Source organism: Brevibacterium pigmentatum (genome assembly GCF_011617465.1).
Lineage (GTDB): Bacteria > Actinomycetota > Actinomycetes > Actinomycetales > Brevibacteriaceae > Brevibacterium > Brevibacterium pigmentatum.
In genome coordinates, this window is record NZ_CP050153.1 from 3105527 (window position 1) to 3162008 (window position 56482).

Consider the following 56482-nt stretch of genomic DNA (forward strand, 5'->3'; position numbering starts at 1 on the left):
CAGTTCGGCATCTACAGCCTCGGCGATCATCTGCCCGACCCGCACGACGGATCTCGCGTCGATGCCGGCCAGCGCATCCACGAATTCATCGGCTACGCCCAGGCCGCCGAGGATGCCGGACTCGACTTCTTCAGCCTCGGCGAGAGCCATCAGGAGTTCTTCGCCTCGCAGGCCCACGCGGTCATCCTCGGAGCCATCGCCCAGGCAACGGACACCATCCGCATCGGCAGCTCCTCGACGATCCTGTCGACCTCGGACCCGGTTCGCGTGTTCGAGAACTTCGCGACGATCGATCTCATCTCCGGCGGTCGTGCCGAGCTCGTCGCCGGTCGCGCCTCCCGGATCGGCCTGTTCGAACTCCTCGGCTATGACCTGCGCGACTACGAAGAACTGTATGAGGAGAAGCTTGATCTGCTGCTCCAGATCAACCGCGAGAAGCAGGTGACCTGGTCCGGTCAGTTCCGGACGCCGCTCAACGACGCCGAAGTCCTCCCCCGCCCCACCGGGCAGGCGCTGCGCATCTGGCGTGCCGTCGGCGGAGCGCCGGCGAGCGCGGTGAAGGCGGGACTGGCCGGGGTTCCCATGGTCATGGCGCACCTCGGCGGGACCACCTCGGTGTTCAAGGGCACCGTCGATGCCTATAGGCGCGCAGCCGCTCATGCCGGGTTCGATCCGGCCACCCTGCCGATCGCCACGGCCGGTTTCTTCCACGCGGCCGAGACCTCACAGCAGGCATTGGCGGGAATGTATCCGCATATCAACGAGGGGATGAAGCGCACGAACGGGCAGGGCATGCCCAAGCAGCATTTCGCGCAGAGCGTCCACCCGGCGTCGATTGCGAACATCGGCAGCCCGCAGCAGATCATCGAGAAGATCCTCCACCAGCATGAGGTCTTCGGTCATCAGCGCTACCTCGCGCAGATCGACTTCGGCGGGATGCCGTACGCGGAGGTGATGAAGCAGATCGAGATCATCGGCACCGAGATCCTGCCCTCCGTGAAGAAGTACACCGCAGAGGAGGCCATCCGATGAAGATGATTCTGCTGTCCGGCTCGAACGTCGGGACGAAGACCCGGGCCGTGATCGATCACCTCGCCGAGGCGGTCGCCTCCTACGACCCGACCATCGAGTTGAGCGTCATCGATCTCGCCGAGGCGGACATGGTCTTCGCCGACGGTCGGAACTTCACCGAGTACACCGGCGACGCCGGTCGGGTGGCCCGGGAGCTCATGGACGCCGATGCCATCATCATCGGCACCCCGATCTTCCAGGCCTCGATCCCGGCGGCACTGAAGAACGTCTTCGACTTGCTGCCGATCAGCGCATTCCTCGACAAGGTCGTCGGCGTCATCGCCACGGCCGGTTCGTCGAAGCACTATCTCATCCCGGCTCAGCACCTGCTGCCGATCCTGACCTATATGAAGGCGCAGGTCGTCCAGCCCTATGTGTTCATCGAGGAGAGCGACCTGCACCGCGGCGAGATCGTCAGCCACGACGTGGTGCAGCGCCTCGACCGCCTCGTCGAGGACACGGTCGTCCTCACCCGCACTTTCGCATCGATCCGGGAGGAGCGGGACGCCGCCTACGGGTTCTGAGCGGCCACGGTCGGCCAGATTCGGGATTGTCGCAGGCGACCGAATGGTCGGTTCTCAGTACGCTGCCATGTTCACCTATCAACGCGTGGTTGCACTTTCAACCAACCTCAGAGTTCAGCATGTACGCGACGACCGGATTTCCGACCATCGCCCGCGACATCATCACCGCCATCACCCGAATCACCCTCGGCGCTTCATCGCCGACGACTGGCAGAAGTTCAACGAGGGACCGTCGCCGGCACCACGGACTCGTTCTCGCAGATGGGAGTGCCCCTCCCCGACACCGCAGCGCCCTTCGCAACCTTCGTCGAACTCATCGGCGGCGTGCTGCTCATCCTCGGCGCACTGGCCGCAGGCACACTGCTGATCGCCGCCGCGGGCCCGCACCGGGATGATCCCATCCCGGTGCGGGCCCGGATGCCATTCACGGCCGCCGGGCATCCGCTCCGCCACGGCAGACAAAAATCCATCGAAAATTTTGGTTACATTTCTGGACTACATGACCTATTGTGTAACTGAAATTACATTTGCCTGGAAGAACGGACGAACCGTGGAAGACACGAAGCCCGGCAAAGAGGCCGGCACATCACTGAAGAGGCCACTGCACACTTGGGAAGTCACCGCCATCTCGATCGGGTTCATGGGCCCGGTCATGGCGATGGCGCTGAACGGCATCGGGGTCGCCGGCCTCGTCGGCAAGGCCGTCCCGTTCACCTTCCTCGTTTCCTTCTTCGGCACCCTGTTCGTCGCTTACGGCTTCATCAGGCTGTTGCGCAAGATCACTCACGCTGGCTCCGTCTACGCCCTGGCCGGGATCACCCTGGGGCCGCGCGCAGGATTCTTCGGCGGCTTCGCCCTCCTGGGCACCTACATCTTCTTCGCCGCCTGCATTCTCGGTGCCTGCGCAGTCTTCTTCGAGGCGATGCTCTCGGAGATGGGCGTCACCCTGGCACCCGGTATGTGGATGATCGTCGCCCTTATCGTCGGGGTCATCGCCCTGGCGCTCAATCTACGCGAATCCGCGACGGTGGCCCGGACCCTGCTGGGCATCGGCTTCGTCGGCATCGCGGCCATGATCATCCTCTCGATCGTCATCATCGCTCGTGTCGGCACCGGCCATGCCCCGGTCAGCACCGGCATCGACCTCAGCGTGCTCACCCCCGGCGACAATGCACTGTCGGGAATCATGACCGCCTCGGTGTTCGGCTTCCTCTCCTGGGCAGGCTTCGAGTCGGGATCGTCCATGAGCGAAGAGACCGCCGAACCCAAGCGCATCATCCCGCGCTCGCTGCTCATGGCCGTCATCATCGGCGGAATCGTCTACGTCTTCGTCATGTTCGCCCAGACCATCGGATTCGGCACGGACGCGGCAGGCGTCGAAGCCTTCGCCACCGCTGCATCCACCCTGACCAGCCTGTCGGCGACCTACATCGGCACCTGGTTCGCTGTGCTCATCTCCGTCGTCGCCTTCTTCGTCGCCTTCGGCGCCTTCCTCAGTTCCTCGGCCGCCGCCTCCCGTCTCCTCTTCGCCCTTGCCCGCGACGGTTTCGGACCCTCGGCGCTGGCCAGCCAGCACTCCGTGAGCAAGGTTCCGACCACCTCGGTGACCACCGTCATCGTCCTCACCACCCTGATGACGCTCGGCCTCGGGGTCTTCGGCGCCACGAGCGTCGACGCCTACTACTGGTACGCGACGCTGGGTACCCTGTGTATGGTCGTCGCCTACGGCATGACCTCGGTCGGCGTCATCCGGCACACCTTCCGAGCGAACTCGGGGATCCCGAAATGGGAGATCATCGTCCCCGCCCTCGGCCTCGTCTACCTCATGTTCGTCTACGTCATCCAGGTGACCGGCCAGGAGGCCCCGTACACGTACTTCCCGTGGGCCGTCGGCCTCTGGTGCCTCATCGGCCTGATCATCGTCATCAGCCGCCCGGCCCTTGCACAGCGCATCGGCTCCCGCCTCACAGCGGAGGACATCGACTGATGGACATCACCGAGATCACCCCCGAACAGCGTGCCACCGAGGAAGCCGCCTACGCCCGAGACCAGTCCGCGCTGGCCCATATCCAGAATCTGCGCTTCTTCCCTCTGGTCGTCTCCGGAGGATCCGGCGCGAGGCTGCGCACTGCCTCGGGGCGGGAACTCATCGACCTCTCGGCCAGCTGGACGGCCTCGGCCTTTGGGCATGGAAACCCCACCATCGCCGAGGCGGTCCACCGTGCCGCTCTCACCGGCGCGGGCTCCTCCGCACTGTCTGCAGCAGTCACCGGCACCACCGAGGTGGCCGAACGGCTGGTGAACACGGTGCCGGTGAAGCACCCCGAACGTGCCTACCTCGGGCTCAGCGGCAGCGACGCGAATACGGCCGCCGTCGAAGCTGCCCGTCGCGCAACCGGGCGACCCACAATCGTCTCCTTCTCCGGCAGCTACCACGGTGGCTTCGGCACCTCCCGCGATGTCTCCGGCATCACTGAGTCCCCCGGTCCCGGGTCACTGGTGTTCGACTATCCCCTCACCGAGGCAGCGCTGAGTCAGCTGCGCCCGCAGCTGACCGAGGCGCTGAAGTCAGGCACGGTCGCCGCCGTCATCACCGAAGCCATCCAGTGCGACGGCGGGGTCCGGGTGCCCGACGCCGGCTTCCTGCCGACGCTGCGCGAACTCTGCGAGGCCACTGACACGCTGCTCATCCTCGACGAGGTCAAGGCGGGCCTGGGCAGAACAGGGTCGCTCTTCGCCTTCGAGGCCTCGGACATCCGGCCCGATATCGTCACCCTGGGCAAGTCCCTGGGCGGCGGTCTGCCGATCTCGGCCGTCATCGGACCCGAAGCCGTCCTCGACGTCGCCCCCGCCTCGGCGCTGTTGACCAACGCCGGTGCCCCGATCTGTGCCGCGGCCGCCGATGCTGTCCTCGATCTCGCCACCGATCCAGCCCTCGCCGAGGAGGTCGACTCACTCGGACCACGTGCCCGTGAACGCATCGCCGACTACCGCGGCAGCGAACGGGCGGGAGTCGATTCCATCGTCGAGGTCCGCGGACGTGGGCTCCTTCTCGGTGTCGAGCTCCGTGCCCCGGCAGGTTCGCAACTTGATGATGGGCAGCTGGCCGCGCTGACGATCTACCGGGCCTGGGAACTCGGTGTCGTCGTCTACGTTGTGCGAAATAATGTCCTTGAGATCAGCCCACCGCTGCAGATCGCCCCGTACGACCTCGACCGCGGCATCGAGATCATTTTGGGCGCCCTCGACGATGTCGTGTCCGGGCGAGTGCCCGCCGAGGTACTCGACCGGTTCGCCGGCTGGTGACGAAGCCCGCCGACCGCGCCTCGATCGGCGCGCCCCCGCACCCGCCGATCACCGACCTCCAGTGATTTCCGACCCACAGCGAAGGAACCCCATGAGCCAGAATGATTTCACCCTCGCCGTCGTCTCCGACCACAGCGCGGCCGACACCGACCATGCCGATCCCTTAGAGGCGGTCAAGCGGTCGCTGACCGCCTTGGGCACCGCCGTCACCGAGATCACGCCGTTCCAGTCGGCCCGGCTCCTCAACGACAAGTCGGGCCTGCTCATCATCGTCGATCGGATCACCGGCCACGCCGCGACGGGCGTAGAGAACTCGTCGGATGCACTGCAGGAACTGCTCGGGCAGATCCGCTCCCAGAGCGCCGATGTCCCGGTATTCCTCTACGGAGAAAGCCTCACCGCACGCAGCCTCTCCACGGAGGTCCTCGCCGAGATCGAAGGCGTGATCAATGCTTATGAGGACACCCCCGAGTTCGTCGCGAAGGTCGTTCACCGGGAGGCCACCCGCTATGTCGAACGCCTGGCGCCGCCCTTCTTCAAGGCCCTGATGGACTACTCGAACGACGGTGCCTACTCCTGGCACTGCCCCGGGCACTCGGGCGGCACCGCCTTCCTCAAGTCACCGGCAGGTACCGTCTTCCACCAGTTCTTCGGTGAGAACATGCTCCGCTCGGACGTGTGCAACGCCGTCGAAGAACTCGGACAGCTCCTCGACCACACGGGCCCCGTGGCGGAGTCCGAGGCCAGGGCCGCCGAGACCTTCGGCGCCGACCACCTGTTCTTCGTCACCAACGGCACCTCCACCTCCAACAAGGTGGTCTGGAACTCTGCCGTCAGCGCCGGCGATGTCGTGCTCGTCGACCGCAACTGCCACAAATCGATCCTCCATGCGATCATCCTCACCGGGGCGATTCCGATCTACCTCTGGCCGACCAGGAACCGCGCCGGGATCATCGGCCCGATCCCCCGCAGCGAGTTCTCCCCCGAGGCCATCGGAGAGAAGATCCGGGCCCATCCGGCCATCACCGACAAGAGCGTGACCCCGCGCATCCTCACCCTGACGCAGAGCACCTACGACGGGGTCGTCTACAACGCCGAGGAGATCAAGTCGACCCTCGACGGCTATGTCGACGTCCTCCACTTCGATGAAGCATGGCTCCCGCACGCCCGGTTCCACGAGCTCTACAAGGGGATGCACGGCGTCGATGAACGGACTGCGAAGACGCAGAAGTCGTTGGTCTACGCCACGCAGTCGACGCACAAACTCCTGGCCGGTCTCTCGCAGGCCTCACAGATCCTCGTCCAGAACTCCGAGGAGACCGAGCTCGACCGCGACATCTTCAACGAGGCCTACCTCATGCACACGTCGACGAGTCCGCAGTACTCGATCATCGCCAGCTGCGATGTCTCCGCAGAGATGATGCGCGGACCCGGCGGTCATGCCCTCGTCGAAGAGACCATCACCGAGGCAATGGAGTTCCGCCGGGCCATCATCCGCATCGGTGACGAGCATGCCGACTCAGACTGGTGGTTCGGCGTCTGGGGACCGGACACCCCGCCGAGAGAGGGACTGGCGGAACGCGCCGAATGGCAGCTGAGTGCCTCCGACAACTGGCACGGTTTCGGCGAGATCGGCGAGGACTTCGCCATGCTCGACCCGATCAAGGTCACCCTGACGACTCCGGGGCTGAGCATCGACGGCGAATTCGGCGAATTCGGCATCCCCGGGCTGGTACTGTCGAAGTACCTTGCCGAACACGGAGTCGTCGTCGAGAAGACCGGTCTTTACTCACTCTTCATCCTCTTCACGATCGGAGTCACGAAGGGACGGTGGAACACACTCATCGCCGAACTCCACCGGTTCAAGAGTGCCGTCGACAGCAACGTCCGCATCGACGAGATCATGCCGGAGTTCGTCGCGGAGTCACCGCAGTACGCGGGACTGGGCTTGAAGGACCTCTGCCAGCGGCTCCACGAGCTCTATCGCGAGCACGACTTCGCGAACCTCACCACCGACATCTACCTCGAGGAACCTGCGGTCGCACTCCCGCCGACCGACGCCTGGGCGGCGACGACCAGCGGGAAGATCGAGCACGTCGGGATCTCGCAGCTCGGGGGACGCATCTCCGCGGTCCTGCTCACGCCTTACCCGCCCGGCATCCCGCTGCTCGTACCCGGGGAACGAGTGAGTCCGAAGATCGTCGAGTACCTCAAGGCCGAGGCCGAGCTGGCGCGCCGCTACCCCGGTTTCAACGGAATCACCCATGGGCTGACGGCCACGTCCGGTGGGGGGAACACCGTGGCCTGCGTCATCGAGGAGAGCTGAGTCCAACGGCGGTCTGACCGGTGGCGGCCGCACGCGGACCGCTGCCGGTCACATTTGTGCCTGGATGGCACTCACCCGTGGTTGGCCGTGCCTCCGAGCCGCAGCCGCAGCGGGTCGAGGCGTCCCAACCGGTCGACCCCTGCCTGACCGAGTTCTACCACGACGAGTTCGCTCACCGCTTCGACTAGTGCCAGCATCGGCACCATCGTGTCCGAAGGACCCGCTGCGCGGACGTCGGCGGTGAGTACATGGTCGGCCAAGGCAGCTGCCGGCGACATCCAGGGATCGGTAAACACGATCGTCGCCAGACCGAGCTCTTTGGCCGTGCGCACGACGTCTGTGACTCGGGGTTCGTAGCGTCTGACATCGAAGGCGACGACGATGTCCCCTCGCTTGAGGTCGAGGAGCTGCCCGGCTGCGACGAGAGGATTCGCCGCCAACCGCATCGTGCCCGACCTCGCAGGGGCCAACTGGGCGTGGAAGATGTCCGCGATGAACCCCGAGTACGTTGCCCCAAGGAAGACCACCGACCTCTTCGTCTGCGCAAGCAGTCTGACGGTGCGGTCGAGGTCGTCACCGATCACCGAGTCGAAGGTCTGGTCAATCCCCGCATGATAGGCGGATCGTGCGGCATCGAACTGCGGCTCCTGACCGCGCGGACGCGTCTCAGCCTGCGAGAGATTCGACTCCTCGCGTACGCGGATCTCCTGGCGCAGCCTCTCTTGGAACTCCCGATAGCCGTTGAATCCCAGCGTCCGGGCGAAGCGGACAACGGATGGGGCGCTGACTCCCGCGGAGTCGGCGAGGCTCGAGATCGGTTCGAGTCCGGAGAACGGATAGGAGGCGAGGATCGCACGGGCGATCTTCTTCTCTGCCGGGGTGAATGTCGGCATGGCGGCACGCAGGCCCACCGCCAGGCTCGGTCCGTCCTCGCCTCGCGAATCCTGCACGTCCGGATCTTCCTCGACGGTCGCGTCCTTGCGTATCATCTCATCGCCTCTCTGTCTCCTCCCGACTGTACTGTGTTCTCACGCGATCACGAGGCAGGAGAAGAATTTTCTGAAATTCTCATTACAAATATTGACCGTATCTTCAAACTTGATATTATTCATTACATTCTTTGGGATCGCCTCAGATCGTCCTGCGATTTCAGCCCGCAAGCCACGAGCGAACACCGAAGTTCGGACAAGGAGTCACACCGTGAGCAATGAACCCACTTCTGGGGACCTGGACTGTCATGAGTGGCTGCACGAGAGCGTTCGGCCAGGACCCGGCGAACTCGTCTTCCTCGCCACATCCGACCTCTCCGCGCACACACGCGGCCGTGCGGTTCGAGCAGAATCGCTGAAGACCTCGACGTCCGTGGGATGGGTTCCGGCCAACCTCGGCATCGGCCCCAGTGGTCACATCACCGACGATATCCCCTTCGACTCCTCCGGTGACCTCCGACTCCTTCCCGACTTCGACTCCGCCGTGCGGACGACCCTCATCCCCGGCCAGCCTCCGCTGACCATCGTGTTCTCCGACCAGGTCAACACCGACGGCACACCCTGGCACGGGGATGCCAGGTCATTCCTCCGCCAGGCAATCGCAGAGCTGTCGGAGGAATTCGGCATCCAGGTCAACGCCGCCTTCGAACACGAATTCACCGATCTCGGCAACACTGCCCCGACTCAGCCGTTCTCCCTACAGGCCCACCGCGCCCTCGAACCGATCGGTTCGGAATCGATGGCCGCCCTGGCAGAGATGGGTGCTCAACCGGAGAACTGGCTGCCCGAATACGCTCCCAACCAGTTCGAACTCACCGTCTCCCCGGCCCCGGCACTCACCGCGGCCGACCGTGCCGTGCTCGTCCGCGATACCGTCGCCGCGGTCTTCGCCGGTCACGACAGGGAGGTCACCTTCACCCCCGTCCCGATCGCCGGTGACGGAGGTTCGGGAGTCCACGTCCATTTCGGTCTCAACGACCTCGACGGCGAGACTCTGGTCTTCGACGCGGATCGTCCCGGGCGGATCTCCGTCAAGGCCGCGAAGTTCGCCGCCGGAATCGTCAAGTACGCCCCATCGCTGACCGCGATCTTCGCCCCGCTCGTCGTGTCCTACCAGCGGCTGCGCCCGCACAACTGGTCGACGGCGGCCTCGTTCCTCGGCCTGCAGAATCGCGAGGCGCTGCTGCGGATCGTGCCCACGAACGAGATCGGCGGTGCGGATCCTCGTCCGCAGCTGCATTTCGAGTTCCGCGGCGGCGACATCGGCGCCAACCCGTACCTCCTGCTGGGTATCCTGCTCAAGGCCGGCATGGAGGGGCTTCGTCAGGATCTCGAACCCGCCGAGGTGGTCGTCGGTGATCCCGATGCCGCCGTCAGCGCCGAGGGTCAGCTTCCGACGTCCCTGCGCGAGGCCATCGACCACCTCGAGTCCGATGACGTGGTACGTGAGTGGTTCCACCCCGAACTGCTGGCAACCTACCTGGCCGTCAAGCGTGCGGAGATCGCCGAGTTCGGCGACCTCGAACCCTCACAGCAGTGCGCCGCCTACCGGAAGTTCTACTGAGGACGCCGGCGTGCAATTCGACTGGATGAACGAGCTGGAACTCGTCGACCACCACTGCCACGGCGTACTCGAACACGATCTCGATCGCGGGGCCTTCGAAGACCTCATCACCGAGTCCGACCGTCCAAGCCCTTCCGGCACGACGTTCTTCGACACCCAACTCGGCTTCATGATCCGACGGTACTGCGCCCCACTTTTGGGGCTCCCGGCCTTCGCCGTTCCCGAGGATTACATCGCAGAGAGGACCCGCCTCGGCGCGGTCGAGGTCAATACACGGCTGCTGACCGGGCACGGCTACGACACCCTCCTCATCGAGACCGGACACCGCGGGGACGAGATCCTCGGACCCCGACAGATGGGTGTGCGTTCCGGCACCCGGGTATTCGAGGTAGTCCGCCTCGAACGCATCGCCGAAGAGCTCGTGGAAGCAGGGGTCTCCGCCAGCGACTTCCGGTCCGTCTTCACCGATGAACTCGATGCGCGCCTGCGCACCGCGGTCGGAGTGAAGTCCATCGCCGCCTACCGCATAGGCCTCGACTTCGATCCCAAGCGGCCAACCGCCGAAGAGGTCGACTCAGCGGTCCATGAGTGGACGACAGCGAGTGTCGACGGCCCCGTGCGCCTCGAAGACGCGACGATCATCCGTCACCTCATCTGGGAAGCCGTCGATCGGACGGTGCCGATCCAATTCCACATCGGCTATGGCGATCCGGACGTCGACCTGCATCGGTGCAACCCGCTCCTGCTCACCGAGTTCCTGCGGCTCAGCCGTGGTTCGGGGGCGAGCGTCATGCTGCTGCACTGCTATCCGTATCATCGCGAGGCCGGGTATTTGGCGCACTGCTTCGAGCATGTCTATGCCGATGTCGGCCTCGCCATCAACTACACCGGCGCCCAGGCTGCTCAGGTGATCGCCGAATCCCTTGAACTCACGCCCTTCCATAAGGCGCTGTTCTCTTCCGACGCGTGGGGAGCTGCCGAGCTCTACAGTCTCGGGGCGATCCTCTTCAAGGACGGACTCGACTGGGTCCTCAACGACTGGGCGACTAGGCATGGTTGGCCGGAGGATGAGCTTCGCCGCATCGCCGGAATGATCGGAGCAGGCAACGCAAGTCGGGTTTACAGCCTGGCAACGAACGAAGCAGGGCAAGACTGGTGAGTATGGATATCAGGCAGGAGCGGTTCTCGACCGAACGGTCCGCGGAGTTCGGCGCCGCGTGGCTGGCTGCGGTCGAGGCCGATCTCGACCATGCACTGGATTTTCGCCGCCGCATTCACTCCTGCCCCGACCTCGGTGGTCAGGAGCAAGCGACGGCCGGGGTCATCGAGGCCGAGCTCTCCCCCTTAATGGCCCTGGACGCGATCGCGGGAACCGGTCGCATCGGCCGCGTCGGACCCGCGGATGGTCCCGCCGTGGGCATCCGTGCCGAGCTCGATGCACTGCCCGGTGAGGAAGCGACCGGAGCGGACTTCGCCTCGACGAACGGAGCGATGCACGCGTGCGGGCATGACGTGCATATCGCCGCGCTCGTCGCCGTCATTCGGGCCATCCCTGAGCTCGGTGAACGCACCGGCCAAGCGCTGCCGACGGCCCTGGCTGCGGTCTTCCAACCTCGCGAGGAGTCCTACCCCTCCGGTGCTCTCGACATCGTTTCGGAAAAGGGGCTAGAAACCGCTTCGATCGCCAGAATGATCGGCGTCCACAATCACCCAGGGGTGCCCTTGGGTCAGGTGGCGATCGGTGAGGGCTATATCAATGCGGCGGCGGACGAAGTCCACATCACCGTGCACGGTCGCGGCGGTCACGGGGCCTATCCGCACAATGCCTCCGACCCGGTGGCGGCGGTTGCGAACGTCGCGCTGTCGCTGCCCGAGATCGTCCGCAGGACCATCGGGCCGATGTCGGCGGCCGTGGTCAGTGTCGGGACGATGAGCGTCGGTGATGGGGCGGCGAACGTGCTGCCCCGCAACGGAGGCATCCGCGCCACCGTGAGGACCACCTCGGCGCAGGAGAGGACGGACATTCAGGCGGCGATCGGAACCATGGCCACGCGGATCGCGCAAGCCTACGGCCTCGAGGCCGATGTGACGATCGTCGATGGGGAACCGGTGCTCATCAACGACTCTGACCTGGCACGACGTTTCACCGCACGGGCTCAGGCCCTCGGTACGACCGTGGCGTCACCGATGCGGTCGCTGGGCGCCGATGACTTCTCGTTCTTCTCCGAGACCGTCCCCTCGGCTATGAGCTTCGTCGGCACCGGTCAGCCGCAGGCTTCTCTCCACAACGCGGGGTATCTGCCGCCTGAGCGGTCGGTGCTCGACGTGGCGCGGGCGATGATCGCCGGTTACCTGGCCGGAGCCGAGTCGCTCCTCGGTACGGCGTTCGAGTAGGAGTCGCGCACACAGCGTGCAACACGACCCCACCCTCGCGCGAGCAGCCAAAGTTCCGAGAACGCCTTTGGCAACCTGCTCCGCTGCCACGCAGTTTCTTGAGCTGAGTGGAGAGCATCTGGCGAGCACGGTCGGGTCGAGTTGGACCACCTCGGGGGATTGAGTACCCTGGAAACACAGTGACGATCGGGACGACCCGTTCGCTTCGCACCACGATGAGGACGGCCTCAGAGAACTGGAACAGACCGTCATGACCGCCGCACCGCGTAGCATCATCACCCTCACCGCGATCATCCGCCTCCTCCTCGGCTGGGGAACTTACTTCGCACTCCTCGTAGCAGGTCACCTGCTCGCACCGCCTGTGCCCGCACCGCTGCTTGTGACTGCACTTCTCGTCATCATCGCGGTTATTCTCATCTGCGCCTTCGGAGTCGTCACCGAAGCCGAACACTTAGCGAACCGTCTCGGCGATCCCTACGGCTCACTCGTGCTCACGATCTCGATCTGCCTCATCGAGGTCATCCTCATCGCCGCGGTCCTGCTCGGCCCCGGCGATCACGCGACGATCGCCCGCGATTCGGTGATGGCGGTGTCGATGATCATCCTCAACGCCGTCATCGGCCTGTGCCTGATGGTCGGCGGACTGCGCCACGGCGCACTCACCCACAATCGCACGGGCGTCTCGAACTACCTGGTCATGATCGTCGTCTTCGCCGCTCTCGCCTTCGCCGTGCCCGCCCTCATCGGCGCCCCCGACGGCGCCTACGAGATCTGGCAGGAGATCCCGATCATCGTCGTCACCGTCGGCGCCTACGCCTTCTTCCTCTATCGGCAGATGGGGCCCCAGGCCAACGAATTCACCGAGGTGGCCCCTGTCGGTGCGGTCTCCGTTGACGCCTCATCGACTGTCGGAACGACGCACCCCTCACCCGCCGAGGCGGCCCACCAGGCCGAATCGCGCCGGCCCGAGGCGGCCGGCCAGGTTGAGAGCGAACCTCAGGGAATCGTCGAGATCCTCTCGACCCATCGAGTGGAGATCATCCTTCGGCTGGTCCTCCTCGTCGCCACGGTGCTGCCGATCGTCCTGCTCTCCCACGATATGGCCACGCTTCTCGATGACGGCCTAGGCCGCCTCGGTGCTCCGGTGGCGTTGTCCGGAGTCGTCATTGCGATGATCGTGTTCCTGCCCGAGACGCTCACCTCGCTGCGTGCGGCGTGGAACGGGGAGATCCAGCGCGTGAGCAACCTCTGCCACGGCGCACAGGTATCGACGGTGGGACTGACGATTCCGACCGTGCTGGTCATCGGCATGCTCACCGATCAGCGGATCGTACTCGCCGAGTCGCCGATCAACCTCGCACTCCTGGCGATCACGCTCCTGGTCTCCGTCATCGGATTCGCCGGCAAAAAGGTCACCGCCGTCCAGGGGGCCGCTCACATCATCATCTTCGTCATGTTCGGTCTCGCACTCTTCGCGTGAGCTGCCGGCACGACGCCGGAGATGGCAAGCACGACGTCAAAGAGAGCCCGCACGACGCCGGGACGGCAAGCGCGGGCAGCGAATTCTCACGGGTAGGCTGAAATCCGAACGTTCAATCAGCCTCCGGCTATGCCCTGTACTAAGGAGAATCCATGGACCACGACGCTTCCTCGCAGGCCTCTGCGCCACTGCCCGACGTCTCGCCCGAAGGTTCGAGCCGGTTCGTCGCGGCCACCGGACTCGTCGTCGATGAGGTCAGCGCCACCTCGGTGCGGGCACACGCCGACCTGAACGAGAACCATCACACTCCGTGGGGCGTCGTCCACGGCGGCGTGTACGCCACCATCGTCGAAAGCGCCGGCAGCATCGGGGCCAGCACGGCGGTGGCCGATCGCGGCGAGTTCGCCGTCGGCGTCCACAACGCCACCGACTTCCTGCGCCCGACCTCGGCCGCACGAGTCACGGTCACCGCCGAGGCGCTCCACCAGGGTCGCAGCCAGCAGCTGTGGGACGTCGTCATCACCGACTCGGCGACGCAGAAGGTGCTCGCCCGCGGTCAGCTGCGGCTCCAGAACGTCCCGCTTCCCACAGACGCGCAATAGAGGCGAGAGTGGAAGGCCTCAGTTCCCGGCCATGTCCCGCAGGGCGTTCTTGCGGATCTTGCCGGTCGACGTCGTCGGCAGCTCTTCGACGAATTCGACTCCGGCCGGTGCCTTGTAGGAGGCGATGCGGGTCTTGACGAACGCGATGAGGTCGGCTTCGGCCACCTCGGTGCCGGGCCCCAGAACAACGTAGGCCAACGGTCGCTGTCCCCACTTCTCGTCGGGCATTCCGACCACGGCCGCCTCGGCGACGGATTCGTGGGCGACGATGGCCTGCTCGACCTCGATGGTGGAGATGTTCTCGCCGCCGGAGATGACGATGTCTTTGGCACGGTCGAGGATCTGGACGTACCCGTCCTCGTGCATCACGGCGAGGTCGCCGGTGTGGAACCAGCCGCCGCGGAATGCCTCGGCGGTGGCTTCGGGAGCGTTGAGGTAGCCCTTCATGACGTTGTTGCCGCGCATGACGATCTCGCCCATCGTCACCCCATCGCGGGGCACGTCGGTGAGCACATCATCGGCGCGCAGTTCGACCACGCGCATGCGTTCGGCGCTGATCATGCCGATCCCCTGCCGGGATTTCAGCTTCGCGCGCTCCTCCACCGGCAGGCCGGTCCATTCGGGCTGCGGTTCGCATGAGGAGTACGGGCCATAGGATTCGGTGAGTCCGTAGACGTGGATGACCTCGATGCCGAGCCCCTCGAGCAGGGCGATCGTCGTCGGCGACGGCGGGGCGCCGGCCGTGGTGATCGACAGCGAACCGCCCAGGTCGTGGGCCTCCTTGGCCCCGGCGATGGTGTTGAGCACGACGGGGGCACCGGCCATGCGGGTGACCTTCTCCTCGTCGATGAGTCGCCACGCCTCGGGTCCGCGCACGGCGCGGATGCATACGTGCGTGCCCGACACCGCGGTCAGCGCCCAGGTCGTGCACCAGCCGTTGCAGTGGAACATCGGCAGCGTCCACAGGTATCGAGTCAGCGCCGCAAAATCCTGCGTGACGACCTCGCCGAGCGAGTTCAGATACGCCCCGCGGTGGGTGTACATGACGCCCTTCGGCCGCCCCGTCGTGCCCGAGGTGTAGTTGACGGTGATCGTCGCGGTCTCGTCCTCGACTTCGTAAGCCCGGGGTGTTTCCGGCGCCGAGGCGGTCCAGTCGGCATACGCTTCCACGTTGAGATCCGTCGCGGTGACCTTGCCAGGGGTTCCGTCTTCGTCGGGGTGGACGACGATGGTTTCGACCGCGTTCGCGGCTCCGGCGTCGATGACCGGCTGGAGGAGTCCGGCATCGCCGAAGAGGAACTTCACCTCGCTGTGGCCGAGGATGTACTCGACCTCAGGCGGGGCCAGTCGGGTGTTGAGCATGACGAGCACACCGCCGGCCAACGGTACCGCGTAGTGGGCGATGAGCGCCTCGGCGCTGTTGGGGGCGAGCACCGCAACCGTGTCCCCGGCTTTGAGTCCGCGCTTGACCAGCCCTTCGGCGAGGTTCTGCACGGTCTCGGCCATCTGCCGATAAGTGAAGCGACGTGGCCCGTCGACGATCGCTTCCCGGTCGGGGTGAGCCTCGAGCGAACGCTCGAGGAAGCGCAGCGGAGTCAGGGCGGTATCGAGTCCGGACATAGGGATTCTCCTCTTCGTCGGTGGAGTGTTCTCACCTGCCGCAGGCTTGGCGCCGGCGAAGGCGTGGGGTGAGCCTGTTCGACCTCCAGACTACCGAGGCGGTGACCTCCACCACACACCACCCCCGAGCTCCACCTCCGCCGAGGTGGTCCCGTCGAGGTGGTCCCGCCGAGGTGGTGCTGCCGAGGTGGTCGGCGGTTCTATTCGCAGGCGACTCCGTCACCATCGCGGTCGAGGTGCGAACCGTATCCGGGGTCTCCGCGGTGGACGGGTGCGGCGCCGGCTTCGCGGGCGGCTGTGCAGTTCTCGAAGACGGTCGACGCGTCCGAGGAGCCACTGGACGACGATCCGGCTGACGACCCGCCTGCTGAACCGCTCGACGACGAGCCTGAGCCCGATGAACTCGATGATCCCGAGCTCGAGGACTTCTGCTTCGCCGGGCGGGTCTCTTCCTTCGTGGTGACGTTGTCACCGTCGCCGGGGCCGGGCCAGTCGGCATCGTCGGTGAAGGCGGGCTGGTCATCGCACGTATCGAGGACGCGCTGCATCGCGGACTTCTCCGGCGGGACCACCCACAGCTCGTACTTGTGTTTGACGGCGATCTGGCGGGCGACGTATTCGCAGCGGTAGGACCTGTGCGGCGGCAACCAGGTCGCGGCATCGCCGTCGCCCTTCTGCCGGTTGAGGCTCGAGCTCACGGCGAGCAGGTTGAGTGGGTCGTTGCCGAACTCCTTCAAGGTCTCTTCGTCGAATTTCGCCGCACCTGTCTGCCACGCGTTCGAGCGGGCGACGACGTGGTCGATGTCGACGGCATTCGAGCTGCGGTCGAAGTCGTAGGTCTCACCGGCGTAGGGGTCAGCCAGCGTTCCGGCCAGCACGACGCATCCGCGGGTGCCCGCCTTGAGCGTGATGTCCGTGAGGTCGCGGCGGAGCACATCATTGCGGGTATCGCAGCCGTTGTGGTCGGTGTCCGACCGCCATTTGAACAGGTCACCGTCGTAGCCGGTTTTCGGCGCCCGGCCCTTGACAGCGAGTTCGTCCAACATCGCCGAGGCGGTGCCCGGGTTCGCGGCTCCTGCCTGGCCTTCGTCTCCCCCATCCTCGCCGTTGGTGTCGGTCGGGGCTGAGGTGGATGTTTCGTCGCTCGACTGCCAGGTGTCCTGAGTCGGGGTGGGGTCGGCCGTGCTGGAGGCCGCAGAGTCGACGGTCGGCTCGGCCGCCTCGGCGCATCCGGTGAGGAGACCGAGGGCGACGACTGCGGCGAGCGCCGGCAGGAGACGCGATGTGGCTGCCCGGTTCAGGGCGCGTTTCGGGGAAGTGGGCATGTGCAGGGTCTTTCACAGGTGCGTGCTCGGGCCGAGCGAGGTGGTTCAGACGTGGTCGTGGACCGAGGCGACGAATAGGCCGCTGCTCGATCCACTTCGACCAGTGTAGGTCGAGAGGATCGGGTGCGGTACGGGGCAGGCGACAAAGTGACCCATTCGTTACAGGGTCAGAGTCCTGCCGTCCGCACACCCTCAGGTGGGCAATGCTCATCAGTCGTCTCTGCCCTGCTCGACCGGGTCCGAAGGTGCATGATGGAAGGACACGATGAGCAGCCTCGGCGAGGAGGATTTTCGATGCGACACGATGAGGAGCGCCCGCGGACCAGCGATTTCCTGTCCGAGGCAACGGTGCCTGGGCACTGGACGCAGGTGCTCGGAGGAATGCGGGCGAATGCGTTCACGCGACTGTCCCTGGATGAGGTGCGCGCCGAGGCGGCCCACCTGCTCATCCTCTCCCCCTCCCCCGAGGTGGCTCGGGCGTGCTTCGGAGAGATGCTCGGTGAGTTCGGGGACTCGGTCGAGGGTGCGGTCTCTGACGCCGGGTCGAAAGAAAACGTGCCGACCCTTGAAGTCGCCGGGCTCGACGACGTCGTGCCGAGTCACGTCCCCGCGGGGACGTGGGTGTTCCTGCCGCATCGGCAGGATGGCTGGACCGAGCTCGAGGAGGCTTCGGCACGGCTGCGCAGGGACTTGGTCAAGGAGAACTCGGGGCGAGCGGCCGCCGACAAGCTCGTCCTCATCGAGTACGGGATCAACCTCTGGCTGTGGGCCGAACCACCGTCGAGCGGCGGCGACCCCGTCTGCCACGCAGGCGAGCTCATCAGCTGGGAAAGCGCTTGGGCGCTGGAATCTGGTGGTGGCGATCGTACCGTCGCCGATGCTGGGAGCGACGTGGCCGACGGCGCGGTCGACTCTTCGGGAACCCGGCCGCCGACCGCATCAGCGCGCCCGCCGATCTACTTCGGCCTCCCACCTTTCCTGCGCAAGCGCCGGTGGGACAGCTGAGTCCCTGACTCACCCCTGCCGACCGCTCAAGCTAGCGTCGAGCGCACACGGTTTACGGCGAGCGCTCGACGCTAAAGTAAGCGGTCGGCGATGGGCAAATGACTGAGGTGGCACCTGAGCTTCGCTGGCTCACGCGACCGCGACGACCACGCCAGCCGCGATGAGCAGCACGAAGTAGCCCCAGGCGTGGAGGATCTCGGGGATCTTCGGCACTCGGCGGCGCAGGAACACGATGATCGGCAATCCGCCGATGAGCAGCGCCGCGGCCGCCACCAGGTCGAGCGATCCGACGATGCCCGGGGCGTCGATCGCAGCCGGGGTCAGGATCGTCACGAGCACGGCCGGGCTCATGATCACCAAGGTCAGCGGGTTGGCCAGGGTCGTGGCCACGGTCATCGTCGCCCCGGATCGGCGCATCATCGGCACCGTCATCACCGACCCGCCGACGCCGAGGAACGACGCCAGACCACCGATCGGCACACCCCAGACCGCTGCGATTCCGCGTCCGCCTTCACTGACCTCGCCGGCCTCATCGACAACTGCAGCCTTGCGCCGGAAGAATCCGGGCCGGGCGAGCAGATCGATGGCCGTGGCCGCGATGTACGCGACGAACCCCCACTGCAGCAGCGCGTCCGGTGCGAATCGTCCTGCGAACGCACCCAATCCCCCGCCCAGCGCGAGCAGCCCGAGCAACCACCACCGCCCCTTGAGATGGGCGAGCGTGGAGCGTTTCGTCGACACCGTCGCGACGATCGCGTTGACGAGCATCACCAGCGCCGAGGTGGCCGCCGCCACCCGCGCCGTGTCATGTCCGAGATCCGCATCGACCAGGGTGATGATCGGGACCGTGACGAAGCCGCCGCCGAACCCGAAGAGCACGGTGGTCAGGCCGACGAGGCATCCGATGAGAACGAGCCCGAGGAACTCCATACTTTCAGGATCTCAGAGTCGGGCGATGAGCAGCGGTTGGGTCACAGCTCCGACGTAGCCGATCTCATCAGCCAGGTCGCCGTCGGCGACGCCGCGACCGTCGGGGCCGACATGGGTGCGGACATTCATATTCAGCCATTCGGACCTCGGTTCCCGTGCGAAGGTCAACGACAGCGACGGAGGGATGAACGTCCACTCGCCAAACGGCAGGGCCGCCGAGACACCGTTGGCCGAATCCGCCACGATGACGAATCGCTGGATCGGGCTGGTTCGTTCACCCGCGACGAGCGGGATGCGCGGGCGTACCCAGACGTCGGCAGCTCCGAGCTCCTGGAGCCCGCCGGAGACGAAGCGCCATTCGATGGCACGCCCGTATCCCCAGTCAGGGCTGATGCCGGGGAAGTACTTCTGCTCCTGCGGTTCCGGCACCGCCGAGGTGTCGAAGGTCGAGGCCACGTCGGCGCTGGATTCGGGTGTCGAGCGCATCCGCCACGCGGTCGCGGTGACGGCAAGACGGTCTTCGGCCCAGAGTTTGGCTTCGACGAGTTCGATGCGCTTTCCGGGTCGGACGATGGTCGCCTCGGTGCGGATCCGACCCTGCGGGATCGGCCCGAGCATGTCGATGGTCAGCCGGCCGATGCTCATCGCCTCGTCTTCGCGGATTTGTTCAACGGCACGGGCGAGCAGTGCCGCGGGCGGCCCTCCGTGCTGCATCCGCTCGTCCCACGGGCTCGTCGTGGCCCGGGTCGAGTCGAATTCGTTCTCGCCGCGAGGAAGGTAGAAAGCCTCGGGCAGTGGTGTGACCTCGTTGTCTGTCACGCGTCCTCCTCAATCGTTCGTTAAGTACTCAGGCTATTGTCTCTCTGCTTTCGCGGCGAACGTGAGTGCGAATTCTTTCTTGCTGTCGGCAATCGCCTCGGCCTCGAAGGTGTTCTTCCACGTTCTCAGCAGTCGTTTCTGCTGGGCGATGACTGCACGGTCGGCCCGCGCGGTGTCGTGGAGGAGGGCGAGCGCGCGCTCTTCGGCCGAGGTTCTCCCACCTTTCGGCACCGCCCCTTCCCCTGACGGCACAGCTCCTTCCTCAACCGGGGAGGCCACCTCGGCGACGATGTCGTTGAGGAACCCGCAGGCCAGCATGTCCTCCGCGCTGAACCGGTTGCCGGTGAGGACGAATTCGGTCGCTTTCGTCCAGCCCATGAGGCGGTGGAGGTTGACCGATTCGAGTACCGAAGGGATGCCGATGCGCACTTCGGGCATCGAGTACCAGGAGTCGCTGCTGCCGATGCGGAAGTCCGCGGCCGCTGCGATCTCGGCCGCTCCGCCGATGCAGAAGCCGTCGATCGCGACGGCGACCGGAAGGTCGCAGCTCTTGATCGCTTCGCACACCTCGCCGAGGCGGCTGATCGTCTCGTAAGCCTGCGACGCACTCGTATGTGCGAACTGCGCGGTGTCCATTCCCGCCGAGAATCCGCGCCCACCGGCAGAGGTGAGGAGAACTGCGCGCAGATCTTCGTTCGCGCTCGCCTCGGTGAAGGCGTCGGTGAGTTGGCCCAGCATCTCCTCGGTCAGCGCGTTCGCCTGCTCCCGGTTGTCCATGGTGATGGTGAGGACGTCGTCGGTGCGGTCTTGCCTGATCATGCGGGACTCCTGTCGTTGAGCGGTTCCCGGCAGTTCTGGATCACCGAGGCGACGCCGGGCACTGAGTTGGCTCATTCCCAGAACCTACTCGACTCGCTCCCGCCCCTGTCCAGGCATCCCGCCCTGCGACCATCTGTTGTATCCAAGATGGATGCAAGTTAATGTGAGTGAGTCTTGACCACCACGACGACGTGAGACCACCATGACGAGCCACATCCGCGAACAGGCCAAACTCATCACCGCCCAGCTCCTCTCGGGAGCCGGCATCGCCTCCGGGTATGCCGTCGGCGGACTGCTCGCCGAAGAGATCACCGGCCAGACCTCGATGGCCGGATTCGCGCAGATGAGCGTCATCCTCGGCGCCGGGCTCATCGCCTACCCTCTCGCCGTGCTCGCCGGACGCTCCGGCCGCCGCAAGGCGCTGACCTCGGGCTTCGGCATCGGCACGCTCGGCGCCGTGGTCGTCCTCATCGGCGTCGCCCTGCAGTTCCTTCCCCTGTTCATGCTCGGGATGATGATGTGCGGGTCCTCGACCGCCTCCGGCCTGCAGGCCCGCTACGCCGCTGTCGACCTCGCCGACCCGGCCGCCGCCGGTCGCGCGATGTCACTGGTGGTGTGGGCGACGACCGTCGGCTCCGTCCTCGGCCCCAGCTTCACCGCCCCCGGCGCCCACCTCGGAGAGACACTGGGCATGAACGGCCTTGCCGGGCCCTACCTCATCTCGATGGTCGCGTTCGCGTTGGCCACGCTGTCGGCCTCGACGCTGACGAAGACGGTGGCAGCCGGCACCGACCACCCCGGCGAACCCGACTTCGATGATCCCAGCCACGGCGGAGAGGCCACGACCGAGGTCAACGCCAGCGCCGCCTCGGCGAGGGAACCCGCCGCGCCCAACGGATCTGCCACCGAGGCGACCGCCGCTGCCCCGATGAAACTCGGCGAAGCGCTGCGCTTCGCTCTGGCCCGCCCGGTGCCGCTGTTCGCGATGATCACGGTCATCGCGGGGCAGATGATGATGACCAACGTCATGGTCATGACCCCGGTGCACATGGATCATCAGGAGTTCAGCCTCGGCGCGATCGGCATCGTCGTGAGCATCCACATCGCCGGGATGTACGCCCTGTCCCCCGTGTTCGGCTGGATGGCCGACCGGTGGGGCTCGGGCGTCGTCATCGCAGGTGGGGCCGGTATCTTCGTCCTCACGATCGTCCTCGGCGTCATCGACGCTGTGGCCCCGGAGTCGTCGATGGCGCTGCTGTCGATCGCGCTGGTCCTGCTCGGAATCGGATGGTCGATGTTCCTCATCGGCGGATCGTCCCTGCTGACCGCCTCGGTGCCGGCACATGCGAAGGTGCCCCTGCAGGGCGCATCGGATTCGGCCATGAACCTCGGCGGGGCCCTCATGGCAGCGATGGCCGGGTCCGTGCTCGGCGCCGGCGGGTTCCTCTGGATCAATCTCATGGCCACGTTCGTCCTGCTCATCGCCGTCGGATTCTCGATTCGGGCGATCCCGCTCATGAGCTGGCCGGGACACCACACACCGGCCCTCGCCGAGGCAACCGACGAGTCACCGGAAGCACCGCCCCAGCCCGGCGGGGTCACCGCCGCAGAGGGCACGGACAGTCGGAACAAAGGCCGGGGATGAGCAGAGGATCCGAATCGCAGAGCGCGGCCGAACGCGCGTATTCCGACATCCGCGGCCAGATCCTCGACGGCGAACACCTGCCCGGGACGATGCTCGGCGAGGCCGCGCTGGCCACCGAGATCGGGGTCAGCCGCACCCCGGTGCGTGTGGCCCTGGCCCGTCTGCAGGACGAGGGGTGGATCCACATCTACCCCAAGCGCGGGGCGATCGTCCAAGGCATCGACGAACGCACCGTCGCCGAGCTCGCCGATGCCCGCTTCGTACTTGAGACGACCGCGGTCGAACGCGCCTCCGAACCCATGCGGCAGCGCTTAGCGGAGAAACTCGACGGTCTCATCACACAGCATCGCGCCGCCTTCGCCAAGGGGGATGTCGCCCGGTTCATCGAACTCACCCTGGAGTTCCACCGCGGCTTCGTCGAGGCAGGGGACAACCGGGTGATGCTCGAGATGTATTCGATGCTGTCAGACCGTCACCGGTTCACCTTGTTCATGAACAGCCGTCGCCTGCTCGAACGCTGTGATGAGATCATCGCCGAGCACGAAGACCTCGTCGCGCATCTGCGGGCCGGGGACTCCGCGGCCTTCGCCGAGACCTTGCAGGGGCATATCGCGGAGAACGCAGGCCCGGCGCACTGAGGCACCGACTACCCCTCTTGGCGGCCCACTCCAGGGCGAGCAGAGCCTTCCGAGCGACGTATTCTTCACGGCACGCTTTAAGTCGAGAAGCACTGATTTGAAACAGTGCTTCCTGACTCAAACCGTGCCGGGGCCGCTCCGTGGCCGCACGCGCCAGCCGCGCACTCACCACCTGCGTCGCGTACTCACCACGATCACCCGCCGCGCACTCGCCACGAACACCCGCCGCGCGCTCACCGCTTCCGCCACCGCCGCCTCGCCGAGGGGTTCCCCACTCTGCCACCCGGTCGTAGGCTGAGGTCATGGAGCACAGATATCTGGGAAACAGCGGACTCAAGATCTCCGAGATCACCTACGGCAACTGGCTCACGCACGGTTCGCAGGTGGAGAACGACACCGCCACGAAGTGCGTGCACGCCGCCCTCGATGCGGGCATCTCCACCTTCGACACCGCCGACGTCTACGCGAACACCGTCGCTGAACAGGTCCTCGGCGATGCGCTCAAGGGCCAACGACGCGAATCGCTCGAGATCTTCACGAAGGTCTACTTCCCCACCGGACCCAGGGGACACAATGACACCGGCCTGTCGCGCAAGCACATGATGGAGTCGATCAACGGCTCGCTGCGCCGACTCGGCACCGACTACGTCGACCTCTACCAGGCACACCGCTACGACTACGAGACCCCGTTGGAAGAGACGATGCAGGCCTTCGCCGACATCGTCCGCTCCGGCAAGGCCCTCTACATCGGCGTGAGCGAATGGAACGCCGACCAGCTGCGCGCCGCCCACCACCTGGCTAAGGACCTCGGCATCCAGCTGGTGTCGAACCAGCCGCAGTACAACATGCTCTGGCGCGTCATCGAAGAACGGGTCGTCCCGACGTCGAAGGAACTCGGCATCTCCCAGATCGTCTGGTCCCCGATCGCTCAGGGTGTCCTGACCGGCAAGTACAAACCCGGCCAACCGGTGCCCGAGGGATCGCGGGCGACCGATGAGGACGGCGGCGGCGCGGAGTCGATCAGGAGTCGCTATCTTCACGATGACAAACTGACAGCAGTGGCGAAGCTCGAACCGATCGCCGCCGAACTCGGGATCACGATGGCGCAGCTGGCGATCGCCTGGGTGCTCGCCAACGACAACGTCGCCACCGCCCTCGTCGGCGCCTCCCGCCCCGAGCAGATCGCCTCGAACGCCGAGGCGGCCGGAGCCACCCTCGACACGGACGTGCTCACCCGCATCGACGACATCCTCGGCGACCTGCCGGAGACCGACCCGAACAAGACTCAGTCGCCGGCCCGCCGCCTGACCTGACCCCTCACCGAGGCGGCCGACCGTCGTGATTCCGACCGCGGTCCCCATGTGGGGCCGCGGTCGGAATCTTCCACACCAGCGGTGGGTGGCCGGCACCCGGCCGGGAGATGAACTCGATGTATCTCACACCGACCCGGGACCACCTCGGCGGGGGCAGTGAGTTAAACTGCATAAAGCGTTTATATAACCAAGGAATTTACTTCCGGGCGCGAAGAGGGGCCGATTCAGCACACCGCGGCAAGCGGGCTGTCGCTGAAGGACGAGAAGAAACGCAGACGACGAACGGGTGAGGGGATGCCATTGGCGAACGGAGACGACATTCAGAAGGACCCGGCGGAAGGCACCCCGGTCAACCGGAACCTCGTACTTGCGGTGCTCGTCTCCGGCGCGTTCGTCATCATCCTCAACCAGACGCTGCTCAACACCGCACTGCCGGCGTTCATGCACTACTTCGACATCACTTCCGGCGCTGCACAGTGGGTGACGACGAGCTTCATGCTCGTCAACGGCATCATGATCCCGGTGACCGCGTTCCTCATCGAGAAGTTCACGACGCGCGGCCTGTTCTTCACCGCCATGGGCCTGTTCATCGTCGGCACCCTCGTCTGCGCGATCGCCCCGGTCTATCCGGTGATGCTCATCGGCCGTGTCATCCAGGCCTCGGCCGGCGGCATCATCATGCCGCTCATGCAGACGATTCTCTTCGCAATCTTCCCCGTCGAGAAGCGCGGTTCGGCGATGGGCACCTTCGGGCTCGTCATCGCCTTCGCCCCGGCCATCGGGCCCAGCCTCTCCGGCTGGATCGTCGATCACCTGCCGTGGCAGACGCTGTTCTACATGATGCTGCCGATCGCGATCATCGACCTCATCATCGCCTACTTCCTGCTCAAGAACGTCACCGAGCGGACCTTCCCCCGACTCGACGTCCTCTCAATCATCCTCTCCACCCTCGGCTTCGGCGGACTGCTGTTCGGCTTCGGCACCGCCGGTGATGCCGGCTGGATCAGCGCCGAGGTGCTCATTCCCCTGGTCATCGGCGCGATCACGCTGACGTTCTTCATCACTCGCCAGTTCAAGCTCGAGCAGCCGATCCTCGAGTTCCGCATCCTCCGCTACCGCATGTTCACTCTCAACACCCTGCTGGGCATGTGCGTGTTCATCGTCATGGTCGGCGGCATGATGGTCCTGCCGCTGTACATGCAGAACATGAATGACTTCTCCGCCATGGAGTCGGGCCTGGTCCTGCTTCCCGGCGCCGCGGTGATGGGGCTCATGTCGCCGGTGACCGGTCGCGTGTTCGACGCCATCGGCGCGAAATGGCTCGCCATCGCCGGCTTCGTCCTGCTCACCGGAACCACATTCCTCTTCGCGCGGCTCGAACCGGACACCTCGTTCGTCTACCTCGCTGTGGTCAACACGATCCGCATGTTCGGTGTCGCCATGGTGATGATGCCGGTGACCACAGCCGCGCTCAACCAGCTGCCCTCGCACCTCATCCCGCACGGCACGGCCCTGAACAACACGCTGCGGCAGATCGCCGCGTCGGTCGGCACCGCAGCGCTTGTGACGATCATGGTCTCGGCCGCGCGGAACCCGGAGACCTACGGCATGGCAGGCCTCGTCCACGGCGCGAACGTCGCCTTCTTCGTCGCCGCCTGCGTCGGCACCCTCGGCGTCATCGGCGCGTTCTTCATCAAGAACTCCCACGGACTCGAACCGGGACAGAAGAAGACCACCGGAAAGTGACCCCGGGGTCACCGCGCCTGCCGGACTGACCCGCCACCGACTCCGGACTGACCCGTCGGTGAGTCCGGGCCGACTCGTCAGTCGCTCTTGCCAGGACCCTTGCCCGCACCCTCGCCGAGGTGGCCCGCCACGATGCGCGCCTGCTTGAGTGCATCTTCGGGCTCCACTGCACCGCTGAGCACCAGAGTGGCGTACCCGTGGACGAGCGACCACGCAGCCACCCCGAAATCGGAGTCCGGCCCCGATCGGGTCTGCGCAACTCCGACCGAGAGCGCGGCCCACGCTCGCTGTCGGGCCGCGGCCAGTTCGGCATCGTCATCGTGGAGCAGCCTGGGCTGAAACATCACCGTGAAGTGAGACGGGCACGCGAGCGCGAATTCGACATACGCGACCCCGCGGGAAATGAGCCCGCCGTCGCCGACTGAGGCCATCGCTTCTGCCAGACGGTCGAATCCTTCAGCCGCGAGGGCCGTGAGCAGACCGGATTTGTCGCCGAAATGATAAGCCGGGGCAGCATTGGAGACTCCGGCCCGCTTCGCCAGAGCGCGCATGCTCAGCTTCGCCACTCCGCCCTCGGCAATCGCCGAGGCGGTCTCCGCCAACAGGGTCCGACGCAGATCCCCATGATGATAAGTCACAGTTCGATCGTACCGGAGCAAACTTTTCATTGACAAGATATGCGTCGGCGGCTTATCTTTTCACTGTAAAGATTCGTTGTGGCCGCGAGGCTGCGCCCATCGAAGGAGCCGCTCATGACACCCTTGCTCTTCCTGATCATCACGACTCTCATCGCCTACAGCATCGGGCGCTTCACCTCCGCAGCCGCCAAGCACGGCCTCGGCCCCTGGCCCGCAGCGATCCGATACGGGCTTGCCGTGATGTTCATCGTCACTGGCATCTCCCACTTCGTCGGCATGCGCGAGGCTCTCATCGATATGGTGCCGCCCTGGCTTCCCGGCGCTCCCGCCCTCGTCACGGTGACGGGAGTGCTCGAACTGCTCGGGGCCGTCGGCCTGCTGCTCGGACCGACTCGCCTGTGGGCAGCCAGCGGGCTGGGGCTGATGCTCATCCTCATGTTCCCGGCGAATGTGCATCTGGCGCTGACGGGCGAGAACCTCCCGTGGGACGACCATCTGCTGCCGCGCACGCTCATGCAGGTCCTTTTTCTGGCCGCGGTCCTCGCCGTGCTCATCCCGGAGATCCGGGCGCGGCGAGGCGCGCGAAGGCACCGCGAGTCGGATGCTGCGAAGAGGTCAGGCGCCGCGACGGATCCGGGCGTTCCGACGGATCCGTCCGCGCCCTGACACTCCAGGTCTACTTGCAGGGGCCTACTTGTAGTAGCCCTCGCGGAGGTTGATTCCGTGCTCGATCCAGACCTTCAGCGCCGAGAGCATTCCGGTCCAGCCCATGCAGTTGCCGAAGGCGCCCTGGGCTCCTCCCTCGGTGAGCTTCCAGGACTTCTCCGTGATCGTCACGAGAGTCCGCGCCCCGTCATCGACGGGAGTGAACTCGAAGGTCGTCGTCGTGTCCGTATCCACAGAGTCGTCGGACCCCTCCCAGCGGATGACGATCTTCTCGTCCTGAATGTTCTCGACGACCTCGACGGGGAATCTGCCCGGGAAGTCGGCGAAATCCCACGTGACTTCGGCTCCGGCTTCCAGACGGCCGCGGGCGCCGCCGGTCGTGAAGTAGTGCGAGAGCTGTTCGGGATCGGCAACCGCCTCGTAGGTTTCGTGCGGAGTCTTCGAGATATACCCGGTGACGGTGAAGGACAGCTCCTCCAGCGGGCGGGACTGATCAGTCTGCTCGGCGGGTGTGTTCTGGGTGCTCTGCTCATCGGTCATGTGATATTTTTACCACATGTCGCAGTTGGAGGGAACAGGTTCGGACGAATCCGATGACGCAGTGTTCAAAGCACTGGCCAACTCCACCCGCCGACGTGTCCTCGATCTGCTGAAGGCTCGTCCGCACACGACGGGCGAGGTCTGCGAAGCGTTTCCCGATCTCGATCGCACGACGGTGCTGCAGCATATTCGGGTGCTCGAAGGCGCCGATCTGGTCACGGGGCGCAAGGACGGACGCACACGCCTGCTGGCTCTGGCACCGCTGCCGATCAAACGAATCCATGACCGTTGGATCGGCGAGTACACACGCGCGGCCGTCGGACTGCTGGCGCAGCTCGATGACGATTCGCCGCGATGACCGGCTCAGCTGTGTCTACTGCCCCGCATCTGCAGCGTCCGCGCGATCCATGACAGTGCGCCTGCGAACAGCAGGAGCAGGGCACACACCAGGAAGGTCGATTGGGCTCCGAGGTAGGTGAAGCCGAGTCCGCCGACCACGCCGGCGATGGCCAGCCCGATGTCGAAGTTCATATTCCAGGCGACGCTGGCCCGGCTCGGCGAGCTGACCGAGGCGAAGGCCATGACGAGGCTCGCCGACTGCATGGCACCCAGCCCGAGCCCGATGATGAGCATGGCGACGAACAGCGCCGCACCGTAGGAGACGACAGCACAGACCAGGCCGATCGCTGTGAGGACGAGGCCCAGGATGTTGAGTGCGAACGGCGGGAAATTGTCCGAAATGGCTCCGACGACGAAGCGGCCGATGACCGCCGATACCTGCATACCCGCGATGAACAGCGCCGCCACCGCGACGTCCTCGCCCGGCCCGAAGCCGACGATGATCCCGAAGACGATCATGCCGACGAGGAACGGAGAGAGCATGAGGACGAGTCCGAGGGCCTCCCCCGCCCGGCGTCCCACCTTCCGCAGGCGCCGCTTCTCGTTGCGACCGGACCGCACCCCGACGGCCTCGCTGCCGCGCGCCGCATCTCCCGCATCGCCTTCCCCTCGCCGAGGCGACCGACCAGGTACGTATTTGAGCACCGTGGGGATGGCCAACAGCAGACAGGCACAGACGATGACACGGAAGATCCAGATCGGAATCGTCTCGACCAACCACAATCCCACCGGAGCACCGACGGCTGCCGCCAGGGACGTGATCCCACCGAAGAAGCCCAGCGCCTTGCCGATCCGCCCGGGTGAGGTCGTTCCCGGGACCGCCGCATTGGCAAGGACGACGAACAGCCCGAACCCGACGCCACCGCAGAGTCCGGCGAGGACGAGCGCCAACAGCGGCGGGCCGACGAAGAGACCGAGGAGCTGCCCGAGGAACTGCAGCACGAGCGCCATCAGCAGCGAGGCCTTGAAACCGAAAACCCGACCGGCCCACGGGGCGAAGGGCTGGGCGACGATGACACCGATCATCATCGTCGTCAGCACGGTCCCGCCGGTGACGGTCGACAGTCCGTCCGTCGACGCAATCGTCACCATCGTCGAATAGCTGAAGAAGAAGGCGGAGAACCCGAACATCGCCGTCCACACCAAGCCCAGCAGGGCCGGGGTGTACGTCGCCTGAGACGGCTGTTCGGGGTTCATAGTCTGAGGTTACGACATCGGCACTGCATCTGCCGTATCAGAATCGTCTGTCTCTCCTGCAGCGGAGAAGTGTTCACCTGCGCGTCAGAAACGTCGCCTATCATCGGTTCATGAACTCATCGGAACTCAGCTCGGACCTCAAGCGCGACGCTCCCAGCGGCACCATCGACACCGCCTTCGTCCTCAAGTTCGAACCGCTCTATGTCCTCACTGATCTCGAGTCAGAGATCTTCAATGACATCGGTCCGAAGACGAAGGTCCGCGAATCGTTCAAACGCAAGCATTTCCTCAAGGTCGCCGAGTGGAAGGCCATAGGAGTTCTGCCGAGCCTCGAAGAGATCTCGTCCGATGACATCGATTTCGTCACCGGCGTTGCCCTCGACGACGACACACCCAACCGCTTCCGTCTGCCGTTGCTGCAGATGCTGCCCGGAGTGGGAATCCCGATGGCCAGCACGCTGCTCACCGTCGTCAATCCCAAGAAGTTCTCCATCATGGATTCCCGGGCGCTGACCGTTCTGCACGATTTCAATCTCGTGTCCACGGACAATCCGGCGCAGATGGACTACCCGACCTACCGCAAACTCATGAAGTCCCTGGCCAAGGGCGCCAACTGCGCGCCGATCGACCTGTATCGGGCTCTCATCGCCTATTCGCGACGGGAACGGGACTGAGGCTGCAGTTCCCGGGCTCGGCTCTGCCGACGGTCAGGGAACGTCTGGTTCAGCCGTCAGCCGACGACCGTGCGGCTCTGCCGACAGCGTGGGAACGGACCGCACTCAGGCGGCAAGCTCCTGCAGACGCCTCTGCCAGAACACGATCTCCTCGGTCAGTCGGGCCGGGTCGAGACCATCCGCGTACTGGGTGAGCTCGTCCTCCTGCGTCGGTGACATGACTCCCGCTGCCCGCAGACGTTCGAACGGTGTGCGCGGTTCGTCGTAGATTCGCCGCTGCTCGCCATGACCGCCATCGGACCAGCCAGCCGGTTTGCGCGTGGGAGTGAAGTAATTGAGCCGGTCATCGACCGCGCGCCAGAGTCCGTTGAGTGCAGACCGGGCCTCGTCGGTGTCATAGCGGCGGATATTTGCGTACTCATGGACGAGATGCTGATGCCGCGACGCTTCCGGAAGTCGATCGCGGCGGAGATCTTTGAGCACCGGACTGAAGTGGATGTCCAGTCCCCGCGCCCACTTGTCGGTCGCCTCGTGGACGGTGTCATCGGCATTGCTCAGCTCGATGGCATTGACCCAGAAGGGAATCCCCTGCACCTCATCGAGTGACCATTGCAGCAGGTCCACCATGGTGTCCGGACCATTGTCGGCAAGACTGCGGGTGAAGACCCAACCGGTGTGCAGGCAGGAGGCGCTGATCGTGAACACACAGTTCGAGGCTCGGGTCGGTCCTGCGTGGGCGATGGTGTCGACGAGGAAGAACCCGGGTTCGTACTCGTTCGGTCCCGAAGCGAAGTCGAGGAAGTCTTCGCTGGGACTGGTGAACCGTTTCGTCGACACCCGACGGTCTCGGAAGTCCTCGGCTCGCGCGGTGCGCAGGTACCGGTCGATCGATGCCGGACTGACGGCGAGCAGCTCGGCCCGGACCTCGAGGCTGTAGCCGTCGCGGTCGGGCACCAGAGCGCCATGGCGTTCGGCCGCATCGAGCAGCTGCGGCATCACTGCGGCCAGGTACTTACCGCTCTGGAACCCGGACCATTCCCAGATCCGGACGAGGAGTGCACGCGATTCGGGTGAGTATTTGCAGCACCTCGACGACGGTTGGTCGGCGGGCGGATCATCGTAGGCATCGTCTTCTCCGACGCGGAAGGCCGCCAGGCGGCGCCGCGCATGGTCACGTGACCAACCGGTGAGGATCATGACCTCGTCGAGGATCCACCCTTTGTCCTTCTTCCGTGCCGACGAATACAACTCGAGATAGTCATCGACATCGAATTCTGTTTCAGTTGTCTCTGGGGAAGGAATGCTCTGAATATTCTGCTGATCGTGCATCAATTTTGTTAGTTCCTCCGATTTCGGGGAAGCCACTTCTTTGTTTTCGCTCTGCCCCGGAACGATTTGCATAATGCTATTCTGAGTTCAGGCAGGAGGTCTTCCTAAACGACAGAAGACGCAGAGATGTCACAGACTGCAGCACGACTGCTCGGGTTATTGTCACTGTTGATGGTGCCCCGAACCTGGTCGGGAACCGAATTGGCAGATCGTCTGGAAGTGAGTCCGCGGACCGTCCGGAACGATATCGGCACGCTCCGCGATATCGGCTATTCGATCGACGGCACACGCGGAACCGAGGGCGGATACCGTCTCACCTCCAACGGCGTGGGCATCCCGCCGCTCATGTTCGACGCAGATGAAGCGGTGGCGGTCGCCGTCGGCCTCCACTCGGGGCTGAGCTGCATCATCGGCGGAATGGAAGAGACCTCGGCACTGGCGCTGGCGAAGCTCGAGACCATTCTGCCCGCCGCAGTCCGAGCGCGGGTGCAGAGTCTCGCGCACTTCACTGTTCCGGTCGTCGGCAATCAGCCGATGCCGATTGTCGACCCCAACCTCATCGTCACTCTCATCGATCACTGTCGCCGGCGCGAACGCCTGCGCTTCGCGTATCTCGGTGAACCGTCCGACCACTCGCCCGGCAACACAGGCGACTCATGCGCCACAAGCCCAGGCGCAGCGGACCCAGACACAGGTGACTGCCCACAGCGGGACGACCCGAGCAGCGCCTCGGCACACGAGGTCCACCTGGAAGTCGAGGCCTACCGACTCGTCAATCGTCAGCACCGTTGGCACCTGCTGGCCTTCGATCCCAGGGCCGGGGACTGGCGAGTCTTCAGCGCAGAACGCATCGTGCCGAAGACCCCGAGCGGCCCCAGCTTCAGTCCACGTCCGCTGCCGGCCGAGGACATCGGTGACTTCGTCGAACGACACGCCACGGAACCCAGGTGGCGGCATTCGGCCCAGGTCGTCGTCGACGCCCCTGCGCCCACGGTGATGAAGAAGCTCGCGTCCGCCGAAGGCACGGTCGAGGCGCTCGAGGGCGACCGGTGTCTCGTCACTGTCGGCGGCCAGAGCCTGACCACGATGGCCCTGGCGCTGGCGCGTTTGGACACCGACTTCACCGTCGTCGACAGTCCCGACCTCCGCGAGTGCCTCCACCGGCTCTCGGTCCAACTCGGCCGCGCGGCCGATGACCAGGCGGTACCCGACAGCGCACCTTCCCGAGCGAAGAATGCGGCTCGCCGAGCAGCGAAATAGGGATAAAGTCACAACCCGGCATAAAAGCCTTTGTGCGAATATGTGAAATTTCGCGGGCATGACAGGTGAGTCATGACCATTCCTTGCCGGCTGAGAACACCGGACGGTAACTTTCCTGGATACGTTTCAGGTATCGGCTCGCTTGATGGCGACTAATCCATTCGAGCCGTTGTCAGCCACAATCCCTAATCCCCTGATCGGAGAAATGCGATGCTTCTGCCGTGCTTCGGCACAGCAACGAGTCCTCGTGCCACCACCCTCGATTCCGACGGCAGGCCGCAGTGACAGCAACAGACGACGACCGGTCGATGACGACCGGGCATCTCCGCCGCGCTGACGACCTCGCGAAGCGCATCCGCCGTACGAACATCATCTATGCCCGCCTCTATGGGCCGCTGGTCATGCTGGTCATCGCCGCATCGTTCTTCCCCTACTACTCCCCCGAACCGGACAGTTCGGTCACGTACGGGAACCTGTGGCAGGAAGTCCTCATCATCGGTCGCGGCGTCGATGTCTTCGCGCTCTTCGCTCTGCTGTTCACCACCGGGCTGCTGTGCCTGGCAGCGGTGGGCCGCACGACAATCGCCGTCCTGATCGCGATCCTCACCGGCGCGATCGTCATCGGCTGCACCCTCCTGCAGGCACCCGGCTACGTCAGCCCACCGGCGCTGACGATCTTCGGCATCATCGACATCTCGCTGAGCTTCCTCATCGCCGCGATCACCTTGGTGCACTCCCTGCAGCTGTTCACCCTCGACCTCGGGTTCCAGCGTCGCACCGCATGAAACCAGCGCCGGATTGCCAAAGTGCACCCCGTCCAGCCTGAAAGCACCGTCGCACCGGGTAGGACGACAGCCTTTCACCCGATCAGCCGACCGATCTCCCCGCGGCCTGCAGTGCCGGGATGACCTCGTTGCGGGTCAGCGGCGCGAATTGGCGGATATCGGTGTCCGCGGGCAGAGGATCGATGGGAAACCACCCGGCTTCGGCGATCTCGGCCAGATGCGCGATGTTCTCCACATCGAGCCCCTCCGGCTGGCCGTCGTAGCAGAACACGTCGCCGATGACTCGGTGATCGGCCTCGTTCGCCGCCGCCGCGGCGAACGTACCCAGGGCGTGCAGCCGGTGTCGGTCCAGATCGAGTCCGAGTTCCTCGGCGATCTCGCGCACGATGGTGTCCTCAGCGGTCTCCCCCTCTTCGGGTTTGCCGCCGGGCAACATGAATGACGTCGTCCCGGCCTTGCGCACCATGAGCAGCCCCGGACGCTGCGGGTGGAGAAGGACGAGCGCGGAGACGCGGATGTCATTCATTCCGACCACACTCCGGACGCGCCTCGCCGGTGGGAATCGAGCAGGTGCGTATCGACCATGCCGATGGCCTCCATCAGGGCATACATCGTGGTCGGTCCGACGAAGCGGAATCCCTTCTTCTTCAGAGCCTTCGACAGGGCCACGGACTCCGGTCCGGTCGTCGGGATCTCGGCGACGGTGCGCGGCCGCGGCGTCTGCGCAGGCTGGAACGACCACAGAAACGCATCGAGCCCGCCATCTTCACGCAGCTCGATCACGCGAGCAGCGTTGTTGATGCAAGCTTCGATCTTGCCCCGATGGCGAATGATCCCGGGGTCGGTCAGCAGCTGCTCGATCTCGACGTCGCCGAAGCGGGCAACGGCCTCGGGATCGAATCCGGCGAAGACCTCACGGAATCGCTCCCGCTTCTTCAGAATCGTCAGCCAGGAGAGTCCGGCCTGGAATCCTTCGAGGCTCATCCGCTCGAACAGCCCCGCCTCGTCATGGATGGGCAGGCCCCATTCGCTGTCGTAGTAGTCCAGCAGCATCGGGTCGCCGTACGCCCAAGGAGTGCGGGCCAGTCCGTCGTCGCCGATGACGGCTCCGCCGGAATGGTTTGGCTGTGTTTCGTCGTCCATTCTGCAACCGTATCGCGTCGCACTGACATTGCCCGCACGCCCCATACTCCGGTCCCCCAGGTCACGGTCACGCCGGTCTGAGCCCCATGTCAGTGATCTCCGATAGGGTGCGGCCATGACCTCAGTGCTCCTCCTCGGATTCGGTGCCATCGGCCGTCACGTCGCCCAGCTGCTCTCTCCCGAGCTCGCCGCCGGGACGCTCAGCCTGACCGCTCTGGTCTCTGATCGAGCCAAGCATGACGGCCGCCCGAATCACGGCGCCGAGGTGGTCGACCTCCCTGGTCTTGCCCGGCTCGCCGGTCGTGCCGACATCGACACTTCACCCTCACCGAGGATGTTCGACGGCTTCGACGTCATCGTCGAATGCGCCGGTGTCCCTGCCGCCGCCCAGCTCGGTCCGTCGGCTATTGCGTCCGGTCGCCCTCTCGTCCTCACCAGTGTCGGTGCCCTGGCAGCGCCCGAGGCCCGTGCGGGTCTGCTCGCTGGCCCCGGCCGGTTGCATGTGACCAACGGGGCGATCGGTGGACTCGATGTGCTCGAGGCGGCGGCGCAGGCCGATGGCCTCGACACCGTCGAAATCACCACTTCGAAGGAGGCGAGCGGACTCATCCGACCGTGGATGTCCGAGACCGAGGCCGCACGTCTGCGTGACCTCCGCCCCGAGGACGGACCCTTGACGGTGTTCACGGGCAACCCCGCCGAGGCGATCGAGAAGTTCCCGGCCAACGTCAATATCGCCGTCGCTCTCGCTTGGGCCACCCGCGGACTGTCCGCCGGCACGTCCGATGCCAACATGCTCGGCGCATCGTTGGAGCGGGTGCAGGTCGTGCTTCAGGCGGTGGCCGGTCAGACCCAGTCCGCCCATCGGATCCGAGCAGCCGGATCGGCAGGAGGGTTCACCTTCGACATCCGCTCGACGCCGAGCCCGGAGAACCCCGCCACCAGCGGACTCACGGCCCTGCCCGTCACCCGCACCCTGCGCAGCGTGATTGCGGGGTGATCGCCTGACCTTTCCTGGGCGAGGAAACGACAACGCCCGGGATCGCCGACCGTCAGGCCAGGATCCCGGGCGTCGCTCTCACCCAGCGGATTCAGTCATCGCCGTGGATGACGTTCTCCTGCAGCTGGAGGAATTCGACGTGGCGTTCGTACTGGTCGAGCACGTCATCGATGATCTGCTCCTTCGAGAACCCCATGATGTCGTAGCCCTGACCGGTGCCGCCGTCGAGGTAGACCTCCATCCGGTAGTAGTCCTCGCCGGTTCCGCGCGGGACCATTCCGCCGAACGACGGCACGCTGACCTTGTGCGGCCACACCTGATAGCGGAACGGGTACTGCCCGTCTCCGTCGACTTCGAACTGGAAGAGTTCACCGTCGTCGACGAACACGCCTTCGGAATCGACGCGACCGCAACGCGATGAGATTCCGCGGCCTTTCATCTCTTCGGCCACCTCGTTGAGGGTGGGGATGAGCACCTTCTGCTCGAACTCCTGGGCACGCGCCTGATTCGGGAAGGACAGCACCCGGCCGAGCTGACGCTGCCAGGTCTCGTGACCGGGGCCGCGGGAACGACGCGCCAACGAGCCGGGCAGGGTCGTGTCGACGCTGTCGACGCGGTTCGCCTCGACCCGCAGTGCCTTGTACAGACCGATCATCACGAGGATGACGACGAAGGCGAAGGGCAGGCCCATGATCACCGTCGCGCTCTGCAAGGCGCCGATGCCCCCGACGAGCAGCATCGCCACCGTCAGGGCACCGGTCGACAGCGCCCAGAAGATGCGCAGTCCAGCGCGTCCATCCTCGGCGGGGTTCCGCAGATTCGACGACAGGTTCGCCATCACCAAGGCCGCGGAGTCCGCGGTGGTGACGTAGAACAGCAGAGCCGTGATCGTGGCCAAAGCGGCGATGACGGCGAACGCCGGATAGCGTGAGAGCAGGTCGTAGAAGCCGCCTTCGGGACTGAGCATGACGGCTTCGCCGAACTTCTTGTCACCGCTGCGGATGATGTCCAGCGCCGAGTTTCCGTAGATCGAAATCCACATGAAGATGTAGATGAACGGAATCGTCAGGGTGCCCAGCACGAACTGGCGGATGGTGCGTCCGCGGGAGATGCGGGCGAGGAAGAGTCCGACGAACGAAGCGAAGGCGATCCACCAGGCCCAGAAGAACAGGGTCCAGTCGGTCATCCACGTTCCGGTGTCCTCGAAGGCGAAGGTCTGGCCGACCATGTTCGGGAATAGACGGACGAAATCGGTGATGTTGAGGACGAACGCGTTGAGCAGGAACTTCGTGTTTCCGGCCACGAGCACCCAGAAGCTCAGCGCGATGGCGAGGACGACGTTGAGGATGGACAGGAACTTGATTCCCTTGTCCACACCCGAGACCGCCGAGAGCGTGGCGACACCGACTCCGACGACGACGATGCCGACCTGGGTGCCGACGCCGATCGGAATTCCGAAGACGGTGTTGAGGCCGACGTTGACCATGACGACACCGATGCCCAACGAGGTGGCCACGCCGAAGATCGTGCCCAGCAGGGCGGCGAAGTCGACCGTCTCGCCCAGAGCACCGTGGACGCGTTTGCCGAAGATCGGGGCCAGCGCCGAACGGATCGCCAGCGGCATGTTCATCCGGTAGGCGAAGTAGGCCAGAGCCATACCCATGAGTGCGTAGAGTCCCCAACCGCTCAGGCCGTAGTGGAAGAGCGCCCAGACCGTCGATTCGCGGGCGGCATCGACCGTTTCGGGTTCGGTGCTCGGTGGGGTGAGGTACATCGTGACCGGTTCGGCCACGGCGAAGAACATGAGGTCGGTGCTGATGCCGGCGGCGAAGAGCATCGACGCCCAGGCGACGAGGCCGAATTCGGGCTTCGAGTGTTCGGGGCCGAGCTTCGTGTTTCCGTAGCGGGAGGCCGCCAGGTAGATGACGAAGACGAGGACGGCGAGGACGAGGAGGACGTAGAACCAGCCGAACCAATCGGAGGTCCAGCCGACGACGGCACCGAGGACCGTCTCGGCATTGGTCGGTGAAATGAGAGCCCACACGGTGATGGCGAGCGCCACAAGGGCCGCCGCCAGGAACACCTTCTTATTCACGGGAGGACGCGAGGGCTTCACCTTGGCCTTCGCCTCTCCCTTCGGGTCACCCGGCGGGGTGTCGACTGATGCTGACATGGTTGTACTCCTTATCCGGACGCGTTGGCGTCGTGGCATCGGACTCGGTCGAGCAGAGTGCTCAACCGAGCATGATCAACGGCTGTTGCTTCAAGATTTTCCGTCATCGCCGCATCCCCGGTTCCACGGGGACGGCCAACAACGGAGGTTACCACATAGACACTTACGGTCACTTATCCTGTAATGCCAAGCGAATCTTCAGATCAGCGACTCACCCTCACCGAGGCGGGGCTTCACCGACCATGGCAGCGTCGGTTCCGCTCCGCCCACCTCGGCGGGACATTCATCGAGGCTCGGAGTAAATCGAGCTTCAGAGTGAATCGAGTCTCAAAGTGAGACGAAGAGCAGCGCGGCAGCCATCACCACCCCGGAGCCGAGGAACGTGATGACGGTATAGCCGAGGATGTCGCGCATCTTCAGCCCGGCGATCGCCAGCACCGGCAGCGCCCAGAAGGGCTGGAGCATGTTCGTCCACTGGTCGCCGTAGGACACGGCCATGATCGCAATCGACGGGTCGACGCCGAGCTGGTTGGCCGCATCGAGCATGATCGGTCCCTGGACCGCGAACTGGCCGCCGCCGGAGGGGACGAAGAAGTTCACGAGTCCGGCCGAGAGCAGGGCGAGGACGCCGAAGGTCGTCGTGTTCGAGATCGAGACGAAGGCATCGGAGAACACGGCGATGAGTCCGGTCGAGGACATGATGCCCAGGATTCCGGCGTAGAGCGGGAACTGCAGGAGGATCTCGCCGACGTTCGACGCCGCCTCCTTCGTCAGATGGATGAGCTCGAACGGGTTGCGCACGAGCAGGAGGATGAGCGCGAGGAACGACCAGTTGACGATGTCGAGGGTCAGTCCCCCGCCCTGGGCGAAGTGGATGACGAGGTAGGCGACGAGCGCGAGACCGACGACCAGGGTGAGCACCCGTGAGGCATCGATCCGGTCGGCCGGGGTGACGACCTCGTCGTCGACCTGCGACTGCTTCTCCGAACTCACCGAGGCGGGGAGTTCGTAGACGGGAGCACCGGCCTTGGGAGCGATGAGGGCGAAGAGGAGACCGCAGACGATGATGACGCCGAGGATGGCCAGCAGGTTCCAGCCGGCGAAGATCGTCTCCGACACCGGCACCGTCTGACCGCCGAGGGATTCGGAGAGGAAGGAGTCCGGGGTGGCCGCGGTCAGCGGGCCCGACCCCGAATAGCCCATATGCCAGACGACGAATCCGGAGTATCCGGCGGCGACGAGCAGCGGGAAGTGCACCTTGATACCGCGCTCACGTGACTGCACGGCGATCTCCCGGGCCAGCAGTGCGCCGACGACGAGGCCGAGCCCCCACGTGATGAGGCTGGCGAGGGCGGCGACGAGGAAGACGAAGACGTAGGCGAAGGTGGCGTTGCCAGGAACGCGGGCGAGCCAGGCGAGCAGCTTCCGCACGGGTCCGGTGTTGGCGAGGATGTGTCCGAGCAGGAGGATCAGACACATCTGCGTCATGAACTCGAGCAGACCGGCCAGTCCCTCACCCCAGCCGGTGACGACGTCAGTCGGGCCAGCATCGGTGAAGATGAATGCGAGGACCGCGACGATGAGGGTGAGGACGATGGCGAAGGTCAGGGCCGAGGGGATCCACTGTTCGAGGAATCGGTTGACCGGCCGCATGATCCCTTTTGAGGCTGCGGCGTTGACCTGGGTTGACGGCTTCGGTGCCGACATGGGAAGACCTCCCGCTGAGAAGTATGAGAACTAGCTGTGTGTGGTCTCAGCATACAATCAGGGCGCTGCCCCTGGTAGGAAACAGCGCCCTGACGGCGATCACAACCCTGTCACGATCGGAACCCGCGCTCTCGGGTCCCGAGCGCACCGATCAGTTCTGACCGATCAGCTCTGTTTGTACACGAGCTGCTTGTTGACGAATTCGTCCATCGCCAGCGGCCCGAGTTCCCGGCCGACGCCGGAGCGCTTGACTCCGCCGAAGGGCAGGTATTCGCGGCTTCCTTCGGGAGCGTTGAGGAAGACCATTCCGGAATCGATCTGGTCTCCGACGCGTTCGGCCCGGGCGATATCGGTGGAGAACACGGCGGCGCCCAAACCGAAGGGGGTGTCGTTGGCGAGCTCAACGGCTTCTTCTTCGCTGCTGACCTTGTAGACGATGACGGCGGGCCCGAAGAGCTCTTCGTAGTATCCGCGCATGCCCTTCTGCACATCGGTGAGGACGACGGGTTCGACGTAGGCTCCGCCGCCGTCGTACTTCTTACCCCCGGCCAGCAGGGTCGCGCCCTCGCTGACGGTGTCCTGGACCTGTTCGACGAAGCGATCGGCGGCGGCCACCGACGACAGCGGGGACAGGCGGGAGCCTTCCTCGCCGGGCACGGCGGGGGTGTTCTTCTTGGCCGCCTCGGTGATGGAGGAGACGAAGTCGTCGTAGATGTCGTCCATGACGATCATCCGCTTGGGCGAGTTGCAGGCCTGGCCGGTGTTGCCCATGCGGGTGTTGAAGAAGGTCTTCGCGGACTTCTGGACATCGTCGGTGTCGAGGAGGATATAGGGGTCGGATCCGCCGAGCTCGAGCACGACCTTCTTGAGGTTCTTGCCGGCCTCGGCTGCGACGGCGGCACCGGCGCGCTCGGATCCGGTCAGGGACACGCCGTGGTTGCGCGGGTCGGGCAGGATGATGTCGGCGACCTGCTCGTTGCTGGCGTAGATGTTGATGTAGGCGCCCGCGGGCAGGCCTGCCTCGATGAAGATCTCTTCCATGATCTGCGCCGAGCGGGGGCACTGCGGAGCGTGCTTGAGCAGGATCGTGTTGCCCAGGGCCAGGTTCGGGGCGGCGAAGCGGGCGACCTGGTAGTAGGGGAAGTTCCAGGGCATGATGCCCAGCAGCGAGCCGACCGGCTTGCGGCGGATCATGGCGGTGGCGTCCTTGGGTCCGCGCAGGGGTTCGTCGGCCATGAAGGCCTCGGCGTTGTCGGCGAAGTACTTGTAGATCATCGAGCTCAGCTGGACTTCGCCCTTGCCTTCGGGCACGGACTTGCCCATTTCGAGCCGGATGACCTCGGCGAGCTCTTCGGCGCGTTCGGCGTAGATCTCGGACACGCGGGTCAGCAGCGCAGCGCGCTCGGCCACCGTGGTCCGGCTCCACTCGTCGAATATCGTCGCCGAACGATCGAGGGCGGCGAGGATCTCGGCATCGGTGGCGGTGGGGAATTCTTCGGCGACTTGGCCGGTCGCCGGGTCGGTGACGCGATACATGGTGGTCATGGCTGTCCTCTTTCACTTCGACGGGGTTGAGGCGATCACTGATGGTGCGATCGCAGGTCCATCCCCCACGCTATGGCCGAACTCCGGCGTCGGCAACGGCGGTCTCATTTCCTGGGCAGATTCCCAGCCGTCACCGAGGCGGACGGCCCGGTCCGGCGGTGCGCTCACAGGCACCGCCGGGTCGGGTTCAGTCCGGTTTCGCGTCGCTGTCAGCGTCTGCCGAGGGTCCTCACCCGGTGACGCCGGTGAGTTCGTTCGGTGCGTGCGGCAGCGTTTCCTCGGCCATCACCTCACCGGATTCGAGGTCGAGGATGTGGATCGTCTTCTCTTCCGGATCGCTGACGTAGGCGACTTCGCCCTGGACGAAGAGCGTCGGGCGAGCCTTCTGCCATTCGACGGGTTCTTCCCATTCGTCGATGACCGGGTATTCCTCTGTCACCGAAGCGGTGGCGGGGTCGATGATCTTCAGCTTCCCGTCCGTGGTCAGGACGACGCCTTCCCCGTCGGGTCCGCGGCCCAGGGACCGGAAGCTGTAGGAGGCGCCGAGGTCGACGAGCGAGAGCCTGCCCGACTTCGTGTCGGTGACGCTCACCCGTTCGGGGCGTTCGAGTTCGGCGTCTTCGTCGACCTTGTAGTCGCCGAGGATGTACTGCGATTCGTCGCTGCCGGACTGGTTGCCGATGCGACCGAAGGAGTCGGGAGCGTCGATCTTCTCGAACTTCCCGTCCTTGTACAGAAGGATTCCGTCCTCGCAGCCGAGCGCGATGACCTCGTCCTTCGCAGCGGCTTCGCCGTGGACTCCGGGGCACTCGTCGCTGCTTGCGATCTCTTTGCCGGAGCTGTCGACGACCTTCGCGCCCGAGCGTTCGTCCTCGGTGCCGACCGTGTGCAGCATCGAACCATCGGCGAGTTTCACGGCGACACCGTGGTGGGGTTCGTCGACCTCGGTTACCTGGGGCTTCGGGGCGCCGTCGGAGAAGTCCTCGGTGTCGAAGGTCTGGATCTTGCCGTCGCCGTCGCCGAAGAGCACGGTGGCCTCGCCGTGGTTGACGACGTGTCCGGGCAGTTCGGTGTCGAAGACGGTGTCGGTGAGCTGCGGGTCGGCGGCGTAGCTGTGGGTGTGGTCGCCGTGCGGCTGGGTCCAGACTCCGGCGTCGAAGAGGCGGAAGCCTTCGGCGACGGAGACCATGAGGTGGCGACCGTCGCCGACGGGGTTGAGGCGGTTGAAGCCCTCAATCTTCGTGTCGTCGATGACCTCGAGCGTCGTCGCGTCGAGGGTGAGGATCCCTCCGTCGTAGGTAGTCACGATCCGCGGCTGGGCGCCGGCGAGCTCCTGGGCGTGCCCTTTGTCGTCCTTGCTGTCTGCGGCGCCCGCGGTCTTCTCGTCCTTGCCGACCGCGTCGTAGTCGGTGGCGGCGTCGCCTGCCTGGCAACCGGTGAGCAGCAGCGCCGAGGCGACCACCGCCGATCCGAGCATCGTGTGGTGTCGTTTCATCATTCGCACTCTCTAGTTAGTGAGACTCGTTATCATTAGCAGGTCGATACTAACCCGATGCAGGATGGATATGCGAAATCAGATGACGATCGAGGTCGACGTGAAGCTCGGCGGCCCGAGGGGTCCGGATCGATCCGCCGAGGACCGGGACGGACTATGTCATGGGTCACTGTTACGGTAGTGCCATGCCCAGTGTGACTGAACTCGTGAAGCGCTACTACTCCACCGTCGACGCCGGAGATGCGGGCGCCACCTCGGCGCTGTTCGCAGCCGACGCCAGCTATGATCGGCCCGGCTATCCGACGATGGTCGGCCAGCAGATCACCGACTTCTACCACGGCGAACGCGTCATCGAATCCGGGGCGCATTCGCTGCAGGAGATCATCGTCGACGGCGACCGCGCTTCCAGTCGCGGAGTCTTCAGCGGCCGGCTCAAGGACGGTTCGGAGACCTCGGTGGGATTCGCGGACTTCTTCCTCTTCGACACCGAGGGTCTCATCGCCGAACGCACCACGTACTTCTACCAAGCAGCGGTCTGAGCCTAGGCGGATGAGTCCTCGGCGGCCGAAATTCAGCGGGCCGACGGTTCAGCGGCTGAGACCCCGCTGTTGAGCCTCAGCGGACCGGCGATCCAAGGACTGACGATTCAGCGGCCCTGACCGCGGGCGTCGAGCACCGCCTTCTGGATCCGATCGCGGACGGCCGCGGCCTGTGGAGTCGGCGTCGGGCCATAGGCTTCTTCGACCTGCTCGAAGACGTCTTCCATGCCTGCGGGGTCGACGTCGACGGGCAGATCCTCGATGGCGGCGAAGGCCGGGCCGATATGGTCCATGAACCCGCGGATCCCGGCCTCTCCCCCGCCGAAGTGCATGCCTTCGAACTGACCGACGGCCGACCATCGCAGACCCAGCGAATTCTTCATCACGGTGTCGAGGTCTGCGGCGGTGACGACTCCGTTCTGCACGAGCGAGATCGCTTCTTTCATCAGCGCATTCTGCAGCCGATTTCCGACGAACCCGCGGATCTCACGTCCCAGCACCACCGGTTCGCGGCCGCAGCTGCGGTAGAACTCGACCGTGGCGTCCACGGTCTCGGTAGAGGTCTGCGGTGATGGCACGACTTCGACGAGCGGCATGAGATGCGGTGGATTGAATGGATGGCCGACGATGACGCGGGAGGCCTCGGACTCCGGCAGCGCGGCCGCGATCGATGAGGCCGGGATCGTCGACGATGAGGTTGCGAACACGGTCTCGGTTGGAGCCGCCTCGGCGATCTGGGAGAACAGCACCGGCTTCGATTCGGGATCCTCGGGACCGGATTCCTGGACGAAGACGACACCGGCGACGGCGGCCTCGACGGTCTCGGCGATTTCGACGGTGCCGACCTGCGAGGCCAGCTCATTCCGGGCGGAAGCGTCGGCGGTGACGTCGGCCTGGAGCTCGGCGACCACCTCGGCGAGGTCGGAACGCGGGTCGAAGACCCGCACGGTGTACCCGCTGCGGGCGAAGAGATAGGCGAACGACCGGCCGATGGTTCCGGCGCCGACGACGGCGACTGTTGAGCTCATGCGTCCAGGCTATACCCGGCCCCTCCCGACCGGCGGCGGAGTTCACTCAAGCGTGCGGGGACGTTCACTCACGCGCGTGTCGGCCGTATCTCGGCATGCACTGGACCGTTCGCCGTAGTCGAATCGTTGCCGTGCACCTCCCACCGGGGCCGAGATCCGGTGGCACAATGTCACCATGAGCGCGAACCCAGAACTGAGAACAGTGGACTCGGAGATCCTCGCCCTGGCGGAGGACGAATACGCCGCCGCGGCGGAGACCGCGCGGATCGACGTGCGTGAGATCCACACCGCCGACGAGGCGGCCAGGGCCTCGATGCTGCTCGACGAAGTCTGGAACGTCGACGAGACCGGCACAAACGTGTTCGAACCCAGCCTCATCATCGCCTTCGCCCACGCCGGCAACTATGTCTCAGCTGCCTACAGCGTCGACGAACCCGACGAGATGATCGGTGTGACCATCGGCTTCTTCGGCCAGCCGCTGGGCACGGTCATGCACTCGCATATCGCCGGCGTCCGCCACCAGATCATCGGCCGCGGCGCCGGATCCGCGATGAAGCTGCACCAGCGCCTGTGGTGCCTCAACCTCGGCATCACCGAGATGACCTGGACTTTCGACCCCCTCATCGCCCGCAACGCGTACTTCAACTTCCAGCGCCTGGGCGTCGGCATGGTCGAATACCTCGAGGACTTCTACGGTCAGATGCGCGACGGAGTGAACTCCGGCCAGGCCAGCGACCGGATGATGGTGTCCTGGCCGCTCGACCGTCCGGCACGGGCCTCGGTCGTCGATCCCGGATCGGCGTTCCCCTGCCTGCGCGCCGATGATGACGGCGAACCGCTGCTCAGCGAAGTGCCGAAGGAGACCGAATTCGTCTCACTCGACTTCCCGTCCGACATCGAGGACCTGCGCGGCCAGGATGCCGACCTCGCCAGCCGTTGGCGACTGGCTCTGCGCACCGCACTGACCGGCCTCGTCGGCGACGGCTGGGTCGTCGACACCTGCCTCAAGGGCGGCACGTACCTCCTCCACCACCCCTGAGGCCCGTTCACCTCTGCGTCACCTGATTCGTGTTCACTGATCCGATGACCACTGCACCTGCCCGCACCGCCGAGGTGGCCGGATCGTTCCTTCGCCTGGGTCTGACGTCGTTCGGCGGCCCCGTCGCCCATCTCGGGTACTTCCGCGAGACCTTCGTCGGCCGCCGCTCCTGGCTGGACGACCGCGAATACGCCGACCTCGTGGCCCTGTGCCAGATGCTGCCCGGGCCCGCGTCGAGTCAGGTCGGCATGGGACTCGGGCTGCGCCGAGCAGGTCTGCCCGGGCTCGCCGCCGCGTGGGTGACCTTCACTCTGCCGTCGGCGATTCTGCTCACCCTCTTCGCGCTCGGACTCTCGGCCTTCGGCGAGCTCGGCGATGCCGGATGGCTGCTCGGACTCAAGGCCGCCGCGGTGGCCGTCGTCGCCGGTGCCGTGCAGTCGATGGCGAAATCGCTGACCCCGGATGCCCGGCGCGCGAGCATCGCCGGTCTCGCCGTCGTCCTCATGCTCGTCATCCCGAACTCGATCGTGCCGACGGCTCTCGTCCAGGTCGCCGCGATCGTCCTCGGCGGAGTGCTCGGTCTGGCCTGGCTGAAGCGGCCCCATAAAGGGGCGAAGAATCGGGAAACCCCCGCCGAGACCCGCGTTGCCTCGCGTGGCGCCAGGCGACTTGGCATCTCCGCCCTCATCGCCTTCGTCGCACTGCTGGTCGGACTGCCTGCGCTCACCGCGGCGACCGGGGACGCGACGATTCGCCTCATCGACATCTTCTATCGGGCCGGGGCGCTGGTCTTCGGCGGCGGCCATGTCGTCCTGCCGCTGCTCGAGGCCGAACTCGTGCCCACCGGGCTCGTCGACCACGACACGTTCCTCGCCGGCTACGGTGCCGCTCAGGCCGTGCCCGGTCCGCTGTTCACCTTCGCGGCGTTCCTCGGAGCGTCGATGACGACGGGACCCAGCGGCATCCTCGGCGCCGGCACCGCACTGCTCGCGATCTTCCTTCCCGCCGGTCTGCTGGTGATCGGGATCCTGCCGTTCTGGGAACGGCTGCGCTCCTGGGAACCGGCGACGGCGGCACTGACCGGAGTCAATGCCGCCGTCGTAGGGCTGTTGGGGGCCGCGCTCTACGACCCCGTCTTCGTCGAGGGGATCACCTCGCCTGCGACCCTGGCGCTGGCCGTCGCCGCCTTCATCGCCGGGACCATGTGGAAGGTCCCGGCGTGGGCGACGGTCATCGTCGCCGGGCTGCTCGGCTGGCTGCTGCTGTGAACCGGACGGTTCACGTGGCCGCGATGACCGTGGTCAGGACACCTGCCGGTTCATGCGGCCTTGACGACCGAGATCAGGACTCTTCCCAGTCCTTGCGCAGTCGCTTCTTGTCGAGCTTGCCCACCGAGGTGCGCGGCATCTCGTCGACGACCTTGACCTCATCGGGCATCTGCCACTTAGCGAAACGAGAACTCAGGGTCTCGACGATCGACTCACGGGTCACCTCGGCGCCGGGGTTGGCGACGACGTAGGCGACGGGCCGCTCATCCCATTTCTCGTCGGGGACGCCGATGACGGCGGCCTCGCTGACGTCGGCGTTGTCGAGGATCGCGTTCTCCATGTCGATCGACGAGATCCACTCGCCTCCGGACTTGATGACGTCCTTGAGCCGGTCGGTGATCTTGAGGTAGCCGTGTTCGTCGATGGTGCCGACGTCGCCCGACCGCCACCAGCCGTCGAGGAACCGGTCTGCGTTGTCGGGCAGCTGGAAGTAGGATTCGGTGATCCACGGGCCGCGCATGACCAGCTCGCCCATGGACTTTCCGTCGCGCGGAAGCTCGTTGCCCTCCGGATCGACGGTCTTCAGCTCGACCCCGACGATGGGCACACCCTGCGAGCGCTTGAGATCCCACTTCTCTTCCGCGTCGAGGTCGAGACCGGGACGGATCTTCCAGTTCGTCGTCGCCAGCGGGGTGGTCTCGGTGGCACCGTAGCCGTGGATGACGTCGGCGCCGGTGAGCTCCTTGAACCCGCGCATCATCGACAGCGGCGGTTCCGAGGATCCGGACACCAACCGGACGCCGGAGAGATCCGGAGCCTGCGGCATCTTCTTCATCATCTGCAGCATCGGCCCGAAGATGGCAGGGGCGCCATTGGCCAGTGTGACCTTCTCCTCGACGAAGGCCTGGGCGATGGCGCCGAACTCCTCGGCGGCGAACTTGCCCGGCAGGACGAGTTTGGCACCGGCGGCCACAGCGTTCTGCGGGAAGCCCCACGACAGCACATGGAACATCGGAGTGATCGGCATGACGCAGTCGTCGAAGTTCGCGTGCAGTGCGGCAAGACCGCCCATGGTGTGCAGGTAGATCGAGCGGTGAGAGTAGTACACGCCCTTGGGCCGACCGGTGGTGCCGGTGGTGTATCCGGCGTAGGCGGCGGTCTTCTCGTCGACGACGGGCCAGTCGAAGGTCTCGGACTTGTCGGCAATGAGGTCTTCGTAGGACACGACGTTGGTCAGGCTCGTCTCGATCTCCGCGATCGGCTTGTCGGTCATGACGACCCAACCCTTGACGTCGAGCTTCGGCGCCAGCGATTCGGCGACCTGCAGCAGGGATTCGTCGACGAAGATCCAGTCCGACTTCGAGTGGCTGACGACATAGGCGAGGTCTTCGGGAGCCAGGCGCAGGTTGAGCTGGAGCATGGTCGCAGCCACACCGGGGACGGCGAAGTAGAGCTCAAGGTGGCGGCGGGAGTTCCAGTCGAGGACTCCGACCATGGAGCCGGCGCCGACGCCGAGGTCGGCGAGACCCTGCGCGAGCTGAGCCATCCGCTTGAACTCGTCGGCGTAGTTCGACCGACCCCAGGAACCGTCCGAACGGCGGTAGACGACTTCGACATCGCCGAAGACGGTGGCAGCGTGCCGGATGAGGGTGGTGGTGTTGAGCTGGTAGCTGTCGCCCAGGGTGGACGGAATTCCTGTCAGCATGAGACTCCTTCGTTCGTACTACGGTCCCTCCTCGCCGCTGTGGCCGCGGCGGGAGAAGTATCGTGATCGCCGGTTTCGTGGTGGGCGATCGTCACCATCACATCAGCTCCGCAGGTGGCGCGGATGCGGTCGCATCGATTCGTGGTCAAACAGTTATGAACCAGTCCGCGGTCTCGGGCGGTGGTGGACCTGCCCGTGGCCTGGCGGTCATGGGCCGGTCCGTCCGCGCCATCCCGCGATCATTCCCCGGTGAAGCCGGGTGCCCTCTTCTCGAGGAAGGCCGCGACTCCCTCGGCGAAGTCCTTGCTCGCGCGCAGCGCATCCTGGCCTTCGACCTCGCGGCCGAAGGACGAGTCGATTTCAGCCAGGCTGGCCCGATTGATCGCTCGCTTCGAGGCGGTCAGGGCTCGAGTCGGACCCTGCGCGAAGACCGCGGCGACTTCCTCGGCCCGTGCCAGGTGGCTTCCGGCCGGTACGACTTCGCTGGCCAGCCCCCAGTCGAGAGCATCGGCGGCCTGCAGCTTCTCTCCCGTCAGCGCCATGCGCAGGGCCCGGTGACGCCCCGCCGAGGCTGCGACCAGCGCAGTCGAGCCTCCGTCGGGCATGAGACCGATCTTCGTGAAGGGAAGCATGAGATAGGACTTCTCGCTCATCACCAGATAGTCGCAGGCCAACGCGAGCGAACAGCCGATGCCGGCGGCCGGTCCGGACACTGCCGCGATCGTGGGGATAGGCAGGTCGAGGATCGAGGCGATGATCCTATTCGCACCGTCGAGGTCGATGCCGTCTTGTCGTTCCAGCCCTCCCTGCAGATCCGCCCCGGAGCTGAAGGACCGCTCATTGCCGGTGAGGATGAGGGCTCGGGAGTTCGCTGCCGCCTCGGTGACGGCCGTGCCGATGGCCTGGAACGTCGACTCGTTGAGCGCGTTGAGGCTCTCCGGACGATTGATGGTCACGGTCGTGACATCGCCGCTGACTTCGGTGAGAACACTGGTGGACAATGCGACTCCTTCGTACGAATCCGATGATCCGAGTAGCTTTCGGGGCGACTGCTTCCGTCCGTCGGGGAGGAGTGCGGAAGCATCTACCGCCACTTTAACGTACGTTAAGTTGATCTGCGTCACATAAGCGAGGCGGATTGCTCGCTGCCGAGAAACGTGCTCAGCGTCGAGAAACGGGTTGTGGCAAAGCTGCTTCACCGAAGAACGGGTTGAGCGTCGAGAAACGTGGGCGCACCCGCGCGCCTCGACGTTTGACCCGTTTTTCGGCAGAATGCGACGAGCGTCAGGCCAACGTTGCCTCGAGCTGGGCGGCGGTGAGGTCCCGATCGGCGAAGACCAGTCGCACGGCAGTCGGGTCGGGGTTGCCGGCATCGGGTGCCCGGTGGACGAGCTCGAGTCCGAGCCTGCGGGCGACCACGGCCGAGGCGGCGTTGGCCTCGAGCAGATACGCCACCACCGGCAGTGCGGGGTCCACGGCACCCGCGGCTGCGATCGCATCTCGCGAGACCGCGGTAGCCAGCCCCTGGCCCTGTGCTTCGGGTCGGAACCGGTAGCCGAGGTTCCAGAACGCTCCGGGTGTGCGGCGGGAGGCGCCGGGGCCTGCGACTCCGCGCAGCGAGCAGCCGCAATAGCCGAGGATCTCCCCACCCGGAACCCGTCTGACCATCCACGGCCCGATTCCGTCGAGCTCCCACTGCGAGGCCAATCGGACGAGGATCGCTTCGGCCTCTTCCTCATCGGTCAGGCGTCCGCTGGGCAGGTGCGTCCAGACTCGCGGGTCGGAGTCGATGGTGAAGAACTGATCACGGTCGTCCGTGCTGGGCCGGTCGAGCACGTAATCGGGCGCCTGCCCCATCAGGCCAGGGCCGCCTCGAGGTCGGCCCACAGGTCCTCGAGGTTCTCGATGCCCACGCTCAGACGGATGAGCCCCTCGGGCACGGTCGCCGGTTCCGCGGGGTGCCGGCGGCGACGTTCGATGAGGGATTCCACCCCGCCCAGGGACGTCGCCGGTGTCCACAGTCGGACCGCCTCGGCGATGGCGGTGGCCTTCTCCGCGGAGTCGACGGTGAAGGAGATGATCGCTCCGAACCCGTTCATCTGCGCCGCTGCACGAGCATGGCCGGGATCACCCGGCAGACCCGGGTAGCGGGTTTCGACGACGGTGGGGTGGGCGGCCAGGCGTTCGGCGATGGCGTGTGCGTTGGCCTGCGCGCGGTCGAGGCGCACGGCCAGGGTGCGCAGTCCACGCAGGGCCAGCCAGACCTCGAAGGGTCCGGCGATGCCCCCGCGCATGGATCGTTCCGTATGCAGGTCCTCGCGCAGTGTGGTGCTGCCGGTGACGACCGCGCCGAGGACGACGTCGGAGTGCCCGGCCAGGTATTTCGTCACCGAGTGCACGACGATGTCGGCGCCCAGGTCGAGCGGCGTCTGCAGCAGCGGGGTGGCGAAGGTGTTGTCGACGGAGACGAGGAATCCGCGATCCTTGGCGGCGGTGGTCAGCGCGGGAACGTCGGCGACCTCGAGCATCGGGTTCGTCGGCGATTCGATCCACAGCATTCCCGGGGATCCGGCTTCGCCGGCACTCGCCGAGGCGGCCGCCCCGTCCGCTGCCGCCTGACCCGGCCTCGCGCGGCCCGCTTCGTCGAGGGCGGAGATGACCGCCTCGGTGTCGGAGATGTCGACGGTAACGATGTCGAAGTTCTGACGCCCTGCGATCTGCTCCGCGGAGGCGAGCGCCCCCTGGTAGCTGTGGGTCGGGATGATCAGCGTGCCGCCGGCGGGCACGAGGCTGACCACCGCCGAGATCGCTGCCAGGCCGGAGCCGAAGACCAGCCCGGGCAGGCTCGCATGTTCGAGCTGACCGAGCGCCTCTTCGAACGGCGTCCATGTGGGGGTGTCGAAGCGGGCGTAGGCATAGGGCGAGGCGGTGATGTCGCCGACGCTGACGAAGGTCGAGGACAGATCGATCGGCGGGTTCACCGCGGCACCGTCGGCGCGCTGCGGGCGTCCGGTTTCGACGACGAGAGTGTCCGGGGCGAAATCGGACGAATCGGCGGGCTCGGACGAAGCGGCGGATGAGGTGGAGGGCTCAGGCTGTGTCATGTCCCCAATATATGCCCCACTCCATCACACGAATTCGGCAGTCGCATGACGAGAATGTTTCGGGAGTCCGCAGAGGTTCGCGCCGGCGCCTCTGCTTCTCGCTGTTCCGAATCCTCTGGTCGTCCGAATCCTCTGATCGACCGAACCTTCTACTCGACGCTGTCGACCAGGTGCTCGAGCAGCAGGCGCGCTCCGGGTGACTGCCGTCGACTGCCCGACCACACAGCATGGAGTTCGCGAGTGAGATCGACGTCGTCGGCCACCGGCAGCGGCACCAGACGTCCGGCCCGGAAGTCATCGCGCAAAGCGAGTTCGGACAAGACCGCCGGGGCCACGGACGTGCCTGCGGCGATGCGCAGGGCCGCATTCGATCCGTACTCCCCCGCCACGCGCGCTCCTCCCACACCGAGTAGCGCTGCGTCGATGGCCTCCCGGGTGCCCGAGCCGATCTCACGCACGAGCAGCGGCACCTGCGCCAGATCCTCGGCGGTGATCGGCTTCGTCCAGGCGTGGGCGAAGTCCGGTCCGCAGGCGATCATGAGTCGGTCGCGGCCGACCACCTCGGCGTTGAGGTCCTTCGGCAGGGACACGGATTCGATGAGCCCGAGGTCGCAGGTCTGCCGGCGCACCCGGTCGATGACGGTCGCGGAGTTCTCCACGGACAGTCCGATGTCGATTGTCGGGTGTGCCGCCCGGAAGGTCGTGAGGTGGTGGGGCATGAGGTATTCGGCGACCGTCAACGAGGCGCTGACCTTGACGGTTCCGGCGCGGGCGTCCTGGATCGCGCGGGCCCCGGCGTAGAGCGTGTCGTAGGCTTCGATGACCTTCGACGCCCATTCGGCGACGGCGCGGCCCTCGACGGTGAGTTCGGTACCCCGCGGCGAGCGCCGCAGCAGCGGGACCTTGAGATCGCGTTCGAGGTTGCGCAGACTGCGTGAGGCATTCGGCTGGGCGAGATCGAGTTTCGCCGCGGCCTGGCCGATCGACCTGGCGTTGCCGCTGAGGGCCACCAGCAGCCCCAGAGCCTGGAGCTCGGGCCAGTTCTTCATATTCCCGAGATCGTGCATATGCTCATCATGACATATCAGATCCATATGGGTTGCGACGAAATCACCGTCTACTGCGAGCGCGCGGGCGTTGACAGACTGAAGTCATGAACCGCTTCGCCTCCCTTCTGCCCGGACTCGCCATCGCCGCTGTGGCCACGGCCGTCGCATGGCCGATCTCCATGCTCGCTCCCGTGCTCTCTCCGCTGCTCGTGGCGATCGTGCTCGGCATCCTCCTGGGCAATCTCGCCCCCAACTTCCCCGAGGCGTTCATGCCAGGACTCAACTTCGCCGCGAAGCCGCTGCTGCGCTTGGGCATCGTCGCCCTCGGTGCGCAGGTCGTGCTCGGTGACATCCTCGACCTCGGCTGGCTCGTCCTCGCCCTCGCCGCCGTCATCGTCGCCGCCGGCATCCTCTCCGCCCTTGCCCTGGCCGGGCCGCTCAAGGTCGACCGTCCCCTGGCCGTGCTCATCGGCAGCGGGTTCGGCATCTGCGGTGCCGCCGCCGTCGCCGGAGTCGAGTCGACCCTGAAGTCGAAGAAGGAGGATGTGGCCGCGGCGATCGGACTCGTCGTCCTCTTCGGCACCCTGATGATCGCGATCGTCCCCGGACTCTCGACCGCTCTGGGCCTGTCCCCGGAGACCGCCGGAATGTGGGGCGGAGCCGCCACTCACGAGGTCGCCCAGGTCGTGGCGATCGGTGGAATCATCGGGCCAGCAGCTCTCGAGGTCGCCGTGCTCGTCAAGCTCGCCCGCGTCATCATGCTCGCCCCCACCGTCGCCGTGTTCAGCTATGCCGTGCGCCGCAGTGAGGACAGGGCGCTGGCGAACTCCACCGTCACCGAGGCAGCTGCCGGTTCCGCAGAGACTTCCGCAGGTGCGGGCTCAGGAGCAGAGAACGCCGGCCGGGGCGTGCAAACCCCGGGGTCGGCGTCGACCGCGACGAAGGAGGCCCCGGCCCAGGGCAAACGCCCGCCGATCGTGCCGCTCTTCGTTGTCGGCTTCCTGGTCATGGCTGCGCTGCGCACCTTCGGTCTGCTGCCGGAGTTCGCGGTCACCGGACTCAGCTGGATCCAGACCGTGTGCCTGGCGATGGCGATGTTCGCCCTCGGCCGGGGAGTGCAGTGGCGGTCGCTGAGGAACCTCGGCGCCCGGCCGATCGCGCTGGCCACCCTGGTCACGATCATCGTCGCCCTCATCGCCCTCGGCGGTGCCCTCCTCCTCACCTGACCCCCCCCAATTGCTACCTGACGGCGGCGCAGCAACCTGGCGCGAGGTTGCTGCGCCGCCGTCAGGTAGTAATTGGGGGCGCCTTGGCGAGGATTTCCGATAATCGGGACTTTCCGGCGGATCGGACACGCCTCACCTGTACGCATCGGTAACACTGGTAGTCTCTCAGCGAATCAGCCAGCGATGCTCAGTGTCGCTTCAGCCTTCGCAAGGACATCATGCTCACTCAGATCATTGCTCTGCTCATATTCGTCGCCCTCTTCGCCATCGGCGCGGTCCGCGGGGTGCAGATCGGCGTGCTCATGCTCGTCGGCGCGGCCGGAACCGGGCTCCTCTTCACCGATATGGTCGTCGACGACATCGTCGCCGAGTTCCCCTTGGACATCATGATCCTGCTGGCGGGCGTAACCTACTTCTTCGCGATCGCGCAGGAGAACGGGACCGTCGACAAGATCATCGACTGGGCCCTCGAACGCGTCGGATCCTCGGCGGTGCTGCTGCCCGCGGTGTTCTTCGTCATCACGGGCTGCATTGCGGCCATGGGTGCTCCGCTGGCCGGTCTGGTCATGATGCCGGTGGGCATGCAGGTCGCCCGGAAGTACGGCGTCGACTACGCGCTCATGGGCCTGGCGATCTGCTTCGCCATCGGCGCCGGCGGCTTCGCCCCGACCAGCCTCTACGGAATCGTCACCTACTCGACCGCCCATGATGCCGGAATCGACCTCTCCCCGTTCCTGCTCTTCGGCATCGCCGTGGCCGTCTACCTCGTCATGCTCGTGGTCGCCTACTTCATGTACGGTCGGTCGCTGTTCTCGAAGACGACCGTGTCGGCCGCCGAGCATGCTTCGGTCGGGAGCGCCCAGTCGAAGATCTCCCGCGGTTCCGCCTCGGCGTCGAGTGTCGCCTTCGGTGAGGACGATGAGGACGAAGCGCTCTTCGACTCCTCCACCGCCGACGAGGCAGGAGAATCCGAGCCTTTCACCTTCGTGCAGATCCTCACCGTGATCTTCATGGTCGGTCTCATCGGCAGCGTGGTCGTGCTCGCGGCTCTCGGCCAGGAACCGGACATCGGTCTGCTGTGCTTCATGTTCGGAGCGGTCCTCGCCCTCGTCGACCCGAAGACCGGCAAAGCCGCAATCCCGAAGATCGACTGGCCGACCGTGCTACTCGTCGGCGGCATCATCACCTTCGTCGGCGTGCTGCAGAACATGGGTGCCGTCGACCTCCTCGGCGAGGGCGCGGAGTCGATCGGTTCGCCGCTCATCGCCGCCTTCGTCCTCTGCATCGTCGGCGGTCTGGTTTCGGCGTTCGCATCGACGACGGGCATCCTCGCCGCTCTCGTGCCGCTGGCGCTGCCGCTCATCGCCGCCGGCGGGGTGCCCGGCTGGGCGCTCATCGCGGCACTGGGCGTGTGCTCGGCCGTCGTCGACGTCTCACCGTTCTCGACGCTGGGCGCCACGGTCGTCGCGACCGCCCCGGTCGAGGACAAGCCGCGACTGACCCGCATCCTCGTGAAGTTCGGCATGTCGATGGTCGTCATCGGACCGGTCGTTCTGGTCGGCGGCCTCGTCATGCCCGCCATGATGTTCTGACCGGATTCCATCGAAAAACGGGCTGGGTGCCGACAAACGCATGTGCGCATGCGTGCGTCGGCGCTCAGCCCGTTTTTCGGCGACGTGACCCTCAATCCGAGGGCCCGCTAACCGCCCTTCAGCCCAATGGCTTCGACAGCAGGACGAACTCGAGATCGTCGACCTTCGGCTGTCCGAAGCGGTCGTCACCGTAGGGGAAGGGCTCGACTTCCCCGGTGCGCACGTAGCCGCGGCGCTCGTAGTAGGCGATGAGTTCGTCACGCTTGTTGATCACGCTCATCCGCATCGACGTCGCGCCCCAGTGTTCGGCCACCCACGCCTCGGCGAGGCCGATGAGCGCAGACCCCACGCCTCTGCCCTGACCCAGCGGAGACACTGCGAGCACTCCGAGGTAGGCAGCTCCGTCCTCGGGTTCGCGCACGTAGACGCTGGCCACGGCTCGGCCCTGCTCGTCGCGGGCGAGCAGGATCTGGGAGTCCGCCTCGGCGAGCATGTCCTCAGCCATGGGAACGTCGAGTCGCTGTCCGCCCAGCAGGTCCGCCTCGGTGGTCCACCCCTGTTTCGACCCTTCGCCGCGGTAGGCCGAGGACACGAGCTCGACGTAGTCAGGGATGTCGGCGGGCAGGAGTTCGGCGACTTCGAATCCGGCTGCGCACAGCTTCTGGCGGTGCGCTTCGACCACGGTCGCTGAGGGGTGTGCGGTCATAGTGGGGACTCCTTCACGACTTTCAGTGGGGCTTCAGCACCAGGCTAGTCGGATCGTTCTCGGCAGACCTATAGTGTCAACTATCAGGACAGCGACGAACGACGTTCGATCGCCAACGACCAACGCGGCGTGCCGCCGGCACGGACATTCGGGAGGAATGACCATGGACATCGACATCTCGGGAGAGACCTTCACCATCGCCGAGGATGACGCGGCCAAACGCTTCACCGTCGCCCACGCGGGCAAGGTCATCGGTCTCGCCGATTACATCGACCGTGAGGCCGGAGTCGATGACACCGCCGAGGGCACGGTGCGCATCTTCACCCACACCGAGGTGTCCCCCGAGTGGGGCGGACGCGGCCTGGCGGCCAAGCTGGTGCGCTATGCACTGGAGACCAGCGCCGAGGAGGGGCTGAAGTTCCGTACCACGTGCTCCTACGTGCAGAATTTCCTCGCCAAGAACGACGAGTTCGACAAGTTCGTCGCCTGAGTTCGCTCCCCCGGAGCTCGTCTTCGCTCCAGCGCCGCTGGGCACCGACGGGGAAATCGCCACGACACA

General features: G+C 65.6%; 51 protein-coding genes (1 of these 51 only partly in view). 28 read left to right on the plus strand and 23 right to left on the minus strand.

The window, feature by feature from the left end:
* From GUY30_RS14120 to GUY30_RS14145, 6 genes are all read left to right on the plus strand, one after another.
* Positions 1 to 1032 carry the 3' portion of an LLM class flavin-dependent oxidoreductase gene (locus GUY30_RS14120; protein ID WP_228281375.1) on the plus strand. It extends 120 nt beyond the left edge of the window, so 1032 of the gene's 1152 nt are visible here — the last part of the coding sequence; the start codon falls outside the window, past its left edge; its stop codon occupies positions 1030 to 1032.
* A complete protein-coding gene (locus GUY30_RS14125; RefSeq protein ID WP_167198846.1) occupies positions 1029 to 1595 on the plus strand; it encodes an NADPH-dependent FMN reductase in 567 nt (188 codons plus the stop codon). Before GUY30_RS14120 ends, GUY30_RS14125 begins: the two co-directional genes overlap by 4 nt.
* 267 nt (positions 1596 to 1862) lie before the next feature.
* Positions 1863 to 2114 (plus strand): DoxX family protein, encoded by a 252-nt coding sequence (locus tag GUY30_RS14130; protein ID WP_266096028.1) that lies wholly within the window; start codon positions 1863 to 1865, stop codon positions 2112 to 2114.
* 31 nt (positions 2115 to 2145) lie between these two features.
* Positions 2146 to 3582: an APC family permease gene (locus GUY30_RS14135; RefSeq protein WP_228281377.1), complete on the plus strand. Its 1437-nt coding sequence runs from the start codon at positions 2146 to 2148 to the stop codon at positions 3580 to 3582.
* Complete coding sequence (locus GUY30_RS14140; RefSeq protein WP_167198852.1) at positions 3582 to 4901, plus strand: class-III pyridoxal-phosphate-dependent aminotransferase; 1320 nt, start codon at positions 3582 to 3584, stop codon at positions 4899 to 4901. The genes GUY30_RS14135 and GUY30_RS14140 overlap by 1 nt, the downstream gene beginning before the upstream one ends.
* A 91-nt stretch (positions 4902 to 4992) precedes the next feature.
* Entirely contained in the window at positions 4993 to 7227 is a 2235-nt protein-coding gene (locus tag GUY30_RS14145) for an Orn/Lys/Arg family decarboxylase (protein WP_167198855.1), read from the plus strand.
* Between the two features lie 71 nt (positions 7228 to 7298).
* Here GUY30_RS14145 and GUY30_RS14150 read toward each other — a convergent pair whose 3' ends face one another.
* Complete coding sequence (locus tag GUY30_RS14150; RefSeq protein ID WP_228281379.1) at positions 7299 to 8216, minus strand: MurR/RpiR family transcriptional regulator; 918 nt, start codon at positions 8214 to 8216, stop codon at positions 7299 to 7301.
* 211 nt (positions 8217 to 8427) lie between these two features.
* On the opposite strand from GUY30_RS14150, the gene GUY30_RS14155 reads away from it, so the two are divergent.
* The 5 genes from GUY30_RS14155 to GUY30_RS14175 all read left to right on the plus strand — a co-directional run bounded on the left by GUY30_RS14155 (position 8428) and on the right by GUY30_RS14175 (position 14256).
* Complete coding sequence (locus GUY30_RS14155; RefSeq protein ID WP_228281381.1) at positions 8428 to 9780, plus strand: type I glutamate--ammonia ligase; 1353 nt, start codon at positions 8428 to 8430, stop codon at positions 9778 to 9780.
* A 25-nt stretch (positions 9781 to 9805) separates the two neighbouring features.
* Positions 9806 to 10939 carry an amidohydrolase family protein gene (locus GUY30_RS14160; protein WP_167198864.1) on the plus strand — a complete coding sequence of 378 codons (1134 nt, stop codon included), beginning with the start codon at positions 9806 to 9808 and terminating at the stop codon, positions 10937 to 10939.
* 2 nt (positions 10940 to 10941) lie between these two features.
* Positions 10942 to 12174: a M20 metallopeptidase family protein gene (locus GUY30_RS14165; protein ID WP_167198867.1), complete on the plus strand. Its 1233-nt coding sequence runs from the start codon at positions 10942 to 10944 to the stop codon at positions 12172 to 12174.
* A gap of 250 nt (positions 12175 to 12424) precedes the next feature.
* On the plus strand, positions 12425 to 13654 hold the full coding sequence (locus tag GUY30_RS14170; RefSeq protein ID WP_167198870.1) for a calcium:cation antiporter: 1230 nt from the start codon (positions 12425 to 12427) through the stop codon (positions 13652 to 13654).
* A 152-nt stretch (positions 13655 to 13806) separates the two neighbouring features.
* Positions 13807 to 14256, plus strand: a complete 450-nt coding sequence (locus GUY30_RS14175; protein ID WP_208091431.1) for a PaaI family thioesterase — start codon at positions 13807 to 13809, stop codon at positions 14254 to 14256.
* Between the two features lie 18 nt (positions 14257 to 14274).
* On the opposite strand, the gene GUY30_RS14180 is transcribed toward GUY30_RS14175, so the two are convergent.
* A complete protein-coding gene (locus tag GUY30_RS14180; RefSeq protein ID WP_167198873.1) occupies positions 14275 to 15876 on the minus strand; it encodes an AMP-binding protein in 1602 nt (533 codons plus the stop codon).
* A gap of 200 nt (positions 15877 to 16076) precedes the next feature.
* A complete protein-coding gene (locus tag GUY30_RS14185) occupies positions 16077 to 17201 on the minus strand; it encodes a GmrSD restriction endonuclease domain-containing protein (RefSeq protein ID WP_167198876.1) in 1125 nt (374 codons plus the stop codon).
* Between the two features lie 294 nt (positions 17202 to 17495).
* On the opposite strand from GUY30_RS14185, the gene GUY30_RS14190 reads away from it, so the two are divergent.
* Positions 17496 to 18206, plus strand: a complete 711-nt coding sequence (locus GUY30_RS14190; RefSeq protein WP_167198879.1) for a hypothetical protein — start codon at positions 17496 to 17498, stop codon at positions 18204 to 18206.
* Positions 18207 to 18335: 129 nt separating this feature from the next.
* On the opposite strand, the gene GUY30_RS14195 is transcribed toward GUY30_RS14190, so the two are convergent.
* The 3 genes from GUY30_RS14195 to GUY30_RS14205 are packed head-to-tail and all read right to left on the minus strand — an operon-like array spanning position 18336 to position 20774.
* Entirely contained in the window at positions 18336 to 19136 is an 801-nt protein-coding gene (locus tag GUY30_RS14195) for a sulfite exporter TauE/SafE family protein (RefSeq protein ID WP_167198882.1), read from the minus strand.
* Positions 19137 to 19148: 12 nt separating this feature from the next.
* Positions 19149 to 19955, minus strand: a complete 807-nt coding sequence (locus GUY30_RS14200; RefSeq protein ID WP_228281382.1) for a thioesterase family protein — start codon at positions 19953 to 19955, stop codon at positions 19149 to 19151.
* Positions 19956 to 19988: 33 nt separating this feature from the next.
* The gene (locus tag GUY30_RS14205) at positions 19989 to 20774 is read right to left on the minus strand and encodes an enoyl-CoA hydratase/isomerase family protein (RefSeq protein ID WP_167198886.1); all 786 of its coding nucleotides are present in this window, start codon (positions 20772 to 20774) and stop codon (positions 19989 to 19991) included.
* A gap of 202 nt (positions 20775 to 20976) precedes the next feature.
* On the opposite strand from GUY30_RS14205, the gene GUY30_RS14210 reads away from it, so the two are divergent.
* The 4 genes from GUY30_RS14210 (at position 20977) to GUY30_RS14225 (ending at position 26116) form a co-directional block, all read left to right on the plus strand.
* Positions 20977 to 22419: an MFS transporter gene (locus tag GUY30_RS14210; protein WP_167198889.1), complete on the plus strand. Its 1443-nt coding sequence runs from the start codon at positions 20977 to 20979 to the stop codon at positions 22417 to 22419.
* The gene (locus tag GUY30_RS14215; protein ID WP_167198892.1) at positions 22416 to 23057 is read left to right on the plus strand and encodes a GntR family transcriptional regulator; all 642 of its coding nucleotides are present in this window, start codon (positions 22416 to 22418) and stop codon (positions 23055 to 23057) included. Before GUY30_RS14210 ends, GUY30_RS14215 begins: the two co-directional genes overlap by 4 nt.
* 302 nt (positions 23058 to 23359) lie before the next feature.
* Entirely contained in the window at positions 23360 to 24370 is a 1011-nt protein-coding gene (locus tag GUY30_RS14220; protein WP_167198895.1) for an aldo/keto reductase family protein, read from the plus strand.
* A 300-nt stretch (positions 24371 to 24670) separates the two neighbouring features.
* Entirely contained in the window at positions 24671 to 26116 is a 1446-nt protein-coding gene (locus GUY30_RS14225; RefSeq protein ID WP_228281383.1) for an MDR family MFS transporter, read from the plus strand.
* Positions 26117 to 26193: 77 nt separating this feature from the next.
* Here the strand turns inward: GUY30_RS14225 and GUY30_RS14230 are convergent, their stop codons facing one another.
* Positions 26194 to 26754: a TetR/AcrR family transcriptional regulator gene (locus GUY30_RS14230; protein WP_167198902.1), complete on the minus strand. Its 561-nt coding sequence runs from the start codon at positions 26752 to 26754 to the stop codon at positions 26194 to 26196.
* A gap of 114 nt (positions 26755 to 26868) precedes the next feature.
* Between GUY30_RS14230 and GUY30_RS14235 the strand changes: the two genes are divergently transcribed.
* Positions 26869 to 27420 carry a DoxX family protein gene (locus GUY30_RS14235; RefSeq protein WP_167198905.1) on the plus strand — a complete coding sequence of 184 codons (552 nt, stop codon included), beginning with the start codon at positions 26869 to 26871 and terminating at the stop codon, positions 27418 to 27420.
* Positions 27421 to 27444: 24 nt separating this feature from the next.
* On the opposite strand, the gene GUY30_RS14240 is transcribed toward GUY30_RS14235, so the two are convergent.
* A complete protein-coding gene (locus GUY30_RS14240) occupies positions 27445 to 27960 on the minus strand; it encodes an SRPBCC domain-containing protein (RefSeq protein ID WP_167198908.1) in 516 nt (171 codons plus the stop codon).
* A 16-nt stretch (positions 27961 to 27976) separates the two neighbouring features.
* On the opposite strand from GUY30_RS14240, the gene GUY30_RS14245 reads away from it, so the two are divergent.
* Positions 27977 to 28318 (plus strand): ArsR/SmtB family transcription factor, encoded by a 342-nt coding sequence (locus GUY30_RS14245; RefSeq protein ID WP_167198911.1) that lies wholly within the window; start codon positions 27977 to 27979, stop codon positions 28316 to 28318.
* Between the two features lie 5 nt (positions 28319 to 28323).
* Here GUY30_RS14245 and GUY30_RS14250 read toward each other — a convergent pair whose 3' ends face one another.
* Positions 28324 to 29556 carry an MFS transporter gene (locus GUY30_RS14250; protein ID WP_167198914.1) on the minus strand — a complete coding sequence of 411 codons (1233 nt, stop codon included), beginning with the start codon at positions 29554 to 29556 and terminating at the stop codon, positions 28324 to 28326.
* A gap of 110 nt (positions 29557 to 29666) precedes the next feature.
* Between GUY30_RS14250 and GUY30_RS14255 the strand changes: the two genes are divergently transcribed.
* Positions 29667 to 30230, plus strand: coding sequence for a hypothetical protein (locus tag GUY30_RS14255; protein ID WP_167198917.1), 564 nt, complete (start codon positions 29667 to 29669; stop codon positions 30228 to 30230).
* A gap of 105 nt (positions 30231 to 30335) precedes the next feature.
* On the opposite strand, the gene GUY30_RS14260 is transcribed toward GUY30_RS14255, so the two are convergent.
* Positions 30336 to 31478, minus strand: coding sequence for an integrase (locus GUY30_RS14260; RefSeq protein ID WP_167198919.1), 1143 nt, complete (start codon positions 31476 to 31478; stop codon positions 30336 to 30338).
* Between the two features lie 207 nt (positions 31479 to 31685).
* Here GUY30_RS14260 and GUY30_RS14265 point away from each other — a divergent pair, with 207 nt between their 5' ends.
* Complete coding sequence (locus GUY30_RS14265; protein WP_228281384.1) at positions 31686 to 32819, plus strand: helix-turn-helix transcriptional regulator; 1134 nt, start codon at positions 31686 to 31688, stop codon at positions 32817 to 32819.
* 281 nt (positions 32820 to 33100) lie between these two features.
* Positions 33101 to 33604: a hypothetical protein gene (locus tag GUY30_RS14270; protein ID WP_167198926.1), complete on the plus strand. Its 504-nt coding sequence runs from the start codon at positions 33101 to 33103 to the stop codon at positions 33602 to 33604.
* A gap of 82 nt (positions 33605 to 33686) precedes the next feature.
* Here the strand turns inward: GUY30_RS14270 and GUY30_RS14275 are convergent, their stop codons facing one another.
* Both GUY30_RS14275 and GUY30_RS14280 read right to left on the minus strand, forming a co-directional pair.
* On the minus strand, positions 33687 to 34130 hold the full coding sequence (locus GUY30_RS14275) for an NUDIX hydrolase (RefSeq protein WP_167198929.1): 444 nt from the start codon (positions 34128 to 34130) through the stop codon (positions 33687 to 33689).
* On the minus strand, positions 34127 to 34747 hold the full coding sequence (locus GUY30_RS14280; protein WP_208091432.1) for a DNA-3-methyladenine glycosylase I: 621 nt from the start codon (positions 34745 to 34747) through the stop codon (positions 34127 to 34129). The genes GUY30_RS14275 and GUY30_RS14280 overlap by 4 nt, the downstream gene beginning before the upstream one ends.
* Positions 34748 to 34862: 115 nt before the next feature.
* Here GUY30_RS14280 and GUY30_RS14285 point away from each other — a divergent pair, with 115 nt between their 5' ends.
* Positions 34863 to 35747 (plus strand): aspartate dehydrogenase domain-containing protein, encoded by an 885-nt coding sequence (locus tag GUY30_RS14285; RefSeq protein WP_167198932.1) that lies wholly within the window; start codon positions 34863 to 34865, stop codon positions 35745 to 35747.
* 91 nt (positions 35748 to 35838) lie between these two features.
* Here the strand turns inward: GUY30_RS14285 and betT are convergent, their stop codons facing one another.
* The 4 genes from betT to aztD all read right to left on the minus strand — a co-directional run bounded on the left by betT (position 35839) and on the right by aztD (position 42667).
* Positions 35839 to 37920, minus strand: coding sequence for a choline BCCT transporter BetT (gene betT, locus GUY30_RS14290; RefSeq protein WP_167198936.1), 2082 nt, complete (start codon positions 37918 to 37920; stop codon positions 35839 to 35841).
* 327 nt (positions 37921 to 38247) lie between these two features.
* The gene (locus GUY30_RS14295; protein WP_167198940.1) at positions 38248 to 39627 is read right to left on the minus strand and encodes a short-chain fatty acid transporter; all 1380 of its coding nucleotides are present in this window, start codon (positions 39625 to 39627) and stop codon (positions 38248 to 38250) included.
* Between the two features lie 165 nt (positions 39628 to 39792).
* Complete coding sequence (locus GUY30_RS14300; protein WP_167198943.1) at positions 39793 to 41172, minus strand: NAD-dependent succinate-semialdehyde dehydrogenase; 1380 nt, start codon at positions 41170 to 41172, stop codon at positions 39793 to 39795.
* Positions 41173 to 41401: 229 nt separating this feature from the next.
* Complete coding sequence (aztD, locus tag GUY30_RS14305) at positions 41402 to 42667, minus strand: zinc metallochaperone AztD (RefSeq protein ID WP_167198946.1); 1266 nt, start codon at positions 42665 to 42667, stop codon at positions 41402 to 41404.
* Between the two features lie 185 nt (positions 42668 to 42852).
* Between aztD and GUY30_RS14310 the strand changes: the two genes are divergently transcribed.
* The gene (locus GUY30_RS14310; protein WP_039208590.1) at positions 42853 to 43206 is read left to right on the plus strand and encodes a nuclear transport factor 2 family protein; all 354 of its coding nucleotides are present in this window, start codon (positions 42853 to 42855) and stop codon (positions 43204 to 43206) included.
* A 107-nt stretch (positions 43207 to 43313) separates the two neighbouring features.
* Here the strand turns inward: GUY30_RS14310 and GUY30_RS14315 are convergent, their stop codons facing one another.
* Positions 43314 to 44234, minus strand: a complete 921-nt coding sequence (locus GUY30_RS14315) for a 3-hydroxyacyl-CoA dehydrogenase NAD-binding domain-containing protein (RefSeq protein ID WP_167198948.1) — start codon at positions 44232 to 44234, stop codon at positions 43314 to 43316.
* A 175-nt stretch (positions 44235 to 44409) separates the two neighbouring features.
* Between GUY30_RS14315 and GUY30_RS14320 the strand changes: the two genes are divergently transcribed.
* A complete protein-coding gene (locus GUY30_RS14320) occupies positions 44410 to 45273 on the plus strand; it encodes a hypothetical protein (RefSeq protein ID WP_052239896.1) in 864 nt (287 codons plus the stop codon).
* Between the two features lie 44 nt (positions 45274 to 45317).
* The gene (gene chrA, locus GUY30_RS14325) at positions 45318 to 46541 is read left to right on the plus strand and encodes a chromate efflux transporter (RefSeq protein ID WP_167198951.1); all 1224 of its coding nucleotides are present in this window, start codon (positions 45318 to 45320) and stop codon (positions 46539 to 46541) included.
* A gap of 73 nt (positions 46542 to 46614) precedes the next feature.
* Here the strand turns inward: chrA and GUY30_RS14330 are convergent, their stop codons facing one another.
* The 5 genes from GUY30_RS14330 to GUY30_RS14350 form a co-directional block, all read right to left on the minus strand.
* Positions 46615 to 48246, minus strand: coding sequence for a long-chain-fatty-acid--CoA ligase (locus tag GUY30_RS14330; protein ID WP_167198954.1), 1632 nt, complete (start codon positions 48244 to 48246; stop codon positions 46615 to 46617).
* 239 nt (positions 48247 to 48485) lie between these two features.
* Positions 48486 to 49247 carry an enoyl-CoA hydratase gene (locus GUY30_RS14335; RefSeq protein ID WP_062862369.1) on the minus strand — a complete coding sequence of 254 codons (762 nt, stop codon included), beginning with the start codon at positions 49245 to 49247 and terminating at the stop codon, positions 48486 to 48488.
* A gap of 283 nt (positions 49248 to 49530) precedes the next feature.
* The gene (locus GUY30_RS14340; protein ID WP_167198960.1) at positions 49531 to 50103 is read right to left on the minus strand and encodes a GNAT family N-acetyltransferase; all 573 of its coding nucleotides are present in this window, start codon (positions 50101 to 50103) and stop codon (positions 49531 to 49533) included.
* Positions 50103 to 51350 (minus strand): trans-sulfuration enzyme family protein, encoded by a 1248-nt coding sequence (locus tag GUY30_RS14345; protein ID WP_167198963.1) that lies wholly within the window; start codon positions 51348 to 51350, stop codon positions 50103 to 50105. The genes GUY30_RS14340 and GUY30_RS14345 overlap by 1 nt, the downstream gene beginning before the upstream one ends.
* Before the next feature lie 149 nt (positions 51351 to 51499).
* Positions 51500 to 52417, minus strand: coding sequence for a LysR family transcriptional regulator (locus GUY30_RS14350; protein WP_167198968.1), 918 nt, complete (start codon positions 52415 to 52417; stop codon positions 51500 to 51502).
* An 86-nt stretch (positions 52418 to 52503) separates the two neighbouring features.
* Here GUY30_RS14350 and GUY30_RS14355 point away from each other — a divergent pair, with 86 nt between their 5' ends.
* Together GUY30_RS14355 and GUY30_RS14360 are read left to right on the plus strand one after the other, a co-directional pair.
* Positions 52504 to 53625: a YeiH family protein gene (locus GUY30_RS14355; protein WP_167198971.1), complete on the plus strand. Its 1122-nt coding sequence runs from the start codon at positions 52504 to 52506 to the stop codon at positions 53623 to 53625.
* A gap of 218 nt (positions 53626 to 53843) precedes the next feature.
* Positions 53844 to 55217, plus strand: a complete 1374-nt coding sequence (locus tag GUY30_RS14360) for an SLC13 family permease (protein ID WP_167198974.1) — start codon at positions 53844 to 53846, stop codon at positions 55215 to 55217.
* Between the two features lie 118 nt (positions 55218 to 55335).
* On the opposite strand, the gene GUY30_RS14365 is transcribed toward GUY30_RS14360, so the two are convergent.
* The gene (locus GUY30_RS14365) at positions 55336 to 55923 is read right to left on the minus strand and encodes a GNAT family N-acetyltransferase (protein WP_167198978.1); all 588 of its coding nucleotides are present in this window, start codon (positions 55921 to 55923) and stop codon (positions 55336 to 55338) included.
* Between the two features lie 163 nt (positions 55924 to 56086).
* Between GUY30_RS14365 and GUY30_RS14370 the strand changes: the two genes are divergently transcribed.
* The gene (locus tag GUY30_RS14370) at positions 56087 to 56413 is read left to right on the plus strand and encodes a GNAT family N-acetyltransferase (RefSeq protein WP_167198981.1); all 327 of its coding nucleotides are present in this window, start codon (positions 56087 to 56089) and stop codon (positions 56411 to 56413) included.
* The last annotated feature ends 69 nt before the right edge of the window (positions 56414 to 56482 follow it).

What these genes read in the sequence shown, in the direction of transcription:
- GUY30_RS14125 (WP_167198846.1), top strand. Translation starts at nt 1,029, where the DNA reads ATGAAGATGATTCTGCTGTCCGGCTCGAACGTCGGGACGAAGACCCGG.
- GUY30_RS14140 (WP_167198852.1), top strand. Translation starts at nt 3,582, where the DNA reads ATGGACATCACCGAGATCACCCCCGAACAGCGTGCCACCGAGGAAGCC.
- GUY30_RS14145 (WP_167198855.1), top strand. Translation starts at nt 4,993, where the DNA reads ATGAGCCAGAATGATTTCACCCTCGCCGTCGTCTCCGACCACAGCGCG.
- GUY30_RS14150 (WP_228281379.1), bottom strand. Translation starts at nt 8,216, where the DNA reads ATGATACGCAAGGACGCGACCGTCGAGGAAGATCCGGACGTGCAGGAT.
- GUY30_RS14160 (WP_167198864.1), top strand. Translation starts at nt 9,806, where the DNA reads ATGAACGAGCTGGAACTCGTCGACCACCACTGCCACGGCGTACTCGAA.
- GUY30_RS14165 (WP_167198867.1), top strand. Translation starts at nt 10,942, where the DNA reads ATGGATATCAGGCAGGAGCGGTTCTCGACCGAACGGTCCGCGGAGTTC.
- GUY30_RS14170 (WP_167198870.1), top strand. Translation starts at nt 12,425, where the DNA reads ATGACCGCCGCACCGCGTAGCATCATCACCCTCACCGCGATCATCCGC.
- GUY30_RS14175 (WP_208091431.1), top strand. Translation starts at nt 13,807, where the DNA reads ATGGACCACGACGCTTCCTCGCAGGCCTCTGCGCCACTGCCCGACGTC.
- GUY30_RS14180 (WP_167198873.1), bottom strand. Translation starts at nt 15,876, where the DNA reads ATGTCCGGACTCGATACCGCCCTGACTCCGCTGCGCTTCCTCGAGCGT.
- GUY30_RS14185 (WP_167198876.1), bottom strand. Translation starts at nt 17,201, where the DNA reads ATGCCCACTTCCCCGAAACGCGCCCTGAACCGGGCAGCCACATCGCGT.
- GUY30_RS14190 (WP_167198879.1), top strand. Translation starts at nt 17,496, where the DNA reads ATGCGACACGATGAGGAGCGCCCGCGGACCAGCGATTTCCTGTCCGAG.
- GUY30_RS14195 (WP_167198882.1), bottom strand. Translation starts at nt 19,136, where the DNA reads ATGGAGTTCCTCGGGCTCGTTCTCATCGGATGCCTCGTCGGCCTGACC.
- GUY30_RS14205 (WP_167198886.1), bottom strand. Translation starts at nt 20,774, where the DNA reads ATGATCAGGCAAGACCGCACCGACGACGTCCTCACCATCACCATGGAC.
- GUY30_RS14210 (WP_167198889.1), top strand. Translation starts at nt 20,977, where the DNA reads ATGACGAGCCACATCCGCGAACAGGCCAAACTCATCACCGCCCAGCTC.
- GUY30_RS14215 (WP_167198892.1), top strand. Translation starts at nt 22,416, where the DNA reads ATGAGCAGAGGATCCGAATCGCAGAGCGCGGCCGAACGCGCGTATTCC.
- GUY30_RS14220 (WP_167198895.1), top strand. Translation starts at nt 23,360, where the DNA reads ATGGAGCACAGATATCTGGGAAACAGCGGACTCAAGATCTCCGAGATC.
- GUY30_RS14235 (WP_167198905.1), top strand. Translation starts at nt 26,869, where the DNA reads ATGACACCCTTGCTCTTCCTGATCATCACGACTCTCATCGCCTACAGC.
- GUY30_RS14240 (WP_167198908.1), bottom strand. Translation starts at nt 27,960, where the DNA reads ATGACCGATGAGCAGAGCACCCAGAACACACCCGCCGAGCAGACTGAT.
- GUY30_RS14245 (WP_167198911.1), top strand. Translation starts at nt 27,977, where the DNA reads ATGTCGCAGTTGGAGGGAACAGGTTCGGACGAATCCGATGACGCAGTG.
- GUY30_RS14250 (WP_167198914.1), bottom strand. Translation starts at nt 29,556, where the DNA reads ATGAACCCCGAACAGCCGTCTCAGGCGACGTACACCCCGGCCCTGCTG.
- GUY30_RS14255 (WP_167198917.1), top strand. Translation starts at nt 29,667, where the DNA reads ATGAACTCATCGGAACTCAGCTCGGACCTCAAGCGCGACGCTCCCAGC.
- GUY30_RS14265 (WP_228281384.1), top strand. Translation starts at nt 31,686, where the DNA reads ATGTCACAGACTGCAGCACGACTGCTCGGGTTATTGTCACTGTTGATG.
- GUY30_RS14275 (WP_167198929.1), bottom strand. Translation starts at nt 34,130, where the DNA reads ATGAATGACATCCGCGTCTCCGCGCTCGTCCTTCTCCACCCGCAGCGT.
- GUY30_RS14280 (WP_208091432.1), bottom strand. Translation starts at nt 34,747, where the DNA reads ATGGACGACGAAACACAGCCAAACCATTCCGGCGGAGCCGTCATCGGC.
- GUY30_RS14285 (WP_167198932.1), top strand. Translation starts at nt 34,863, where the DNA reads ATGACCTCAGTGCTCCTCCTCGGATTCGGTGCCATCGGCCGTCACGTC.
- betT (WP_167198936.1), bottom strand. Translation starts at nt 37,920, where the DNA reads ATGTCAGCATCAGTCGACACCCCGCCGGGTGACCCGAAGGGAGAGGCG.
- GUY30_RS14295 (WP_167198940.1), bottom strand. Translation starts at nt 39,627, where the DNA reads ATGTCGGCACCGAAGCCGTCAACCCAGGTCAACGCCGCAGCCTCAAAA.
- GUY30_RS14300 (WP_167198943.1), bottom strand. Translation starts at nt 41,172, where the DNA reads ATGACCACCATGTATCGCGTCACCGACCCGGCGACCGGCCAAGTCGCC.
- aztD (WP_167198946.1), bottom strand. Translation starts at nt 42,667, where the DNA reads ATGAAACGACACCACACGATGCTCGGATCGGCGGTGGTCGCCTCGGCG.
- GUY30_RS14310 (WP_039208590.1), top strand. Translation starts at nt 42,853, where the DNA reads ATGCCCAGTGTGACTGAACTCGTGAAGCGCTACTACTCCACCGTCGAC.
- GUY30_RS14315 (WP_167198948.1), bottom strand. Translation starts at nt 44,234, where the DNA reads ATGAGCTCAACAGTCGCCGTCGTCGGCGCCGGAACCATCGGCCGGTCG.
- GUY30_RS14320 (WP_052239896.1), top strand. Translation starts at nt 44,410, where the DNA reads ATGAGCGCGAACCCAGAACTGAGAACAGTGGACTCGGAGATCCTCGCC.
- chrA (WP_167198951.1), top strand. Translation starts at nt 45,318, where the DNA reads ATGACCACTGCACCTGCCCGCACCGCCGAGGTGGCCGGATCGTTCCTT.
- GUY30_RS14330 (WP_167198954.1), bottom strand. Translation starts at nt 48,246, where the DNA reads ATGCTGACAGGAATTCCGTCCACCCTGGGCGACAGCTACCAGCTCAAC.
- GUY30_RS14340 (WP_167198960.1), bottom strand. Translation starts at nt 50,103, where the DNA reads ATGGGGCAGGCGCCCGATTACGTGCTCGACCGGCCCAGCACGGACGAC.
- GUY30_RS14345 (WP_167198963.1), bottom strand. Translation starts at nt 51,350, where the DNA reads ATGACACAGCCTGAGCCCTCCACCTCATCCGCCGCTTCGTCCGAGCCC.
- GUY30_RS14350 (WP_167198968.1), bottom strand. Translation starts at nt 52,417, where the DNA reads ATGCACGATCTCGGGAATATGAAGAACTGGCCCGAGCTCCAGGCTCTG.
- GUY30_RS14355 (WP_167198971.1), top strand. Translation starts at nt 52,504, where the DNA reads ATGAACCGCTTCGCCTCCCTTCTGCCCGGACTCGCCATCGCCGCTGTG.
- GUY30_RS14360 (WP_167198974.1), top strand. Translation starts at nt 53,844, where the DNA reads ATGCTCACTCAGATCATTGCTCTGCTCATATTCGTCGCCCTCTTCGCC.
- GUY30_RS14365 (WP_167198978.1), bottom strand. Translation starts at nt 55,923, where the DNA reads ATGACCGCACACCCCTCAGCGACCGTGGTCGAAGCGCACCGCCAGAAG.
- GUY30_RS14370 (WP_167198981.1), top strand. Translation starts at nt 56,087, where the DNA reads ATGGACATCGACATCTCGGGAGAGACCTTCACCATCGCCGAGGATGAC.